The organism is Methylobacterium sp. WL64 (genome assembly GCF_008039945.1).
Taxonomy (GTDB): Bacteria; Pseudomonadota; Alphaproteobacteria; order Rhizobiales; family Beijerinckiaceae; genus Methylobacterium.
This window is the reverse complement of sequence record NZ_VRVA01000026.1, coordinates 1-57,140: the sequence shown is the minus strand read 5'-3', so window position 1 is coordinate 57,140 and position 57,140 is coordinate 1. Positions and strand designations below refer to the sequence as shown.

51 protein-coding genes (1 of these 51 running past the window's edge) are annotated in these 57,140 nt (G+C 69.4%); 24 read left to right on the top strand and 27 right to left on the bottom strand.

Annotated features, from left to right (window positions below):
• The 3 genes in view from FV242_RS14120 to FV242_RS14110 are tightly spaced (at most 13 nt apart) and all read right to left on the bottom strand, a layout consistent with a single transcriptional unit that may run on beyond the window.
• A protein-coding gene (locus tag FV242_RS14120; protein WP_147939355.1) for an LLM class flavin-dependent oxidoreductase crosses the window boundary here: on the bottom strand, positions 1-1,061 show its 5' portion. Its footprint begins 268 nt before the window's first position; 1,061 of the gene's 1,329 nt are visible here — the first part of the coding sequence; the start codon lies at positions 1,059-1,061; its stop codon lies beyond the left edge, outside the window.
• A gap of 13 nt (positions 1,062-1,074) precedes the next feature.
• Positions 1,075-2,118 carry an LLM class flavin-dependent oxidoreductase gene (locus FV242_RS14115; protein WP_147939354.1) on the bottom strand — a complete coding sequence of 348 codons (1,044 nt, stop codon included), beginning with the start codon at positions 2,116-2,118 and terminating at the stop codon, positions 1,075-1,077.
• Between the two features lie 4 nt (positions 2,119-2,122).
• Positions 2,123-3,109, bottom strand: coding sequence for an aliphatic sulfonate ABC transporter substrate-binding protein (locus tag FV242_RS14110; RefSeq protein ID WP_147939353.1), 987 nt, complete (start codon positions 3,107-3,109; stop codon positions 2,123-2,125).
• A 439-nt stretch (positions 3,110-3,548) separates the two neighbouring features.
• On the opposite strand from FV242_RS14110, the gene FV242_RS14105 reads away from it, so the two are divergent.
• The 8 genes from FV242_RS14105 (at position 3,549) to FV242_RS14070 (ending at position 11,955) form a co-directional block, all read left to right on the top strand.
• Entirely contained in the window at positions 3,549-4,694 is a 1,146-nt protein-coding gene (locus FV242_RS14105) for a methionine ABC transporter ATP-binding protein (RefSeq protein ID WP_147939352.1), read from the top strand.
• Positions 4,684-5,349 carry a methionine ABC transporter permease gene (locus tag FV242_RS14100; protein WP_147908270.1) on the top strand — a complete coding sequence of 222 codons (666 nt, stop codon included), beginning with the start codon at positions 4,684-4,686 and terminating at the stop codon, positions 5,347-5,349. The genes FV242_RS14105 and FV242_RS14100 overlap by 11 nt, the downstream gene beginning before the upstream one ends.
• Positions 5,350-5,391: 42 nt before the next feature.
• Positions 5,392-6,171 (top strand): MetQ/NlpA family ABC transporter substrate-binding protein, encoded by a 780-nt coding sequence (locus tag FV242_RS14095; protein ID WP_147939351.1) that lies wholly within the window; start codon positions 5,392-5,394, stop codon positions 6,169-6,171.
• Between the two features lie 336 nt (positions 6,172-6,507).
• A complete protein-coding gene (locus FV242_RS14090; protein WP_147939350.1) occupies positions 6,508-7,743 on the top strand; it encodes an acyl-CoA dehydrogenase family protein in 1,236 nt (411 codons plus the stop codon).
• A 258-nt stretch (positions 7,744-8,001) separates the two neighbouring features.
• A complete protein-coding gene (locus FV242_RS14085; RefSeq protein WP_147939349.1) occupies positions 8,002-9,102 on the top strand; it encodes an ABC transporter substrate-binding protein in 1,101 nt (366 codons plus the stop codon).
• An 8-nt stretch (positions 9,103-9,110) separates the two neighbouring features.
• Positions 9,111-10,118, top strand: coding sequence for an ABC transporter permease (locus FV242_RS14080; RefSeq protein WP_147939348.1), 1,008 nt, complete (start codon positions 9,111-9,113; stop codon positions 10,116-10,118).
• A complete protein-coding gene (locus FV242_RS14075; RefSeq protein ID WP_147939347.1) occupies positions 10,112-10,903 on the top strand; it encodes an ABC transporter ATP-binding protein in 792 nt (263 codons plus the stop codon). Before FV242_RS14080 ends, FV242_RS14075 begins: the two co-directional genes overlap by 7 nt.
• A 95-nt stretch (positions 10,904-10,998) precedes the next feature.
• Complete coding sequence (locus tag FV242_RS14070; RefSeq protein WP_147939346.1) at positions 10,999-11,955, top strand: aliphatic sulfonate ABC transporter substrate-binding protein; 957 nt, start codon at positions 10,999-11,001, stop codon at positions 11,953-11,955.
• 4 nt (positions 11,956-11,959) lie between these two features.
• Here the strand turns inward: FV242_RS14070 and FV242_RS14065 are convergent, their stop codons facing one another.
• A complete protein-coding gene (locus FV242_RS14065) occupies positions 11,960-13,369 on the bottom strand; it encodes a bifunctional 2-polyprenyl-6-hydroxyphenol methylase/3-demethylubiquinol 3-O-methyltransferase UbiG (protein ID WP_147939345.1) in 1,410 nt (469 codons plus the stop codon).
• Positions 13,370-13,451: 82 nt separating this feature from the next.
• Between FV242_RS14065 and FV242_RS14060 the strand changes: the two genes are divergently transcribed.
• The 4 genes from FV242_RS14060 to FV242_RS14045 all read left to right on the top strand — a co-directional run bounded on the left by FV242_RS14060 (position 13,452) and on the right by FV242_RS14045 (position 16,712).
• Positions 13,452-14,294, top strand: coding sequence for a glycosyltransferase family 2 protein (locus FV242_RS14060; RefSeq protein WP_147908278.1), 843 nt, complete (start codon positions 13,452-13,454; stop codon positions 14,292-14,294).
• A 192-nt stretch (positions 14,295-14,486) separates the two neighbouring features.
• Positions 14,487-15,320 carry a triphosphoribosyl-dephospho-CoA synthase MdcB gene (gene mdcB / locus FV242_RS14055; RefSeq protein ID WP_147939344.1) on the top strand — a complete coding sequence of 278 codons (834 nt, stop codon included), beginning with the start codon at positions 14,487-14,489 and terminating at the stop codon, positions 15,318-15,320.
• A gap of 101 nt (positions 15,321-15,421) precedes the next feature.
• A complete protein-coding gene (locus FV242_RS14050; protein ID WP_147939359.1) occupies positions 15,422-16,156 on the top strand; it encodes a DUF3750 domain-containing protein in 735 nt (244 codons plus the stop codon).
• Between the two features lie 307 nt (positions 16,157-16,463).
• A complete protein-coding gene (locus tag FV242_RS14045; RefSeq protein WP_147939343.1) occupies positions 16,464-16,712 on the top strand; it encodes a hypothetical protein in 249 nt (82 codons plus the stop codon).
• Between the two features lie 60 nt (positions 16,713-16,772).
• On the opposite strand, the gene FV242_RS14040 is transcribed toward FV242_RS14045, so the two are convergent.
• The gene (locus tag FV242_RS14040) at positions 16,773-17,849 is read right to left on the bottom strand and encodes a DUF2778 domain-containing protein (protein ID WP_147939342.1); all 1,077 of its coding nucleotides are present in this window, start codon (positions 17,847-17,849) and stop codon (positions 16,773-16,775) included.
• Positions 17,850-18,085: 236 nt separating this feature from the next.
• Complete coding sequence (locus FV242_RS14035) at positions 18,086-18,868, bottom strand: lytic transglycosylase domain-containing protein (protein ID WP_187193687.1); 783 nt, start codon at positions 18,866-18,868, stop codon at positions 18,086-18,088.
• Positions 18,869-19,671: 803 nt separating this feature from the next.
• On the opposite strand from FV242_RS14035, the gene FV242_RS14030 reads away from it, so the two are divergent.
• Complete coding sequence (locus FV242_RS14030) at positions 19,672-20,358, top strand: methyltransferase domain-containing protein (RefSeq protein ID WP_147855540.1); 687 nt, start codon at positions 19,672-19,674, stop codon at positions 20,356-20,358.
• A 48-nt stretch (positions 20,359-20,406) separates the two neighbouring features.
• Entirely contained in the window at positions 20,407-21,018 is a 612-nt protein-coding gene (locus FV242_RS14025) for a hypothetical protein (RefSeq protein WP_147908283.1), read from the top strand.
• 171 nt (positions 21,019-21,189) lie between these two features.
• Here the strand turns inward: FV242_RS14025 and FV242_RS14020 are convergent, their stop codons facing one another.
• Complete coding sequence (locus tag FV242_RS14020) at positions 21,190-22,881, bottom strand: aminotransferase class III-fold pyridoxal phosphate-dependent enzyme (protein ID WP_147939341.1); 1,692 nt, start codon at positions 22,879-22,881, stop codon at positions 21,190-21,192.
• 32 nt (positions 22,882-22,913) lie between these two features.
• On the opposite strand from FV242_RS14020, the gene asd reads away from it, so the two are divergent.
• On the top strand, positions 22,914-23,810 hold the full coding sequence (gene asd / locus FV242_RS14015) for an archaetidylserine decarboxylase (RefSeq protein ID WP_147908285.1): 897 nt from the start codon (positions 22,914-22,916) through the stop codon (positions 23,808-23,810).
• 39 nt (positions 23,811-23,849) lie between these two features.
• On the opposite strand, the gene FV242_RS14010 is transcribed toward asd, so the two are convergent.
• The 8 genes from FV242_RS14010 to FV242_RS35165 form a co-directional block, all read right to left on the bottom strand.
• Positions 23,850-25,517, bottom strand: a complete 1,668-nt coding sequence (locus FV242_RS14010) for a methyl-accepting chemotaxis protein (RefSeq protein WP_147939340.1) — start codon at positions 25,515-25,517, stop codon at positions 23,850-23,852.
• Between the two features lie 387 nt (positions 25,518-25,904).
• Positions 25,905-28,349, bottom strand: a complete 2,445-nt coding sequence (gene gyrB / locus FV242_RS14005; protein ID WP_147908287.1) for a DNA topoisomerase (ATP-hydrolyzing) subunit B — start codon at positions 28,347-28,349, stop codon at positions 25,905-25,907.
• A gap of 178 nt (positions 28,350-28,527) precedes the next feature.
• Positions 28,528-29,490, bottom strand: a complete 963-nt coding sequence (locus FV242_RS14000; protein ID WP_147939339.1) for an aldo/keto reductase — start codon at positions 29,488-29,490, stop codon at positions 28,528-28,530.
• A gap of 4 nt (positions 29,491-29,494) precedes the next feature.
• Entirely contained in the window at positions 29,495-30,139 is a 645-nt protein-coding gene (locus FV242_RS13995; protein WP_147939338.1) for an MBL fold metallo-hydrolase, read from the bottom strand.
• Positions 30,140-30,224: 85 nt separating this feature from the next.
• On the bottom strand, positions 30,225-30,614 hold the full coding sequence (locus FV242_RS13990) for a hypothetical protein (protein WP_147908289.1): 390 nt from the start codon (positions 30,612-30,614) through the stop codon (positions 30,225-30,227).
• Between the two features lie 58 nt (positions 30,615-30,672).
• Positions 30,673-32,340 carry an alpha-amylase family protein gene (locus FV242_RS13985; RefSeq protein WP_147908290.1) on the bottom strand — a complete coding sequence of 556 codons (1,668 nt, stop codon included), beginning with the start codon at positions 32,338-32,340 and terminating at the stop codon, positions 30,673-30,675.
• Positions 32,341-32,405: 65 nt separating this feature from the next.
• Complete coding sequence (locus FV242_RS13980) at positions 32,406-32,777, bottom strand: BrnA antitoxin family protein (protein ID WP_246692701.1); 372 nt, start codon at positions 32,775-32,777, stop codon at positions 32,406-32,408.
• 94 nt (positions 32,778-32,871) lie between these two features.
• Complete coding sequence (locus FV242_RS35165) at positions 32,872-33,042, bottom strand: BrnT family toxin (RefSeq protein WP_210248933.1); 171 nt, start codon at positions 33,040-33,042, stop codon at positions 32,872-32,874.
• Between the two features lie 138 nt (positions 33,043-33,180).
• Between FV242_RS35165 and FV242_RS13970 the strand changes: the two genes are divergently transcribed.
• A complete protein-coding gene (locus FV242_RS13970) occupies positions 33,181-36,222 on the top strand; it encodes a penicillin-binding protein 1A (protein ID WP_147939337.1) in 3,042 nt (1,013 codons plus the stop codon).
• 17 nt (positions 36,223-36,239) lie between these two features.
• The gene (locus tag FV242_RS13965; RefSeq protein ID WP_187278420.1) at positions 36,240-37,298 is read left to right on the top strand and encodes a hypothetical protein; all 1,059 of its coding nucleotides are present in this window, start codon (positions 36,240-36,242) and stop codon (positions 37,296-37,298) included.
• 67 nt (positions 37,299-37,365) lie between these two features.
• Here FV242_RS13965 and FV242_RS13960 read toward each other — a convergent pair whose 3' ends face one another.
• On the bottom strand, positions 37,366-37,581 hold the full coding sequence (locus FV242_RS13960; protein WP_147908294.1) for a hypothetical protein: 216 nt from the start codon (positions 37,579-37,581) through the stop codon (positions 37,366-37,368).
• A 269-nt stretch (positions 37,582-37,850) separates the two neighbouring features.
• On the opposite strand from FV242_RS13960, the gene FV242_RS13955 reads away from it, so the two are divergent.
• The gene (locus FV242_RS13955) at positions 37,851-38,099 is read left to right on the top strand and encodes a hypothetical protein (protein WP_058194484.1); all 249 of its coding nucleotides are present in this window, start codon (positions 37,851-37,853) and stop codon (positions 38,097-38,099) included.
• Between the two features lie 185 nt (positions 38,100-38,284).
• Positions 38,285-38,917 (top strand): hypothetical protein, encoded by a 633-nt coding sequence (locus FV242_RS13950; protein ID WP_147908295.1) that lies wholly within the window; start codon positions 38,285-38,287, stop codon positions 38,915-38,917.
• A 163-nt stretch (positions 38,918-39,080) separates the two neighbouring features.
• Here FV242_RS13950 and FV242_RS13945 read toward each other — a convergent pair whose 3' ends face one another.
• On the bottom strand, positions 39,081-39,659 hold the full coding sequence (locus FV242_RS13945; protein WP_187193723.1) for a polysaccharide biosynthesis/export family protein: 579 nt from the start codon (positions 39,657-39,659) through the stop codon (positions 39,081-39,083).
• A 189-nt stretch (positions 39,660-39,848) separates the two neighbouring features.
• Here FV242_RS13945 and FV242_RS13940 point away from each other — a divergent pair, with 189 nt between their 5' ends.
• Positions 39,849-42,071 carry a GumC family protein gene (locus FV242_RS13940; protein ID WP_147908296.1) on the top strand — a complete coding sequence of 741 codons (2,223 nt, stop codon included), beginning with the start codon at positions 39,849-39,851 and terminating at the stop codon, positions 42,069-42,071.
• A gap of 71 nt (positions 42,072-42,142) precedes the next feature.
• Here the strand turns inward: FV242_RS13940 and FV242_RS13935 are convergent, their stop codons facing one another.
• The 5 genes from FV242_RS13935 to FV242_RS13915 form a co-directional block, all read right to left on the bottom strand.
• Positions 42,143-43,327: a GNAT family N-acetyltransferase gene (locus FV242_RS13935; protein ID WP_147939335.1), complete on the bottom strand. Its 1,185-nt coding sequence runs from the start codon at positions 43,325-43,327 to the stop codon at positions 42,143-42,145.
• Between the two features lie 430 nt (positions 43,328-43,757).
• Entirely contained in the window at positions 43,758-45,269 is a 1,512-nt protein-coding gene (locus FV242_RS13930) for an undecaprenyl-phosphate glucose phosphotransferase (RefSeq protein ID WP_147939334.1), read from the bottom strand.
• A 145-nt stretch (positions 45,270-45,414) separates the two neighbouring features.
• Entirely contained in the window at positions 45,415-46,611 is a 1,197-nt protein-coding gene (locus tag FV242_RS13925) for a glycosyltransferase family 4 protein (protein WP_147939333.1), read from the bottom strand.
• Between the two features lie 129 nt (positions 46,612-46,740).
• A complete protein-coding gene (locus FV242_RS13920) occupies positions 46,741-47,424 on the bottom strand; it encodes a hemolysin III family protein (RefSeq protein ID WP_147857090.1) in 684 nt (227 codons plus the stop codon).
• Between the two features lie 147 nt (positions 47,425-47,571).
• Positions 47,572-48,669, bottom strand: coding sequence for a COX15/CtaA family protein (locus FV242_RS13915; protein WP_147939332.1), 1,098 nt, complete (start codon positions 48,667-48,669; stop codon positions 47,572-47,574).
• 180 nt (positions 48,670-48,849) lie between these two features.
• On the opposite strand from FV242_RS13915, the gene FV242_RS13910 reads away from it, so the two are divergent.
• From FV242_RS13910 to FV242_RS36275, 4 genes are all read left to right on the top strand, one after another.
• Entirely contained in the window at positions 48,850-49,056 is a 207-nt protein-coding gene (locus FV242_RS13910; protein ID WP_147857771.1) for a DUF2842 domain-containing protein, read from the top strand.
• A gap of 80 nt (positions 49,057-49,136) precedes the next feature.
• Entirely contained in the window at positions 49,137-49,472 is a 336-nt protein-coding gene (locus FV242_RS13905; protein ID WP_187193724.1) for a hypothetical protein, read from the top strand.
• 49 nt (positions 49,473-49,521) lie between these two features.
• Positions 49,522-49,782, top strand: a complete 261-nt coding sequence (locus tag FV242_RS13900) for a type II toxin-antitoxin system Phd/YefM family antitoxin (RefSeq protein ID WP_147939357.1) — start codon at positions 49,522-49,524, stop codon at positions 49,780-49,782.
• Between the two features lie 116 nt (positions 49,783-49,898).
• Positions 49,899-50,153, top strand: a complete 255-nt coding sequence (locus tag FV242_RS36275; protein WP_306440306.1) for a hypothetical protein — start codon at positions 49,899-49,901, stop codon at positions 50,151-50,153.
• An 89-nt stretch (positions 50,154-50,242) separates the two neighbouring features.
• On the opposite strand, the gene FV242_RS13890 is transcribed toward FV242_RS36275, so the two are convergent.
• From FV242_RS13890 to FV242_RS13870, 5 genes are all read right to left on the bottom strand, one after another.
• Complete coding sequence (locus tag FV242_RS13890) at positions 50,243-51,304, bottom strand: polysaccharide deacetylase family protein (RefSeq protein ID WP_147910672.1); 1,062 nt, start codon at positions 51,302-51,304, stop codon at positions 50,243-50,245.
• 609 nt (positions 51,305-51,913) lie between these two features.
• Positions 51,914-52,267: a hypothetical protein gene (locus FV242_RS13885; protein WP_147939331.1), complete on the bottom strand. Its 354-nt coding sequence runs from the start codon at positions 52,265-52,267 to the stop codon at positions 51,914-51,916.
• A gap of 269 nt (positions 52,268-52,536) precedes the next feature.
• Positions 52,537-55,110, bottom strand: a complete 2,574-nt coding sequence (locus FV242_RS13880; protein WP_147910670.1) for a TonB-dependent receptor — start codon at positions 55,108-55,110, stop codon at positions 52,537-52,539.
• 256 nt (positions 55,111-55,366) lie between these two features.
• Complete coding sequence (locus FV242_RS13875) at positions 55,367-56,002, bottom strand: hypothetical protein (RefSeq protein WP_147939330.1); 636 nt, start codon at positions 56,000-56,002, stop codon at positions 55,367-55,369.
• 113 nt (positions 56,003-56,115) lie between these two features.
• Positions 56,116-57,000 carry an ABC transporter permease gene (locus FV242_RS13870; protein ID WP_147910668.1) on the bottom strand — a complete coding sequence of 295 codons (885 nt, stop codon included), beginning with the start codon at positions 56,998-57,000 and terminating at the stop codon, positions 56,116-56,118.
• Between the last annotated feature and the right edge of the window lie 140 nt (positions 57,001-57,140).

Sequence of the window (57,140 nt, the reverse complement as noted above, 5' to 3'; positions counted from 1 at the left end):
GCGCGGAGCAACGCACGCACCGTCAGATTGTCCCGTCGGGCCAGCGCAACGGTGCCGGCGAACATCGTGTGGTTGGCATCGGGCGGCAGCGGCAGCGGATCGGGCAGCGGCTTGTCGAGGTGGAGTCGCTCTGGGTCGATCCGGAGCGTCCCGGCAAGGCGCGCCACGCTGTATTCCAGCGGAACCAGCTCCCACAGCGCGTCCTGGCGCCGACGCGCCTCGGCCTCTGTGGCGCCGATCACCGTGGCGAGGCCGGGCAGCACCACGATGGCGGCCGGATCGCGGCCGTACCGCGCGGCCCGGGCACGCAAGTCGGCCGCATAGGCCGCGCCGTCCGGGATGGTCTGGGCGAGGGAGAACACCGCGTCCGCGGTGGCGGCGGCCAGTGCGCGGCCGTCCTCTGAGCCGCCGGCCTGGACGGTCACGGGGCGTCCCTGAGGCGAGCGCGGCACGGTGAGCGGGCCGGCAACTCTGTAATGGACGCCGCGATGGTCGATCGCGTGGACCTTGTCGCCGTCGGCGAAGCGCCCGCTCGCCTTGTCGCCCACCAGGGCGTCGTCCTCCCAGCTGTCCCAGAGGGCGTGGACGACCTCCGTGAACTCGCGGGCGCGGGCGTAGCGCGCCCCGTGCTCGGAAACCCCGGCGAAGCCGAAATTACGGCCGGCGGCGGCATCCGCCGTGGTCACCACGTTCCACCCGACCCGGCCGCGGCTGACGAGGTCGAGCGTCGCGAAGCGACGGGCCAGGTTGTAGGGCTCGTTGTAGCTGGTCGAAGCAGTGGCGATCAGCCCGACATGGGTGGTCGCAGCGGCCACGCTCGCCAGAACGATGGTCGGTTCGAGCGCCATGAACGGCCGGTAGTCGATCCGGTCGTTGATCGCCGGCGTGTCGGCCAGGAATATCGCATCGAACTTGCCCCGCTCCGCGATGCGGGCGACCCGCACGTAGTGGTCGATGTCGATGAAGGCGTCCGGCCGGCTGTCCGGCAACCGCCAGGCCGAGGGATAGACGCCGGAATGCAGCAGGTTGACGTTGAAGTGAAGCTGGCGCTGCGCGGTCATCGAAGGTCCCGGATCAGCGGACGCGCGGCAGGACGTGCTCGGCGAACCGGCGCATCTCGGCCTCGAACGGCTGGAACTGCAGCATGAACAGGGCGATGCCGGCCTCGTGGAACGCGCGGATGCGGGCCGCCACCGTCTCGTAGCTGCCCACCAGCCCGGCCGCGGTGCCGCCGTTGGTACCGACATGGCGGCTCGCCGCCGCGTCGGTCTTGGCGAACATCACGCTCGCCGTATCGGTCCGGGCGCGGGTGTCGGCGCGCAACGCCGCGTCGCGCTGCGCCAGGGCGAGGAGGCGGTCCTGCTCGGCTTGTGCCGCCGCGGCGGTCTCGCGGGCGATGACGAAGGCCGAGAGGCCGTAGCGCAAAGGCCCGTTGGCCGCGTGCCGGCGGTGCATGTCGGCGATCAATTCACGGACGTCATCCAGCGGCTGGCCGTTGATGAACCAGACGTCGGCATGGTCGGCCGCCAGCGCCCGGGCGGGCTCGGATTCGCCGCCGACATAGATCCGGGGCCGCGGCCGATGGGTGCCGGCCGGGCGAAGCTGGTAGTCCTGGACCTGGAAATGCGCGTCCGACGCGGTGACGCGCTCACCCCGCATCAGGCGGTCCACGAGGCCGATCCACGCGCGGCCGTAGGCATAGCGGTCGTCATGGGCCGGGAACGGTAGGCCGGCCCGCTCGAACTCGGCCCGGTTTAAGGCATTCACGAGGTTCAGCGCGAAGCGGCCGCCGCTGATGTGCTCGATCTGGAGCGCCATCTTGGCCAGCACCACGGGGTGGTACAGGCCCGGCTTGATCGCTGCGATGATCTCGATGCGCCGGGTCAGGGCCGCCAAGGCCGCCGTGGCGGTCCAGGCTTCGAGCTGGTCGCGCGCTTCGTCGTAGGGGTTCATCGTGTGCTGCGCGACCAGCACGGAATCGAAGCCCAGCGCCTCGGCTTCGAGCACCAGGGCGCGGTTGCGCTCCCAGCTCGCGTCGTCCGGCTCGTCGGGGTCGTGGTGGGCGGCCCGGGAGCCGTGGACGGCGGCCCAGATGCCGAAACGGGGTGCGTCGGCCATCGAGTCAGCCCCTCTCCGCCGGCGGCGTCCAGATCGGGATGGCGGTGGCGTCGATCCGGCGCGGGATCAACTTGGCGTCGAGGAAGGTGTCGGCGATCGCCTGCTGATCGTCGAGCTGGGCCCGCTCCACCGGCTCCACCCGGTAGGTGCGCCGGGCGTTGGCCGCGGCCACGACGGCGGGGGGCAGGTCGCCCCAGACGGGGGCCAGCAGCGCCACCGCCGCGTCCGGGTTGGCTTTCGCCCACTGGCCGGCCTCGACAAGGGCCCGGTACACCGTGGCAACCACCTCCGGATGGGCGGCGACGAAGCTGTCGTTCACGAGGTAATAGCGGTGGTAGCTGGTCAGGCCTGTTCCGTCGGCGATGGTGCGCACCGGCCGCTTGGCCTCGGCGAAGGCCAGGAACGGGTCCCAGATCGACCAGGCATCGAGGCTGCCCTGCTCGAACGCGGCGGCCCCCTCGGGCGCCTGGAGATAGGCCGGCCGGATGTCGTCGAAGCCGAGGCCGGCCCGCTTCAGCGCCGCGGCCAGGACGTAATGGCTGCCGGACCCGCGCGAGACGCCCACCGTCCGGCCCTTGAGGTCGGCGACGGTGCGGATCGATGAGTCCGCCGGCACGATGATCGCTTCGGCGGCCGGCGCGCCGCGCTCGCGGGCGTAGAAGGTCAGCGGCGCCCGCGCAGACTGCGTGAAGATCGGCACCGCGTCGGCGACGTCGGCGTGGATGTCGACCGCGCCGGCATTCATCGGTTCGAGGACGTTTGTGAACAGGTGCCAGGTCGGCGTGAAGCCCAGCGGCGCCAAGCGCTCGGCCAGGGTGCCCTTCACCTTGAGGATCGTGAACAGCACCGAGGAGCGCTGCATGCTGATCTTCACCTCGCGCGCCGCTGCAAGCACCGCGGGCGACGCGAGGGGCAACGCCGCCGCGCCCAGACCGGCCAAGAGGAGGCTTCGGCGGGACGGGGACCGTCCAGCGGGCATATCGTCGGTCATGGTGGTCTCCGGTCGGCCAGCGCCCGTCCGCGTGCGTGCCGGAACCGAAAGGGCCGGTTCGACGGTGGCTGAAGTGCGCGATCACTATTGAAACCCGCGGGCGGGATGCGATCAATGAAACAAGGTTTCGAATGCGCAGCTCTTCGAAGAGCAGACGTTCTCCATGATCCGCAAGACGGGGGACGGAGATTTCTGAAGACAGAGTTTTCGGCGGACCTGTTCGCTGCTCTCTCGGCCGCGAGTGCAGTCGCCCGCCGATGCGAGATGGAATAATTCTCTGCCGTCTAGCAGGATTGTGAAAAAATAGTCTCTGCCGGCGGCGAACTATGTACCCGGCTTTCCTTGACCCCGCTCGGCGTCGAACGTCATACAGCTTGCTCTCAGATCACCCGATCATATTGCGGACCCGCGGGTCCCGCTCGAGGAGCACCCACAGGCTGTGTCCACCCTGCCGTCGCCCCGCGAACCCGCCGACGTGCCGCTGATCCGGTTCGAGAACGTCTCGAAGACCTATCCGGCGCGGAAGGGCGCGGCGCTGGTCACGGCGCTGTCCGGGATCGACCTGTCCGTTCCGGCCGGGACCATCCTCGGGGTGATCGGGCGCTCCGGTGCGGGCAAGTCGACGCTGATCCGCCTGATCAACGGCCTCGAACGGCCGAGCGCAGGGCGGGTGATGGTCGGCGACGCGGAGGTGTCGAGCCTGCCCGAGCGGGAGTTGCGGACCGTGCGGGCGCGGGTCGGCATGATCTTCCAGCACTTCAACCTGCTGTCCTCGCGGAATGTGGCCGACAACGTCGCCCTCCCCCTGGAACTCGCGGGCTGGAAACGCGCGGCGATCCGCGACCGCGTGGCGGAACTGCTCGCCCGCGTCGGGCTGGAGGCCCAGGCCGGGCGATACCCGGCGGAGCTGTCGGGCGGGCAGAAGCAGCGCGTGGGCATCGCGCGGGCGCTCGCGACCGAGCCGGACGTGCTGCTCTCGGACGAGGCCACCTCTGCCCTCGACCCGGAGACGACCCGCGCGATCCTGGCGCTGCTGAAGCGGATCAATCGCGACCTCGGCCTGACCATCGTGCTCATCACCCACGAGATGTCGGTGATCCGGGCGGTGGCGGACGACGTCGCGGTGATCGACCACGGCGCGATCGTGGAGCGCGGCACGGTCTACGAGGTGTTCACCCGGCCGCAGGCCGAGGTGACCCGCAGCCTCCTCGCCGGCGAGGTCGGCCTCGACCTGCCGGCCGCGCTGGCCGAACGGATAACCGCCGATCCGCGCCCCGGCGGCGTGCCGGTGCTGCGCCTCGCGCTGCGGGGGGCGCAGGCCGACACCGCGATCATCGCCCGGCTCGCCCGCGAGACCGGGATCGAGGCGGTGATCCTGGCCGGCGCGGTGGACGAGATCGCCGGCCGGCGCTTCGGCTCCCTGGCGCTCGGCCTGTCGCCGGGGCCGGACGTCACCGCGCGGGCCCAGGCCTATCTCGCCGCGCTCGGCATCCCGGCCGAATTCCTCGGCTATCTCCTGCCGGCCCAGGACGTCGCCCAAGACGTCGCCCAAGACGTCGCGCAGGGAGCCGCCCGTGTCGCCTGAACTCATCGCCCTCCTGGTCCAGGCCACCGCCGACACGCTGACCATGGTGGCGCTCGCGGCCGCCATCGGCACGCTGTTCGGCCTGCCGCTGGGGGTGTTCCTGGCGACGAGCCAGCGCGGCGAGCTGCTGGCGGCGCCCGCGCTGAACGCTGCCCTCGGGGTGATCGTCAACGCGACGCGCTCGACGCCCTTCATCATCCTGGTCGTGGCGATCATTCCGTTCACCCGCCTGGTGGCGGGCACCTCGATCGGTACCTATGCCGCCAGCGTGCCGCTGACGGTGGCGGCCACGCCCTACATCGCGCGGCTGGTCGAGGCGGCGATCCGCGAGGTCGATCACGGCCTGGTCGAGGCCGCCCGGGCGTTCGGGGCGAGCCCGGCGCAGATCATCCGCAAGGTGCTGATCCCGGAGGCGCTGCCCGGCATCGTCCTGGGGCTGACCCTCGCGGTGGTGTCTCTGGTCGGCTACTCGGCCATGGCCGGCGCGGTCGGCGGCGGCGGGCTCGGCGACCTCGGCATCCGCTACGGCTACCAGCGCTTCCGGCCCGACATGATGCTGGCGGTCGTGGTCGTCCTGATCGTGCTCGTCCAGGTGTTCCAGAGTGCGGGCGAGCGCTTGGCGCGCCGGCTCAACCGGCGCCACCGCCAGAGCTGATCCGCATAAGACGTCGGCCCCGAAATCGCGAGATCGTCCGCCATGTTGCGTCGCCTGGTGCTTGCCGCCCTCCTCATGATGCCCGGTATCGGGCACGCGGAGGCCCTGAAGCGTGTCCGCATCGGTGCGACGCCGGGGCCGCACGGGCAGATCCTCGAGGCGGCGAAACCCGTCGCGGCGCGCAACGGCCTCGACCTGCAGATCATCGAGTTCTCGGATTACGTGGTGCCGAACGAGGCCCTCTCGGCCGGCGAGATCGAGGCGAACTCATTCCAGAACCAGCCCTTCCTCGACAATCAGAAGGCCGACCGCGGCTACAAGATCGTCGCCGCAGCCACGACGGTGAACTTCCCGCTCGGGATCTACTCGAAGCGCCACAAGACCTTCGACGCGGTGCCGACCGGCGGCACGGTGGCGATCCAGAACGACCCGACCAATGGCGGCCGCTCGCTGCTGCTCCTGCAGGACAAGGGCGTGATCAAGCTGAGAGCCGGCACCGGGTTCAAGCCGACGGTGGCCGACATCGTCGAGAACCCGCGCAAGCTCCGGTTCATCGAGGTCGACGCGGCGCAGACGCCCCGGTCCCTGGACGATGTCGACGCCGCCGCGGTGAACACCAACTTCGCCACGCCCGCCGGCCTGAAGCCCTCGGACGCGATCCTGAAGGAGGAGCCGAAGGGCCCCTACGTCAACCTCCTGGCGGTCCGCGAGGCCGACCGCGACCAGCCCTGGGTGAAGGCGCTCGTGGACAGCTACCGCAGCCCCGAGGTCAAGGCGTTCATCGAGAAGACGTTCGGCATCACCGTGCTGCCGAGCTGGTAGCGGACGCACCGCCCCGCGCACTCCCGGCCGTGGTTCGCGACGCGATTCGTCCGGCGGCACCGCTGAGCGTTTTCCGCGCGCGGGGCCTCGATAAGTCCGGACTGGGCCGAGCGTGCCGCTTTCCGGCTCGAACGATGTTCCGCCGAAGAGCGCGCCGCGAGAACCACGCGTTCATGCAGTCGTTCGTCAGGAGATCGAGGTTCCAAATCGATCGACGACGGTCGTTTTTCCCGCGATCCGGCTTGAGATCGTGGCTCGACTTGGCGAATCCATAGGTCCCGCCCCGAAGGCCTGCAGGTTTTCGGCAGCGTCGATCAACGTGGAAAGCTTCAGGCGATGGCGCAGTGGGATGCGGGTTGGGGCGCTGGCCCGAGCGAGCGCTACGAGGATCTGGCCGCGCGCTTCCGGCCCACCTTCGCCGAGATCCGCGCCACCGCGGTCGAGCGCGACCGCACGCCCCGCCTGCCGCATGCCGAGATCGGGTGGCTGAAAGAGGTCGGCTTCACCACGTTGCGCCTGCCGTCCGAGGCCGGCGGCCACGGGGCCAGCCTGCCCGAGCTGTTCAACCTGCTGATCGAGCTGTCGCAGGCCGATTCCAATGTCACCAACGCCCTGCGCGCCCATTTCGGCTTCACCGAGGACGTGCTCGGCTCGACCGCGCCGGACTGGCGGACCCGCTGGATCGCCAGGATCGCCGCCGGCGAGACCGTGGGCAGCGGTGTCTCCGAGACCGGATCCGCCAAGGTCGGCCAGTTCGATACGGTTGTCCGTCGGCGGGGTGTCGAGCGGGTCGTGTCGGGCAGAAAATTCTACACCACTGGCTCCCTGTTCGCGGACTACATCCACCTCTCGGCCGATGACGAGGACGGGGCGGCCCTGGTGGCGGCTGTCCCGACCGGGGCGCCCGGCGTCGCGATCGTCGACGACTGGGACGGGTTCGGCCAGGCGCTCACCGCGAGCGGCACGATCCGGTTCGACGACGTCGTCCTGCCGCCCGACCTGATCAAGCCCGATCCGGCCCGCTTCCCCTACGCGATGGCGTTCTTCCAGCTCGTCCACCTCGCGACGCTCGCCGGCATCGGGCGTGCCGCCGCCGAGGATGTCGGGCGCCTGGTGGCCGAGCGGACCCGTGTCTACAGCCACGGCAATGCCGGGCGGAATGCCGAGGATCCGCAGATCCTGGCCGTGGTCGGCCGGGTGCGCGGCAACGCCTACGCGGCCGGCGCCGTGGCGCTGAAGGCGGCCGAGGCCCTGCAGCGCGCCTATGAGCTGCACCGCGACGCGGGTGGCCGGGGGACCGAGGCGCAGGCGGTGCGCGCCACGGCGCTCGCCGATGTCGAGGTCAACCAGGCGGTCACGGTGGTCACCAACCTCGTGCTGGAGGCGACCACGATCCTGTTCGACGCGCTGGGCGCTTCGGCGGTGAAGCAGGGGCTCGGCCTCGACCGCTACTGGCGCAACGCCCGCACCATCGCGTCGCACAACCCACGGATCTACCGGGACCGGATCGTCGGCGCCTTCGCGGTGAACGGCACCGAGCCGCCACGCCAATATCGCGTCGGCACCGCCTGAAGTGATCCGCCGCCGGGGGCGGCGCTGGAGATCATCCGCGTCTTTCGGGCAAGCAAGCGAAAAACGTTTCCGAGTCCACGAAAAGATCAGAAGACGCTTTCATTGACTCGGCGTCGACCTGACTGAATATTGGATCCGTTGATCCCTCGACGGATCATTCACCCGAATTGAGGATGCACGATGTGCTCGGCCGCGCGGTCGGGCCACCTCCTGCGTCGGCCCAGCCTACCGCGCGTTCGCGCGGCCCGGAGACGTGCGATGATCGACGACCCGTCAGATTCGGTATCCGAAGCGTGCGGCCGTATACCCTCGCGCCGTCTGATGCTGCGGGCGGGCGTCGCCGCGATGGCCGCCCCGTTCGGCTTGGGGATGGGCGCGAGCCAGGCCTGGGCGCCCGGACCCGGCGCGCCGTTCGATCCCGGTCCGCTCTGCCGGCCAGCGGCGGTCGAGGCTCCATCGGGCCCGCTGCGGCCGGTCAAGCTGGCCTGGAACGCCACGGCGATCTGCACCGCCGCCGCCCCGCTCGCCAAGGAGCAGGGCATCTTCGCCAAGCACGGCCTCGACGTCGAGTTCGTCAATTTCGGCGGTGCGACCGAGGCCCTCCTGGAGGCCATCGCAACGGGCAAAGCTGATGCCGGGATCGGCATGGCTCTACGCTGGCTCAAGCCCCTGGAGCAGGGTTTCGACGTGAAGATCACCGCCGGCCTGCATGGCGGCTGCCTGAGGCTGCTGGCCGACAGGTCCAGCGGCATCACCGACATCGAATCGCTCAAGGGCAAGACCATCGCGATCAGCGACCAGGCGAGCCCAGCCAAAAACTTCTTCAGCCTTCAGCTGGCCAAGGTCGAGATCGACCCCGACAGCGGCGTCACGTGGCGGCAATACCCGGCCGACCTGTTGAATCTCGCCGTGCAGAAGGGTGAGGCGCAGGCCCTGGCCGACGGCGACCCGCGCACCTGGATCTGGTTGAAGGACCCGCGCTTCACCGAGATCGCGACGAACCTGTCGGGGGAATACGCGGACCGCACCTGCTGCGTCGTGGCGGTCCGCGGCAGCCTGTTGCGGAACGACCGGGCGGTCGCCGCGTCCCTTACCCGGGCGATCCTGGAGGGCGGCCACGCCGTCCACGAGAACCCGGAAGCGGCCGCGAAGGCCTTTGCCGGGTATGGCGGCAAGGGATCCATCGAGGATCTGGCCACGATGCTGCGCAGCCAGCAGCACGGCGACAGTCCGGTCGGCGGCCGTCTCAAGGAGCAACTCGCCCGTTACGGCGATGAGCTGAAGCTGGTGAACGTCCTGAAGCGCTCGACCGATACGGCGAAGTTCGCCGAGCGGATCTACGCCGACGTGCTGAGCTGAGCCGCCTCATGTCCGGAAGCATCACCGCCGGGACGGCCCCGCGCAGCACCGCCGCCGAACCCGCTCGCCTTTCTGGTCCGCCCTGGCGCATCGTCCTGGCCGGCCTCGCCTGGCTGGCGCTCGCGGGCCTGACATCGCAGTTGCCCGAGGCGGGCGACTTCCCGAGGACGGCCGTATTCGCGCAGGGATCGGCAGCCATCGGGCTCGCGCTGCTGCCGCTGGGTCTCCTCGCCGGCTCGCTCGGCACGATCGGGGCGCGTCTGCGGCACGGGAGCCCGTGGCTGGCTGCGGTGGCCGTCGCCCTTCTGGCCTGGGAACTGGTCACGGCGAAGCTCGATCTCCTGCCGATGCCGTTCTTCCCGCCGCCCCAGGCGATCCTGGAGGTATTCCTCGACGATTGGCGAAAGCTCGGCGGCAGCACGCTGAACTCGCTGATCCTGCTGGCGGGCGGCTACGCCATCGGGTCGAGCGTCGGCTTCGTCCTCGGCGTCGCCATCGGAACCTCCAAGGCGGTCGGCTACTGGGCGCATCCGGTGCTGCGCTTCGTCGGCCCGCTCCCGGCGACCGCGTGGCTGCCGCTCGCCTTCTTCGTCTTCCCGTCTTCGTGGTCGGCCAGCACCTTCCTGGTCGCTCTGGCCACCGGCTTCCCGGTGACGGTGCTGACCTGGTCCGGGGTGGCAGGCGTCAACAAGGCCTATTTCGACGTGGCGCGGACGCTCGGTGCCTCGCGCAGCTTCCTGATCCTGCGGGTGGCGATCCCGGCAGCGCTGCCGCACGTCTTCGTCGGGCTGTTCATGGGGCTCGGCGGCTCCTTCGCGGTGCTGGTGGTGGCCGAGATGCTCGGCGTGAAATCGGGCCTCGGCTGGTACCTGCAATGGGCGCAAGGTTGGGCGGCCTACGCCAACATGTACGCGGCGCTGATCGTGATGGCCCTGATGTGCTCGTCGCTGATCACCCTGCTGTTCCGTCTGCGCGACCGCCTGCTCGCGTGGCAGAAGGGGCTGGTGCAATGGTAGCTGCCGCGTTGGAACGTCCAGCGAACCTGATTCTCGGCGCGAGCCTGCACGCGGAGGCGGTGAGCCACGCCTTCGATATCCGCGGCGCGCCCCTGTCGGTGCTCGATCGCGTCAGCCTCACCGTCGCGCCGGGCGGGTTCGTGGCTCTGCTGGGCCCCTCGGGATGCGGCAAGTCCACGCTGCTGAGGCTCGTCGCCGGGCTGGAGCCGCCCGACCAGGGCGCCATCACGGTCGACGGCCAGCTGGTCGAGGGGCCGGATCCGTCCCGCCTGCTCGTCTTCCAAGATCCGACGCTCTACCCCTGGCGGACCGTGCGCGGGAACGTGGCGCTCGGGCTCGAGGCCCAGGGCGTCGGCCGGACGGCCCGCGCGGCGCGGATCGAGCAGGCCTTGGGGCTCGTCGGGCTGTCCGGCTTCGCGGACGCCTATCCGCACCAACTCTCCGGCGGCATGGCCCAGCGGGCGGCCCTGGCCCGGGCGCTGGTCAACGAGCCGCGGCTGCTGCTCCTCGACGAACCGTTGGGCAAGCTCGACGCGCTGACCCGGCTGGCCATGCAGGCCGAGATCCTGCGCCTCTGGCAGGAGAAACGCTTCACGGCAGTGCTGGTCACGCACGACGTCGAAGAGGCGCTGATCCTGGCCGAGCGCGTGATCGTGCTCGGCGACCGCCCGGCCGCGATCCGGGCGGAAATCCCGGTCGAGGTCCCCTACCCCCGCCACAGGGACGATCCCGACCTCATTCGCCTGCGCCGGACGATCCTGGAGATCCTCGGCCAGGCGACCTGATCGGGATCGGCCGGCTGCGTCACACCCGCCGCTTGCCCCGGAGGCCCGCGCCCGGTGGTAGAGTGCCGTCATCGCTCCCCACCTCGGATCACCCGATGCCCGCCTCCCGCCGAAGCCTGATCGCCGGCCTTGCCGCAGTCGCCCTTCTCACGCCTCAGCGCGCCGCCCGGGCGGCCACGGTACTGCGGATCGGCTACCAGCGGTCCTCGACGCTGATCGCGCTGCTGCGCCAGAACGGCAACCTGGAGAAGGCGCTGGCACCCCTCGGGACCGCGCTGTCCTGGCACGAATTCACGAGCGGGCTTCCGATCATGGAGGCGCTGAACGCCGGGCAGATCGACGTCTCGGCCGACGTGGCCGACACCGTGCCGATCTTCGCGCAGGCAGCCGGGGCCCGGATCACCTACATCGCCCAGGAAGCGCCCTCCCCGGACGCGCAGGCGATCCTGGTGCCCGAAGCCTCGCCCGCCAAGACAGTGGCCGACCTGCGCGGCCAGCGGGTCGCCGTCACCAAGGGTGCAGGCAGCCATTACCTGCTGCTCGCCGCCCTCGCGGAGGCGGGCATGACCTTCAAGGACATCACCCCGGCCTACCTGACGCCGGCGGACGGCCGGGCCGCGTTCACCAGCGGCGGCGTCGAGGCCTGGGTCGCCTGGGATCCGTTCCTGTCCGCCGCCCGGCAGCAATCCGGCGCGCGGGTCCTGCGCGACGGCACCGGGCTGTCACAATACAAGCGCTACTACCTCGCGGCCGACCCCTACGTGGCCGCCAACGGTCCGGTGCTTGCCGCGCTGTTCGTCCAGCTGGCCGAGACCGGCGCCTGGGTGAAGGCGCAGCCGGACGACGCGGCCGCGCGCCTGGCGCCCCTGTGGAAGATCGAACCGGAGGTGATCCTGCGGGCGAACGCGCGGCGCAGCTACCGGGTGGAGCCGGTGACCCGGACCGGCCTCTCCGAGCAGCAGAAGATCGCCGACGCCTTCCGGGCCGAACGCCTCTTGCCCCGCCCGGTGGACGCGTCCGCCCTCGCAATCTGGGCGCCCCCGGCGCGCTGACACCTCAGGCGCGGGGGACGCCGAGAACCTTCCGGCTTTCCTCCGCCAGCACCGCGTGACGCACTGCGACCGGGCCCTCGGTGGGCGTCTCCTGGGCGGCCTTGGCGATGATCGCCTTGAACCGTTTCTTGTCCCAGGAGCGGGGGCCCAGGGATTTCGACACGGCCTCGAGCACGACCCGCACGGCCAGCGACCGCTGGCGTTCCCGCGCCAGCTCGGCGGCCAGGAGCGGATCCGCGAACTGCGCCGCGCCGATCGGCACGACCAGGACCGCGTTGTCGGCCAGCATCGGATCGTCCTCGCCGGGCCCCGCCGGATCGTCGGAGGCTTTCCGCGGGTGCAGGATCTTCGTCGCCTCGTTCAGCAGGATCTGGTGCTGGATCGGAGCCAGGGCGTTCGCGGGAACGTCCTGGCCGGCGAGTGCGATCAGCTCCCTGAACCGGGGGCGCTTCAGGCCGAACCGACCGGTGCTGGCCTGCACGGCCGCGAGCACTCGCTTCAGCGCTGCCGTGCGGTATTCGGCGCGCAGGAGCCGGTCGCGCAAAGTCGCCGCCGTCTCGCTGAGCGGCCCGTCCGGTAATTGTCGTGCCTGATCGGCCAGTTCCAGGATCACGCGCTGCATCAGGGCTGTGCGTTGCCGCTGGGCCTCGTCGTCGGAGGGGCGCGACGCGCCCTTGCGCAGCCAGACGAAGAACTCCGTCGCATGCCGCTCCTGGATGTCCTCGACCGCAAGATCGAGATAGCCGAGCAGCGACAATTCCAGGATCATCAGGCTGAAGCTCGACGGCACGAACACCCAGGCATGCGCGTCGGTGTAATCGGGACGCTGGGCGGCCGCATGCCATTGCGGTGCGTCGGTAAGCGGGCAGACCGGTTCGGCCGGCTGGCAGTCGCCGGCGGCCCAAGCGCCGGCACCGCCCGGCTTCAACGCCATGTTCAAGGCGTAGTCGATATGCGTGCGCAGCGTGTGCCGGTCCCGGCGCTCGAGGAACGCCGTGATCGCGTCTGCCGTGCCGGAGAGCGGGCGGTAGAAGTCGAAGCACTTGCGTTTGTCCGGCACGGCCAGGATCACGACGCCATCCGGCTTCAGCAACGTCTCCGCGGCCTTCAGGAACGTCACGATGTCGGTGGTGTGCTCGATGACGTGGCTGGCGATGAAGGCGTCGAAACGTCCATGCTGATCGCTCGGGACCGCATCGGCAAGAGAACCGCCGGTCCAGACGATGTCGACCTCCTCGATCCGATCTATCGTCTGATCATGGTATTTCCGGAGGAGGTCCTCGCGTGACGCGTGGTCGACGACGATCGTGTTCCAACCGTCGCGCTTCGGAGCAAGTGGATTGAAACTGGGTCCGATCTCGATGATCCGCGCGTCCTTGCTCAGAGATCGCAACAGTTGCGGCGCTCGCTCCATGTTCAGCTTAGCTCCTCATTAGCGTGCCGCCGCGTACGATGGCGGCGGAGGATCGACATTTCGTTGCGGAGGAAAAGGTCCGGTGCAGAAAAGGCCGCTCGCCGTGGTCACCATGGCCTACAATGAAAGCACGATGTTACCGCTGTGGTTGAGGCATTACGACCGGCAGGTCGGGGCCGAGAACTGTTACGTTCTCGATCACGGATCCGATGACGGCTCGACGATGGGGATCCCAGCGAACCGGATCCGGTTGCCCAGGACGCCGCTGGACGAATGGGCGCGCGTGAATACAATTCGCGATTTTTGTGCTTCGTTGTTCATCGGTTTCAAATGCGTGCTCTTCACCGATACCGACGAATTGGTCGTTGCCGACCCGGATGCCGCATCATCACTGTCGGACTATATCGCGTCGCGGGATGTGCCGCCGGTCCTCGATCTGTTCGGCGCCGACGTCCGCCATGTCGAGGGTGAGGCACCGATCGACCTCCAGCGGCCGATATCGCTGCAACGCGGATATATCCGCTCGATCTCGTCCCTCTGCAAGGCGACGCTGATCTCAAAGCGTACCGATTGGCATATCGGTTTTCACTGTGTCGTCCACGATCATCGACCGAAATTCGGCGATCTGTTCTTGTTTCATCTTGCGCATTGCGACAACGATATCTTGTTCGAGCGCCAGAAGAAGCGCAACGCCGCCGCACCGATCAGTATTCCGGATTCGCACCACGCCATTCCGCCGTCAGAGTTTCGGGATCATATCAAGACCGAGCTTGCCGGACTCACGAGACGACGCATCCAGCTGCGCGCCGGGGAAAATCTCTTCGAAACGACGAAGAGACTATTCGCCGACGCTATCGAGCGCAAGAGTTGGGCGCAGGCGCCTGATCTTTGGCAATTGCCGGAGCGATTTGTCGGAACGTTTTGACGGCTTTGAGGGCGCGGCCCGCTCGGACGCCCGTCGCAGCGGTTCGATTGACCGCTGCGCGGGTGGTGCGTAGCAGCTTACCGTTGCCGACAAGCCGTTATCTGCACGGGCCGCAGATCGCGCGGGGCCGGGCAGCACGATCGATCATAGCCGCATGGGAGAGGCCGCATCTTCGACCTGTGCGTTCAGGACATGCAGCACGCTTCGGACCCTTGGCCCGAGCGCGTGGCGGATCTCGCGCACGCGGCGCTCATCGACGAGCTTGAGACGTGGCCCAAGCCCGGTCTCGTCAGCCCGGTCGATTCCGGCAGCCACCATGACATGGATGCCGGCACCCTGCGGCGGAGCGCGGCGGCGATCCGGCCGTTCTTCGTGGCGCTCGTGTCGGCCGGCCGCGAAGGCGCTGGAATGGACGAGCTGCGGGCGATCGGGTTGCGGGCCGAGGCGGCGATGCTGGAGGCGACCGGCGGCGTCAACGCCCATCGCGGCGCGATCTTCGCCCTGGGGCTGATCTGTGCCGGCGCCGGTGTCACCGGGGACATCCCGGCTTCGGCCGAGGCCCGGGCCGAGGCCGTGGGCCGGCTGTGGGGCGGGGCCATCGCGGGGGCGCAGACTTCCGCCGACAGCCATGGCGGTCGGGCCGCCCGCCGCTACGGCGTCGGGGGCGCCAGCGCGGAAGCCGCCGCCGGTTTCCCGACCATCCGGGCCGTGAGCCTTCCGGCCCTGCGCCTCGGCCGTGCCCAGGCGCCGGACGATCCCCAGGCTGCACGGGTCCAGTGTTTCTTCGCGCTCCTCGCGATCCTGGACGACACCAACCTGCTTCACCGCGGCGGCGCCGAAGGATTGGCCCGGGCGCAGGCCGCCGCGACGGATTTCCTCAAAGCGGGGGGAATCGCCGACCCGGGTTGGCGTGACCGCGCCGTGAGGATCCATCGCAGCTTCGTGTCGGCGCGGCTCAGTCCCGGCGGGTGCGCCGACCTCCTGGCCACGACGCTTTTCCTCGAGGCGTTGTCCCAGCCGTCGTGACCGTACGCGGGCCCGGCCAGCGCGCTCCGTTCGGCCGCATGGGAACGGGCCCGATCCGTGCCTACATGAGAAGCATCGTCCATCACGCCCCGGCCAAACCCGTGTCCCTGCTCAGGTTCGCGTTCCTCGCGCTCGTCCTCGTCTTCCTGGTGCCGGTCGCGGTCTCGGCGACCCTGTATTGGCTGCGCGCGAGCGGCGACTGGCGCTCCGCGGACCGGTCCAGCGCCGGCCTGCTTCCGCCGGCCGAATCGAATCCCTCGGCCGTCGTCCGGATCTTCTCCGCCCGCACCGTGAGCTGGCGCGGGATCGTGGCGACCCACAGCTGGATCGTAATCAAGGGGACCGGCGAACGCAGATACCGGCGCTTCGATTACACGGCCTGGGGCGAGCCGATCTGGATCGACCGCTTCGTCCCGGACGGGCGCTGGTTCGGCAACCCGCCCGAGATCGTGTTCGCGGCGGACGGGTCCGACGCGGAAGCGATGCTGCCGCGCATCCGCAAGGCCGTGGCCGAGTACCGCTACGCGCGCCCCGGAGATTACGTGGTGTGGCCGGGTCCGAACTCGAACACCTTCGTGGCGGCCGTGATGGCGGCGGTGCCCGAGATGCGGGCCAGCCTCCCCGCCACGGCGATCGGCAAGGACTTTCCCTATGACGGCCGCTGGATCGGGTGGACGCCGTCCGGGACCGGTATCCGGATCAACCTCGGCGGCTATCTCGGGTTGACGCTCGCCTGGGTCGAAGGGCTGGAGTTGAACCTGCTCGGCGGCGTCGCCGGGATCGATCTGCGCCGTCCGGGCATCAAGCTGCCCGCGATCGGTCGCCTCGGCATCTGACGGCCGTTTGAACCGGCCCGTCGATCGGATCCTGTCCGGCAGGGAAGCGCGGACGGATTTCAGACGGTCGCTACATCACAACGTCGTTTCAACGCATAGCATAGGCTCGGCCGAGCTTAGTGCAATCGAACCAAATCGGTATAAAGACACCCATCGAATCGGCGCGGTGAGCCGTTTTAAGGCACTGACGTCGATTTTGCATCTTGCTTGATCATGTCGACACGGGCGACATGACTCACAGGGAGAATATTGAAGTTGAAATTTTGTATGCCAGTTCGTTGCGCGGACGGTATCCGGAGACGTGTTCATGACGAGGGATTCCGACACCACCCGGTTTGAGCCCAGCGAGCGGCTGGCCCGCATCTCGGACGCGTTGGACCTCCCGTTATCGGTCTTCTACGGTGGCGGGCAGGATGCCGCCGTCGCCCAGGGCGCCGACGAGGGGACCGGATACCTGCTCGCGCTCATCGCCGCGTACCTGCGGGACGCGAAGCCCGAGGCCCGCCGCAGCTTCCTGCAATCGGTGGAGGCGCTCATCAAGGCCGAATCGCTGTGACGGAACCGGGGGCCGCCGCCTGATGCGCAGTGGCGGGAACCAGCGCCGGCCCGAGACGCCTCAGTTGCCGTTCCGGGCGATCTGGGTGCGGGCCGGGCTCGCGGCCAGGCTCGGCAGCGGATCCTGCGTGCCAGCCACCACCACGAGGCGTTGGATTTCGCCCCGCAGGTAAGCCTGCAGGAATCGTTCGTAGTCGCGGAACGAGACGCACCCGTTCGAATCACCGCGCGGTCCGAGCATGAACGTATGGGCCAACAGCCCGACGCGGCCGTAGACGGCCTCGTTGCCGCCGACCGGGGTGAGCCGGATCGCCCGCACGCCATGGAACAGCTGCTCCCGCTCCCGGAGGTCGTAGGTGCCGGGCGGTGTCGGGCCGCGCATCCGCACGTTGACCATCCGCGGCTCGTCGAGGCCTTCCCCGAGGCCGGAATGCGCTTCGAGCTTCTCGCCGTTCGGCAAAATAACGATGCGCGCCGCGATGTTGTAGATTGCGGTCCCGGCCGTGGGGCGCGTGTCGGTGGGGGCGAGCGGCGGCGAGATGCGCCGCTGCGGCACGAGATCGGCCGGCCGGCTCTCGAGGGCCGCGTAGGCCAGGGCCGGTGCGCGCTCGACGCCGAACAGTTTCTCCAGGAACGAGCGGTCGTCCTCGCGGGGCTGTGCCGGAAGCGGCGGCAGCTCGCGTCGGGCCACGCGCCGCTCGGCCCTGCGGCCGAGATCGGGTCCGCGCGCGGACCGGAATTCGGGCGGCCTCGGAACCGGGAGCGGAACGGTCATCGCCGTGCGCGGGGGCTCCGTGATTTGGGTCTCCGGCACGGGGGCCGGAATCGACGGGGCTGGGGAGGGTTCGATCCCCGACCACGCCCAGCGCGACAGGGGACCACCGGTCGCGTCGCGCCAGGCCTCGTCGACCGGCGCTTCCGCCGCGTGCGGCAGGGTATCCGGGGCCGACTCGAATCCCATGCTCTGGCGGTCGGGAACGGCCGGCCTGTCGTCGGCCCGTTGAAGGGGCGGCTGAAGAAGCCCGCTCCCCAGGGCTGCCAGCGCGACCGCCGCGGTCAGGACCGCCAGCGGGCCCGCACAGGAGCGGCGTGCCATCCGGGTGGTGGGGCCGCCGAGCGGCACGGAGTCGATAGCCATGCGGGCGCCAATGCTCTCGTCGCGGAGCGGGCGCCTGCCGGATCATCGCCACCGCGGTCCCTGAGAACCGTCGATGGGTATCGATGGGCCGGCCGGCCCCGCCGGGACGAAACAGCGGGACCGGGCCGGCTTTTCTGCGGCAGCTGCGTGGTCGATTCAGGATCGATCGGGACTATTTTCGGGCCAATAGCGGTACAACCCGATTGGCCCGAACAGTATTCGCCAAAAGCCAAGCTTCAATCGTTGTCGATCTGCTTGCCGAGCTGCGCGATCGCCCGCTCGTAGACGGTTGCCGCGTTCCAGCCCTGGAGCGCCACGAAGTTCGGCTCGCCGGGCTGGTAGCCGGCACCCGGGCGCCAGCCATGCGCCTTCAGGAAGTTCGCGGTCGACGACAGGGCGGCGTTGACGTTGTTCAGGTCGCCGGTGCCGTAGGTCAGCACGTTCTTGGGCAGGAACTGCGTGTGGCCGACCTCGCCGTGGGCGGCGCCGCGGGTGCTCGACGACAGCAGGCCCCTGTCGACCAGGGTCAGGGCCGCGTAGAGCTGATCCGTGAAGTATTCGGAGCGGCGGCAATCATAGGCCAGCGTCGCGACCGCCGAGAGCGTGTTGACGTTGCCGCGGACCGCGCCGAAGCCGGTCTCCATGCCCCAGATCGCCAGGAGCGGACCCGGGGGGACGCCGTAGCGCTGCTCGATCGAATCGAACAGGGCGGCATGGGTCCGCTTGAGCTGACGCCCCTTCGAGACGATGGTCGGGCCGCCGCGCTTGGCCAGGAACTGCTCCAGCGACAGCTTGAAGCTGCGCTGGCCCCTGTCGGCCGAGATCGTCGCCGTGGAGTAGCTGGTGGTCTCCAGCGCCGCCAGGCTCGCCGCGCTGGCCTTGCCGCGCGCCTCCTGGGCGAATTCCCGCTTCCAGGTCTCGAACCCGGCCGCCGAGTTGCCGCACTGCGCGGCCTCCGCCTGTCCGGCCACGCCGGAGAGCCCGGCGAGCGCCGCCACAGCAAGGGTCATACGCCGCATTTGTTCGATCACGCCCAACACTCCTTCGGCGCGAGATCGCGCCACGTTTCTCAACCGATACCGGGAAACATCTCGTCGATAACAGGGCGAGATGATGTCGGCCACGCCGTCCGCCGGCCGTGTGGTATTCGGACCATAGCCGATGCACGCGCGCGCGCTGAGGCGTCCGGATGGACATTTGCCATCATCGTGAACGGCGCCGCGCCGCGTTCGACGCCGGACCCTTCCGGCGGGCGCCGCGTCGGCGATGCCGGTTCCAACGCCACGCATCCATCTGCCGGAGCGCTTTCCGCCGACGGGATACCGGTTCGGCATCAGTAAGCGGGTCGAATCCAGGACTGCGAGCCGGTCCGCTTGCAACGCGGTCGGGAACGGCTCTAAGGCCGCGGCGCAAGACGATTCCCGATGACGAAAGGTTTTGTTCGCGGCGAATGCTTTGCCAGCGAAGTGCATATCGGTAAAAGAACCTTTTGTGATGTCACAACATCGTCAAACGACAATCATAGCTTTGCTGGCGGAAAGATCGCTGCGGGGATACGGTGTGGGGCCGATGACGTTCCGCTTGATGATGCGCCACCGGCGCCGCCGTCCCGTCTGATCGCCGGGCGCTCGCGATGTCCGTGATGTCATCGGCGGATCGTCCGCCCCCCGCCCGAGACAGCGCCGCCAGCGGCCGGCTCGAACCCCGCACGGTTCCGATCCGGGCCTGAGCCCGCCCTTTCCCGAACCCCGGATCCATCGGCCCGCGGCGCGGCCGGCGGCCGGGCGCCTCAACCTGACAGACAGCGAGAGACAGGACCCTCATGGCCCTCGGAACGCACGGCACCGGTTCACCGCGGGCGGCGACGCTCGGTCCAGACCTCGATCGCGACGGCGTCGCCAAGGCCTATGGCCGCTGGGCACCGGTCTACGATCTGGTGTTCGGCCCGGTCTTCGCCCAGGGCCGGACCCTGGCGGCGGCGGCCGCCGAACGGATCGGCGGACGTGTCCTCGAAGTCGGTGTCGGCACCGGCCTGTCGCTGCCGGCCTATCGGCGGGCCGCCAGCATCGTCGGGATCGATATCTCGGCGCCGATGCTGGAGAAGGCGCGCAGCCGCGTCGCCCGCTTGGCGCTGCGCAACGTCGAGCGCCTCGCCGTGATGGACGCCGAGCATCTCGATTTCGCGGACGCGTCCTTCGACGTGGTCGTCGCCCAGTACGTCGTGACCGCGGTGCCGAACCCCGAGGCGGCCCTCGACGAGTTCGCCCGGGTGCTGCGTCCCGGCGGCGAGATCGTCATCACCACCCGGATCGGGGCCGAGGGCGGCCTGCGGCGCCTGATCGAGCACACGCTGATGCCGATCACGAGCCGCCTGGGATGGCGGACCGAGTTCTCCTGGGAGCGCTACGCCGCCTGGGCCGCGACGGCACCCGTGGAGGTCGTGGAGCGACGGGCCCTGCCGCCGCTCGGCCATTTCTCCCTCATCCGCCTGCGCAAGCGCGACGCCTGACCGCGCGCCTTCTGACCCGTCCCCCACCCTCGATCGGAGAAGCACGGCATGGCGAGTTTTCTTGAGACCCTGCGCGTCCAGCGCTGGGACGACCACCGCTATTACCACCACAACCGGATCAACCAGAGCCTGCACGTGGTCAGCGCCGTGAGCTTCTTGGTGGCCTACGCGGTGGCCTTCAAGGATCCGGCGACGGCGGCGCTGATCGGCTGGCTCCTGGCGATGACGAGCCGGCAGGCGGGCCACCTGTTCTTCGAGCCGAAGGGCTACGACCACGTCAACCACGCGACGCACGAGCACAAGGAAGAGATCAAGGTCGGCTACAATCTGCAGCGCAAGATCGTGCTGCTGGCGATCTGGGCGCTGTCGCCGCTGCCGCTCTACTTCGATCCGAGCCTGTTCGGCCTGATCTCGCCGCACCAGACGACCACCGACCTGATCCGCAACGTCGGCTGGATCTGGCTGTGGCTCGCGATGGCCGGCCTGCTGTTCCGCACGGTGCAGCTGTTCTTCGTGCGCGACGTGCAGACCGGCCTGGTCTGGGCGACCAAGATCCTCACGGACCCGTTCCACGACATCAAGCTCTACTACAGGGCGCCGCTGGCCCTGCTGCAGGGTGAGATGGTCGAGGAGCACGAGCCGCACGAGCACGGCGCCTGATCGTTACCCGGCCTCGCCGAGCCGGGGGGCTCCCCCCGCCTCGGTGATGCCGGGCAAAGTCCAGGTTTCAAAAGGTCCTGGACCTTTTGCGGGTGCAGGGCAGAGCCCTGCAAACTCGGGGCTGCACGCCCCGAACCCTGCCAAAGGGCCGGAGGCCCTTTGGAAACCCGATCAGACCTGGTCCGGCGCCCGGAGGCCAAGACGAGCGCCGAGTTTGCCCAGTCGGATCGCCGCGACCTCCCGCAGGATCGCCTTGCGGATCGCCTTGTCGGTCGTGGCGCCACCGTCCCACCAGCCATCCGCCCGCATGGCGTTCGCCGCCGCCACGAACCGGGCGGCGACCGCCTCGAACGCCGCGTCGTCGTAGGCGAGGCTGAAGATCATCCGGCCGGTCCCGACCCAGGACAGGGCCAGCCCCTCGGCACGCAGGTAGAATTGCAGCATCCAGTTGTAACGCGACGGCCGCGTGTAGAGGACCGTCCAGACCGTGGACAGGGTGGAGACCCGCACCGGCAGCTCGGCCTCGGCCAGCAGCGTGTTGAGGCGCGCGGCCCGGGCATCCCAGGTCGCGTCAAGGTCGCGGTACAGGGCGGCAACCTCCGGCGTCTCCAGGCGATCCAGGAACGCGCTCATGGCGCCCATCACGTAGGGATGCGCGTTGAAGGTGCCGCGGGCGAAGCAGATGTCCACCGGGCGGTCGTCCCGGAAGCGCCGCATCAGGTTGGCCCGGCCGCACAGCACCCCCACCGGCAGGCCGCCGCCCAGGGTCTTGCCGTAGGTCACCATGTCGGCACGCACGCCGAAATAGTCCTGGGCGCCGCCCTTTGCGAGGCGGAAGCCGAGGAACACCTCGTCGAAGATCAGCACGATGCCGTTGGCCGTGCAGACTGCGCGCAGCGCCGCGAGCCATTTCGTATAGGCGGCGCGATCGAAGGCGGCCTTGCGGGCACTGTCGACCAGCGCGGAATCGGACGGAGCGCCGGCATTCGGATGCATGGCCTGGAGCGGGTTGACCAGCACGCAGGCGACGTCCCGACGGCTGCCCAGCACCCGCAGCGTCCGGTCCGACATGTCGGCCAGCGTGAGCGTGTCGCGGGTCGGCACCGGGTTGCCGATGCCCGGCTGCACCTCACCCCACCAGCCGTGATAGGCGCCGCAGAAGCGCACGATCCGGCGCCGGCCGGTGTGGTAGCGGGCGAGCCGCACCGCCTGCATCACCGCCTCGGTCCCGGACATGTGGAACGAGACCTCGTCGAGGCCCGAGAGCGCCTTGAGCCGTGCGACGTTGCCGGTGACCACCGGGTGCAGCGGCCCGAGGACCGGCCCGAGGGCCGCGACCTTCGCGGTGCCCTCCTCCAGGCAGGCCCGGTAGAAATCCACGCCGAACAGGTTGACCCCGTAGGAGCCGGCCAGGTCGTAGAAGACGTTGCCGTCGAGGTCCGTGACCGTGACGCCGTCGGAGGCCGCCGCGAAGGCCCCGGCGCCGAGAGGCGCGCGCACGTGGCCGGCATACTGGAACGGCACCCGGTACAGCCCGGTGAATTGCAGGTCGGAGAGGCCGCCGCGGACCGCGTCGGTCTCGGCCCGGGTGCGGGCGAACCGTGCGCGGTAGAGTTCGGAGAGCCGCGCGAAGCCGTTCTCCCGCCGCAGCGCCACGGTCTCGTCCGGATCGTCGGAGCGGAAGAACGCGCGCTGCGAGTAGGCGTAGTGCGGGATCAGCCCGGCCACGCGCCGGGCCATCCGGGCGTGGCCGGTCAGGGACGGATGCTTGGCCCGCGACAACTGCAGGCGCTGCGCGGCCTTCGGCAGGGCGAACAAAGCCGCTGCGGCGGTGGCGGACAGGGTGGCGAGGAGTGCGGACATCGCCCCACGCCGTATCGGAGGTGGTTCACGGCATGATGACGGTTTCGGGATCGCGGCTGCGGCGCGCCCTGGCGCAGGTGGGCGCCCAGGAGGATCTGAACTTCCTGCTCACCAACCGCCTGCCGCGTCGGCTCGCCACCCGGTTCATGGGCTGGTTCAGCCGGATCGAGCAGCCCCTGGTGCGCGACGTCTCGATCGCCACCTGGCGGCTGTTCTGCGACGTCGATCTCAGCGACGCCCGGGAGGCACGGTTCCCGAGCCTGCACGCAGCCTTCGTGCGGGCCCTGCGCCCCGGTGCCCGGCCGATCGCCGGGGATCCGAACGTCCTGGTCAGCCCCAGCGACGCGATCCTGGGCGCGCATGGCCGGATCGAGGCCGGGCGGCTTCTCCAGATCAAGGGCCTCTCGTACAGCCTCGCCGACCTGCTCGGGGGCGACGCGGCGCTGGCGCGCGCCCACGAGGGCGGCGCCTACGCGACCCTGCGGCTGACCGCCGGGATGTATCACCGCTTCCACGCCCCCCACGACCTGCGGGTCGAAACGGTCCGTCACATCTGGGGGGACACCTGGAACGTGAACCCGATCGCGCTGAAGCGCGTCGAGGCCCTGTTCTGCCGCAACGAGCGGGCGGTGCTGCGCCTGCGGATCGCCGGCCACCCCGTCACCCTTGTGCCGGTGGCGGCGATTCTGGTGGCGGGGCTGCGTCTCGGCTTCCTGCCGGAGGGTGTGGCCCTGCGCCGGACCGGTGGCCGCCCCCTGCCCTGCACCGCCCGCCTGGAAAAGGGCGCGGAGATGGGCTGGTTCGAGCACGGCTCGACCATCGTGGTCCTGGCTCCGCCGGGCTTCACCCTGTCGCCCAGCCTCCAGGAGGGGGCCCGCCTGCGCATGGGCGAGCCGCTGATGCGGCTGCCGGAACCGGGCGCGCCGTAGCCCTGGTCGGTCGGATCGCGGTCCGACCGCCGCGCCCGTTCAGGCCGCCTGCACCTTGGCCAAAAAGTCCGCGACCTCGACGGTCAGCCGTTCCGATTGGTGCGAGAGCTCCGTCGCGGCGATCAGGACGTGCGACGCCGAGGCTCCGGTCTCGCCGACGGCGGCGGTGACCGCCCCGATGTTGCTCGTCACCGCCTGTGTCCCCTCGGCCGCCTGCGTGACGCTGCGGACGATCTCCTGGGTGACGGCGCCCTGCTCCTCCATGGACGCCGTGACGCCGACCGCGATGGCGCGGAGTTCCACGATGGTCGTCGAGATCGTCCGGATCGCCTCGACGGCCCGGTGGGTCTCCCCCTGGATGGCCGCGATCTGCCGGGAGATGGTCTCGGTGGCCTTGGCGGTCTGGGCGGCGAGGTCCTTGACCTCGCCCGCCACCACCGCGAAGCCCCGGCCCGCCTCGCCGGCGCGCGCCGCCTCGATCGTGGCGTTGAGGGCGAGGAGATTGGTTTGCGCCGCGATGCCGCTGATCAGCTCAACCACCGCGCCGATCTTCTCGGCGCCGTCGGCGAGCCCCTGCATGATCGCGTTGGTCTGGGCGGCGTCGGCGGCGGCGCGCTCGGCCATCTCGGAGGATCGGACGATCTGCACGTTGATCTCGCCGATCGAGGCCGCAAGCTCCTCGCTCGCCGCGGCGACGGTCTGCACGTTCGCCGAGGTCTGCTCGGCGCCGGAGGCGACGCTGAGCGACTGCGCCGCCGTCTGGTCGGCGGTCCGGCTCATCGCCTGGGCGGTCGCCTCCATCTCCTCCGCGGCGGCCGACAGGGTCTGGGTCATCTTCGAGACCTCGCCGCGGAACGTGCGGGTGGCCTCGTCCAGCGCCAGCGTGCGACGGTCCTTGGCCTCGTTCTCCGTGGCCGCCTCGGCGTCGGCACGGCGCTTGGCGATCAGCGCCTCCTTGAACACCTGCACGGCGCCGGCCATGGCGCCGATCTCGTCCCGGCGGTCCGCGCCGAGAACCGGCACCTCCACGTCTCCGGACGCCAGGCGGGTCATCGCCGCGGTCATCCCGGCGAGCGGCCCGGCGACCTGCTTGAGCACGGTCACGATGCCGTACACGATCGCGACGGTGGCCAGCACGAAGGCGGCGAGGAGCAGGACACCGGTCCAGCCCGACGTCGTCCGCGCGGTCTCGAACGCCTCCCGCGCCTCCCGGATCTGCAAGCCCGTCAGCTTTCGAAGGGAGGCTTGAGTCCGAACCATTGCGTTCAGGAGGTCCACATGCCGTTCCGCATAGGCGCTCGCCTGGTTGGTGCCGGCGAGGCGCCCGAGATCTCCGATGATCGTGTCGTTCCGGTCGATCTGTGCCTGAAGCTCCCCGGCGAGGATCTTCTCCTCGGGGGTCAGATACGTGGCGAGGTAATCGGCCCATTGCCGCTTCGCCTGCGCCTGCGCGCGCTGGATGATCTCGGCCCCCGAACGCGGATCGGAGCGCCCGCCACTCAGGGCGCGCGAGGCCTCCACCAAGTTGTCGTAGGCGTCGCGCAACCCACTGAATTGACCGAGCGGAACGACGCGATCTTCGAAGACCGTCTGCAGACTTCGCGTGTTCCAGTGCAGCGCCATATTACCGAGCGCGGTCGTGCCCAACAGCAGCGTGCCCAGGATCGCCAGAAGGGCAACGAGTCGGGTTTTTATAGTCAAGCGCATCAACGACGTCCGGTCCGCGGCGATTCGATTTTCGAAGCCGACACGATATCATTCGATGCTTGACGCAATGACAAGTTTTATTTGCCACGCTGAAATATTTTAATCTTTAGTTCTGGTGTCGCTTTACTATTTTCAATAGGCACCGTTGGACTGATCTCTGTCATGGCGCTATTTGACTGTTACATCTCATGAAACGAGGAACACGAGCGCCCGAGCGTTGAAATTTGTCACGCGAACGACATGCCGATCCCGAAAGCGCCGCCGTACGATCGTTTGCCAGGGGCTAGTGGCGTGTTCCGGATAAGCCGGGTTCCGACGATCAGAATGCAACGACGGCGGCCAACGTGGGTGGCCGCCGTCGTTGCGGGTCGCCTCCGGAAAACCCGATCACACGTCCAGGTTGGCGACGCTCAGGGCGTTGTCCTGGATGAACTCCCGCCGCGGCTCGACCACGTCGCCCATCAGCTTGACGAACAGGTCGTCGGCGTCGGTCGTGTCCTTGACCTTCACCTGCAGCAGGGAGCGGACCTCGCGGTCCAGCGTGGTCTCCCACAGCTGTTGCGCGGTCATCTCGCCGAGCCCCTTGTAGCGCTGGAGCTGAAGGCCCTTGCGGCCGAAGGCCATGACGGCCTCGAACAGCGCGACGGGCCCGTGCAGCACGGTCTCGTCGGTCTTGCGCATTAGCGTCGCCGGCTCGCCGTAGATTTCCCGGAACGCGTCGGCGCGCTCGGACAGGCGCCTGGCCTCCTGAGACGAGATCAGGCTGGCATCCAGGGTGGCGACCTGCTTGACCCCGCGCAGGGTCCGGGTGAGGCGATAGCCGCCCTCGTGGGCTTCACCCTGCCAGCCCTGCTCGATCTCGTCGGCGATCAGATCGAGACGGCGCGCGGTCGTGTCGGCCAGAACCTCGGCCTCGCCCAATCGGGATGCCGCCTCCCCGTCGAACGCCCCGGCCAGCACCGCCTGCTCGACCACCGAGCGGTCGTAGCGGGTGTGGAGTCCCTGGAGCACGTTGCGGAAGCCGCGGGCCTCCTCGACCAGGCTCTTGAGCTGCGGCCCGGTGAACTCCGCCCCCGTCGAGAGCCGCAGGATTGCCCCGTCGGTCCCTTGGTCGATCAGGTAGTCCTCGAGGGCGCGCTCGTCCTTCAGGTAGATCGCCCTGCGGCCGCGCTCGGCTTTGTAGAGCGGCGGCTGGGCGATGTAGAGGTGCCCGCGGTCGATCAGCTCCGGCATTTGGCGGAAGAAGAACGTCAGCAGCAGGGTCCGGATGTGCGAGCCGTCGACATCCGCGTCGGTCATGATGATGATGCGGTGATAGCGCAGTTTTTCCGGGTTGAAGCCTTCCCGGTCCGTGGACGAGCGGCCGATTCCGGCGCCCAGCGCCGTGATCAGCGTGCCGATCTCGGCCGAGGACAGCATGCGGTCGGCCCGCACCCGCTCGACGTTGAGGATCTTGCCGCGCAGGGGCAGCACCGCCTGGAACGCCCGGTCGCGGCCCTGTTTGGCCGAGCCGCCGGCCGAATCGCCCTCGACCAGCAGGATCTCGCACTTCGACGGGTCGCGCTCCTGGCAGTCAGCGAGCTTGCCGGGGAGCGAGGCGATGTCCAGCGCGCCCTTGCGGGTCACGGTCTCGCGGGCCTTCCGGGCCGCCTCGCGGGCGGAGGCCGCCAGCACGACCTTGCCCATCACCGAGCGGGCCTGCTGCGGGTTCTCCTCGAGCCAGGTCGACAGGCCCTCGTTCAGCACGTTCTCGACCGCGGGGCGGACCTCGGAGGAGACCAGCTTGTCCTTGGTCTGCGACGAGAATTTCGGATCCGGCACCTGCACGGAGATGACCGCGGTCAGGCCCTCGCGGCAATCCTCGCCGGTGAGCGAGACCTTCTCGCGCTTCGAGACGCCCGACGAATCGGCGTAGCCGGTGATCTGGCGGGTCAGCGCCGCCCGGAAGCCCGCCATGTGCGTGCCGCCGTCGCGCTGCGGGATGTTGTTGGTGAACGGAAGCACCGTCTCGTTGAACGAGTCGTTCCACCACAACGCGACCTCGACGCGGATGCCCTCGCGCTCGGCGCGGACAACCACGGGGCTAGCCATGCCCTCGATCGGCTTGCGGGACCGGTCCAGGTACCGGACGAAGGCCTCGATGCCGCCCTCGTAGTACAGCTCCTCGCGCTTGTGCTCGGCATGGCGCGCATCGGTCAGGACGATGCGCACGCCCGAGTTGAGGAAGGCGAGCTCGCGCAGTCGCTTCTCCAGCGTGCCGTAGTCGAACTCGATCATCGTGAAGGTGTTGGTGGAGGGCAGGAACGTGACTTCCGTCCCGCGCCGCCCCTCGCCGGGGCCCACGATCTCAAGCGGCGCCACGGCATCGCCGTGACGGAACTCCATCGCGTGCTCCATGCCGTTGCGCCAGATCCGGAGCTTCAGGAACGACGACAGCGCGTTCACCACCGAGACGCCGACGCCGTGCAGGCCGCCGGAGACCTTGTAGGAATTCTGGTCGAACTTACCGCCCGCGTGCAGCTGGGTCATGATGACCTCGGCCGCCGAGACGCCCTCCTCCTTGTGGATGTCGGTGGGGATGCCGCGGCCGTTGTCGGAGACCGTGACCGAGCCGTCGGCGTTGAGCTGCACGGTGACGAGGTCGGCATGGCCGCCCAGGGCCTCGTCGATGGCGTTGTCCACCACCTCGTAGACCATGTGGTGCAGGCCCGAACCGTCGTCGGTGTCGCCGATATACATGCCGGGCCGCTTGCGGACGGCGTCGAGGCCCTTCAGCACGCGGATCGATTCCGCGCCGTACTCGGCGGGCTCGTTCGGAGGGGTGTCGGCCATGAAATTCCTCGGGCAGGCGGACCAGTTCGCGACGGAGGGACTCGCGCCGTCGGGCGCCCACGCCTGCGCTCTCGCTTGGTCCACCTGATATAGGGGTTCCGCGTTGAGATTGCACGATTTTACGGGCTCGAACGCGCCCGTACACCCGCTTTTCTGAGGCTCCGCGCTTAACGCCCCGTTAGCCCTCGATGCCGCCCGCGCTGGCCGCGTCCAAACGAGCGATCGCGTCCGCGGAAAGCTGCAGTTCGGCAGCGCCCAGCAGATCGTCGAGCTGCGCCACCGACGTCGCGCTGGCGATCGGCGCGGTGATGCCGGGCCGGGCGATGATCCAGGCCAGCGCCACCTGGGCCTGCGTCGCGCGCTGGTCCCGGGCCACCGAATCGAGCACGTCGAGGAGTGCCAGCCCGCGCGGGGTAAGGTACTTCGCGACGCGGTTCTCCCGGGCGCGTCCCGCCGCATCCTGGGCGGACCGGTACTTGCCGGTGAGGAAGCCGGCCGCCAGCGAGAAGTAGCCGATCACCCCGATGTCCTCCGCCCGGCACAGCGGTTCGAGCTCCGCCTCGTAGCCGCGCTCGGCGAGGCTGTAATCCGGCTGCAGGCATTCGTAGCGCGGCAGGTTGGAGGCGGACGAGACAGCCAGCGCCTCGGCAAGGCGGCTGGCGCCGTAATTCGAAGCCCCGATTGTCCGCACCTTGCCTGAAGCGATCAGGCGCTCGTAGGCCCGCAGGGTCTCCTCCAGGGGCACCTCCGCGTCGTCCAGATGCGACTGGTAGAGATCGATCCGGTCGGTCTGGAGCCGCCGCAGGGACGCCTCGCAGGCCTGCTCGATATGGCGGGCCGACAGGCCCTTGCCGGCGTCACCCATGTCCATGCCGACCTTGGTGGCCAGCACGATCCCGTCCCGGGTGCCCGGGCGCGCCGCGAACCAGCGGCCGATCACGGTCTCGGATTCACCGCCCCGGTGGCCGGGCGCCCAGCGCGAATAGACGTTCGCCGTATCGATGAAGTCGAAGCCGCGCTCCACGAACCGGTCGAGGATGGCGAACGAGGTCGCCTCGTCCGCGGTCCAGCCGAAGACGTTGCCGCCGAGGCAGAAGGGCGCGACCCGGAGGTCGGAGCGGCCGATGCGACGCTTGTCCATGGTGTCAGCCCTGCAGGAACGGATTCGAGGCGCGCTCCTCGCCGAGCGTGCCGGTCGGGCCATGGCCGGGGATGAAGGAGATGTCGTCGCCCAACGGCAGGACCTTCTCCTTGATCGCGCGGATCAGCTGTTCGTGGTTGCCGCCGGGCAGGTCGGTGCGGCCGACCGAGCCCTTGAACACCACGTCGCCGACCAGCGCGAAGCGCGCATCCCGGCTCACGAACACGACGCTGCCGGGCGAATGGCCCGGGCAGTGCAGGATGTCGAAGCCGAGCTCACCGACCGTCACGGCGTCGCCGTCGTCGAGCCAGCGATCGGGGGTCACGGCCCTGCCCTCGCCGATCCCGTAATTGGCGGCGGTCTCCGGCAGGGAATCGAGCAGGAACTTGTCGGCGCGGTGCGGGCCCTCGATCGGCACGCCGAGCCGCTCGCGCAGCTCGTCGGCGCCGGCGGCGTGGTCGACATGGCCGTGGGTCAGCAGGATCTTTTCGACCCGCACGCCCTGCTCCCGGATGGCGGCCTCGATCCGGTCGAGGTCGCCGCCCGGATCGACGACGGCGCCGACCTTGGTGGCGTCGTCCCAGATCAGCGTGCAGTTCTGCTGGAAGGGCGTGACCGGGATGATCCCGGCGCGGGGCGTTCCTGGCATGGGGTTCCGCGGGTTGGCTGCGCCGCCGTCGGCGCTCTGGACCGGGTTCTAGCGCAGAACCGGCCGTGCGGCACCCCGCGGCCGCTCAGGCCGATCCGTCCTTCGGCCGGCGCAGGCTGTCGTGGAGCGCGAGCATCTCGGCCATGCCCATCGACCGGCTGCTCCACCGGGTCTCGGCGGTGTTGACCTTCGTGAAGCGGTCGTGGGACCGGCCGCCATAGGCGCCGAAGATCGCCGTGCCCGGCTCCGTGGTTCCGGCTTCGGGCGGGGCGGAGGACGCGTCCGGCCGGTCGACCCGGTACGACGGCGCCGTCGCCTTGCCGGTGACCCCGATCCGGACCCAGGCGTCGCCGTAATGCTTCTGGCACATCCGCATCGTGACCAGCACCTGGCGCAGGTAGCCCTCGGCATCCTCGAGGCCGGGCAGCACGTCCGCGATCGTCGCGTCCGAGGGGTAATGTTTGGTCCGAACCATGTGCATCCTCGCTCCGGCACATCCCTAGCGCGCCGGGCGGACGGGGGCGAGGCGCCGCTCAGCCCGGGGTCCGCTTCAGCAGGGCGTCGAGGCCGCCGACCCGGAACCAGTGGTAGCCGTAGCCCTCCAGGAACAGGCAGTGGCTGCCCTCGGGGCCGGCGTCGCTGCGCGAGCCGGTGAGCACGTCGACCAGGATGTCGGGCTCCGGCTCGGGCACGCCGGAGCGGAGGGCGATCTCGATCGGCTCGGGCGCGAGGTTGTGCACGCACAGGATGGCGTTGCCGCGCCATGCGTAGCGCAGGGCGAGGACCGAGGCCTTGCCCGTGGGCACCGCCGTCACGTCGCCCCAGCCGATCTCGGGCGCCTCCTTGCGGTGGCGGATGATGCTCTGCATCCAGTTGAGCAGCGAGCCCCGGTCGTGCCGCTGGTCGGCGACGTTCACGTGCGCGAAGCCGTAGGGACCGTGATCGATCGGCGGCAGCACCGTCCGCTCGGCCCGGGAGAAGCCGCCCTTGTGCTCGGCGGTCCACTGCATCGGCGTCCGCGCGCAGTCCCGCTCCTTCAGGCCCAGGTCGTCGCCCATGCCGATCTCGTCGCCGTAGCGGATCACCGGCGTCCCCGGCAGGGTGAACATCAGCGAGTAGGCCAGCCGGATCCGGCGGGGGTCGCCCGCCAGCATCGGGGCGAAGCGGCGCCGGATGCCGCGGTCGTAGAGCTGCATCCCCTTCTCGGGGCCGAATTCGGCGAACACCGCCTGCCGCTGCGTCTCGGTGAGCCGGCCGAGGTCCAGCTCGTCGTGGTTGCGCAGGAAGATGCCCCACTGGCACGAGAGCGGGCGGGGCTTCGTCCGCTCGATCGCCTTCACCAGCGGGCGGGCGTCGTGGGCGGCCAGGGCGTAGAAGGTCGATTGGTTGACCTGGAAGTTGAACATCATGTGCATGCGGTCGGCGTCGTCGCCGAAATAGTCGAGGTCCTGCTTCGGCAGGATGTTGGCCTCGGCCAGGATGATCGCGTCGCCCTTGCGCCATTGCAGGAACTCGCGGAAGTCGCGCAGCATGTCGAACTGCTCGCGCGGCTTGCCGCCGACATCGGCCCCCTTCTCGGCGATGACGAACGGCACCGCATCCATCCGGAAGCCCGACACGCCGAGCTCGATCCAGAACCCCATGATCTTCAAGATCTCGGCCAGCACCTCGGGGTTGGCCGTGTTGAGATCGGGCTGGAAGTCGAAGAACCGGTGGAAGTACCAGGCGCCGGCCTTCTCGTCGTAGGTCCAGGTGGTCTCCTGGACTCCGGGGAAGACCATGCCCTCGTCGGTGCCGGCCGGGCGCTCCTTCGACCAGACGTACCAGTCGCGGTAGGGCGAGTCCGGGTCGGAACGGGCCGACTGGAACCAGCGGTGCTTGTCCGAGGTGTGGTTGACCACGAGGTCGATCAGCACCCGCAGGCCCCGCTGCTTGGCCGCGTGTGCGAAGGCGACGAAATCGCCGAGCGAGCCGTAATCGGGATCGACCCCGTAATAGTCCGAGATGTCGTAGCCGCCGTCACGCTTGGGCGAGGGCTGGAACGGCATCAGCCAGATCGCGGTGGCGCCCAGGCCCTGGATGTAGTCCAGCCGCCGCTCGAGCCCGGCGAAGTCTCCGATGCCGTCGCCGTTGGCATCCATGAAGGTGCCGACCGACAGGCAGTAGATGACCGCGTTCTTGTACCAGAGGTCGTTGATCATGCCGGTCCTCGCGAGGCGCCTTCAGAAGCGCCGTTCGGCCATGAGGACCGGCCGCGCCGGCGACCCTACGACGACCGGCGGGAATTGGTTCCGCCTGATTTAAGGGGTCGATCCGGCTCCTTTCGCGCATGATCCATGTAGGCGCGCAGCACGCTGTTGATCTTGGTCTGGTAGCCGCGCCCCTGTTCCCTGAAGAACGCCAGGACATCGGCATCGACCCGCATGGTCACGATCTTCTTCCGGGACTCCGGATGGATGACCGCTTGGCTCCAGTCGATCTCCAGATCGGCCTCGTCGGGATCGGTCGAAACGGCCGCGTCGACGTCGGCATCGGTCAGCGCCTTCACGGCGTCCCAGTCACTCTCGCTGTCGCCGTGCTCAACCATCGCTGTCAGGTCCGCCGACGAATGCCTGTCTGTATGCTTGTCGTTCTTCACGCCGCGCCCTCCTGAACGAGATCAACCGCCGCCGATCCAGGCGCCAGGTCCAGACGAGGATGACGTGCACCTCACCCAGGACCCCGACCGTGACCTAGCGCGCCTCGTCCCGGAAGGCTGCAGGACCTTCGAGCCGGGGGCGGCCGTCGAACAGGGCGACCGCGTCCCGGAAATCGAGGCGGTGCATGGCGAGGTTCGCCCGGCGCTTCGCCTCGTCCCACTCGAACATGGCCGGTCGCCCCTCGATGTCAATACGTTCTGTCAATACGTGCTGTGGCGAAGCTTGCGGGTGGGGGGCACCCCGGCAGGTTTTTCCTTAAAACAGCCGCGTTGTGCTCGCCCAGTTCGGCGGCGCACCCGGGAGGTTCGCACCCGCTCCGCCGCCCCCTCGAATCCGGACCGCATGAACGCCATCCTGATCAAGCTGTTCGCGACGGCCCTGACGCTGAGTCAGGTCACGACGCGGCCGGACGCGGTGCGGACCCAGTTCGATCCGTTCACCGATCAGGCCGAGGTCGTGCGCCTGCTGCGCGACGGCTGCGCCCACATGCGCAAGGCGTTCGACATCGAGGACATCAATCTCGATGAATTGATCACCACCGCCATGGAGGATCCGACGAGCGTCGCCGGGCCGGGGGCGCCGAAGATCCTGCACGGGCTCAACCTCGACGAGCTGAACACCAGCTACAAGCAGTTCTGCAAGGGCGAGAACCCGGCGATCTCGCCGTTCAATGCCCGCGAGGTCATCGAGTTCTACGACAACGCCACAAAGGACCTGCCCACCGCCGAGGCGCTCCGGGACAAGGTCCTGCCCGGCATGACCCGCATCCTCGACGGGTCGGGCAAGCCCTTCGCCGAGACCTTCGAGGCGAACGGCCGCCGGCTCGTGGTGCCGATCACCGCAGTGCCAAACCTCGTGCAGAAGGCGTTCATCGCGGCGGAAGACAAGCGCTTCGAGAGCCATCACGGCATCGACGAGCGCGGCGTGATCCGCGCCTTCATCGGCAACCTCGCCTCGCCCGGGCGCCCGGCCGGCGGCTCGACCATCACCCAGCAGGTGGTGAAGAACCTCTCGGTCGGCGACGACGTCACCTACGAGCGCAAGATCCGCGAGATGATCGTGGCGGCCCGCCTGGAGCGGATCCTTTCGAAGCCGCAGATCCTCGGGCTCTATCTCAACGGCATCTATCTCGGCCGCGGCGCCTACGGCATCGAGATGGCGGCGCAGAGCTATTTCGGGAAGTCGGTCGGGCAGCTGACCCTGCCGGAGGCCGCCCTGCTGGCCGGCATGCCGAAGGGACCCAACTTCTACAGTCCGGACAAGTACCCGGAGCGGGCGCGCGAACGGCGCGCCTACGTGCTCGCCCGCCTCAAGGAGGACGGCACGATCACCGATGCCGAGATGTCCGGCGCGGTCAACGCCGATCTCGGGCTGAAGCCGGTTGACGCGACGCGGCGCGATTCGGGCTTCTACGTGGTCGATTACCTGAACCGCGAGGCCCGCACCTTCGCGGGGGTGGATTCGCTGACCGCCGGCTCGTTCACGGTCCGCTCGACCATCAATGCCGGGCTCCAGCGCGCCGTCGAGGGGGCGCTGCAGGACGGGCTCGCCAACTACGAGCGCGCCACCGGGCGCCAGACCTACACGGGTCCCGAACTCAACCTCGCCGACAGCATCCGCCGGATCCAGGCGGCGACGCCCGCGCCGGAAGGCTCGGTGCAGAGCGCGCCCGGCGTGACGGGGGCCCGGGCCGAGGCCGCGAAGGACCCCGCGAAGCCCGAGGCCAAGGCGGGCGCGAAGGCGGCCAAGCTCAAGGCCCCGGCGGCGCCGCTGGTGAAGCCCGTGTGGCTGCGGGCCCTGGAGAGCGCGCGGCCGACCCTGTACGACGTGCACTGGCCCGTCGCCGTCGTCCTCGAGCCCGGGCGCGGCCCCGTGAAGGTCGGCCTCGCCGACGGCCGCACCGCCACCCTGGATCCCGGCGTCGCCCGGGGCAAGCTGCAGCTCTACGACGTGGTCCGGGTCAAGCTCACGGAGGGGCGCGGCGCACCCCGGGCGCAGCTGCGGGTCCGGCCCAACGTGCAGGGTGCCGCCCTGGTCATGGAGAACCAGACCGGCCGCATCCTGGCCATGGCGGGTGGGTTCTCCTATCCGCTGAGCCAGCTCAACCGGGTCACCCAGGCGGTGCGCCAGCCCGGCTCGACCCTCAAGCCGCTGACCTACCTGGCCGCGCTGAATGCCGGGCTCCAGCCCAACACCCTGGTGATGGATTCCGCCGTGACCCTGCCGCCGATCGGCGGATCCGGGGATTCCTGGTCGCCGAAGAACTACGAGGGCGGCGGCTCCGGGCCGACGACCCTGCGCAGGGGCCTGGAATTCTCCAAGAACCTCGTCACCGCCCGGCTATTGCAGGGGGGCATCGCCCCGAAGGCGCCGGCCAGCCTGAAGCGGGTCTGCGACATCGCCTTGGAGGCGCAGATCTACGCCGAGTGCGAGCCCTACTACCCGTTCGTCCTCGGCGCGCAGCCGGTCCGGATGCTCGACCTCGCCGGGTTCTACGCGGCGGTGGCCAACGAGGGCGCCCGACCGGCGCCGTTCGCGCTCGAATCGGTCGAGCGGGACGGCAAGCCGCTCTACACCCACGCCGCCCGCGAGCCCACGCGGATCGGCTCCGCCGACCGGATCGCGTTCTACCAGCTCAAGACCATGCTGCAGGGCGTCACCCAGCACGGCACCGCGGCGGCCCTGTCCAAGGTGTCGGCCTACGTCGCCGGCAAGACCGGCACCTCCGAGAACGAGAACGACGCCTGGTTCGCGGGCTTCACCAACGAGATCACCGTGGTGGTCTGGGTCGGCTACGACAACGCCGACGGCAGCCGCAAGACGCTCGGCCGCGGTCAGACCGGAGGGCATCTCTCGGTCCCGATCGCCTCCACCATCCTGCAGGCGGCCTGGGCCAACGGCATCCCGAAGACGCCCCTGCGCGGCCCCTCCCCCGAGGCGCGGCCGTTCATCGCCGACTTGGCGATCGACCCGCATAGCGGCCAGCGGGTCGCGGGCGGCGGCGTCATCGAGCATTTCCGAACCAGTGGCGACGGCCAGATGGCCGACACCCAGTTCCGCCTGGTGCCGCGAGAGACCCTCTACGCCATGCGGCCGGACGCACAGGACGGTGACCTGTCCGGCAGCGAGGACGGGGCCAGCGTGGCCGGCGACTATTACGGCAACATGACCGGCGAGCGTGCCGCCCCCGACCCCCTCGATCCTTTCGGCGAACGCCCCGCTGCGCGCAGCCGCCGTGCGCAGGGCGATCTGGATTCCTATGGCCAGGACGCCTACAGGCCCTGGCCCGGCCAGACGGCGCGCTCGCCCTTCGGAGACCAGGGCGTGCGCCAGCCGCGCCGCCGCGACCCGGACTACCTGTTCGGCGAAGACCCGGGCTACTGACCCACCCGCTCCGACCGATGAGATGCCCGTTGCGAACGCAGTTTCCTGCCGCCCTCGCCCTCGTCCTGACGACCGCTGCCCCGGTCTGCGCGCAGACTCCCGCGGCCAACACCGTGCCGGGGCTGGAACGGATCAAGGAGGTGCCCTCGGTCACCGCCCTCGATCCGGCCGCGCTCAAGCCGGGGCAGATCCTGTTCACGGATCACCGCGACAACCCCACGGCGCCCGAGAACGGGCTGATCCCGTACCTGGACTGGCTCAAGGTCCGCCCGGCGGAGGCCGCGGTGCTGGCGCCCTTCCCCGGCTACAAGGAGCCGGACTACACCGTGACGGTGAACGGCGTGACCAAGCCGCGGCACGAGACGCTAAAGGTCTACGTGGCGGAAGGGCGATTCGTGGTCGCCCGGCCGCCCGAGGCGATCGACCTCCAGGCCTTCGCCAATCTCGGCTTCGTCCAGAAGATGGACCCGGCGATCAAGCACAAGGCGATCACCACCGGCGAGGTCACGCCGAACAAGGACCCGGCCGCCGCCTTCGCCAAGCGCCCGGACCGGCCCTGGTGCGAGGGGGCCGGCGCCTGCATCGAGTCCCGGTACGATCTCGAAGGCAAGCTGCCGCTGGGCGTGAAGCTCGCCAACAAGCTCGAAGAGGGCTCGGCCAAGAAGATTGCCGAGTACGTCTCGTTCCAGAGCGAGCTGCGGGTGCTCGGCGCCGACCAGGGGGCGGCCCTGAAGGCGCTGACCAAGATCGACACGCCGGTGACGGGTGGGCTGGAGCAGACGATCTTCTGGGTCAACCAGATCCTGCGCTTCGGCAAGTTCCTGGCGGTGTTCCAGCCGTTGCCGAACGATCCCACCAAGACGGTGGTGACCACCTACATGGCGCTCGCCATCAAGGCCGACGTGCTGGACCGCAAGGCCGAGTACGCCCGCGTGCCCGTGCTGAAGAACCTGCTGCCAGCCCAGGTGCTGATGGGCAATTCGAGCTTCAACACGGGCAGCTCGATCAGTGCCGGCCTGCCGGTCTACGCCCGCAACCGCATCACGACCTTCGCGGACGCGATCGCGAAGCGCTGACCCGTCGGCTCCCCGCGCCCGACCGGATTTCCCCGCACCGGCGTTCCGGGACGGGGCGCCCGGGGGCTCAGAACCCGCGGTTGCCGATCGAAGGCAGGGTCGGCTGCGTGTAGGCGCGGTTCACGTCGCGCCGGGTCTGGGTGCCGTTGGTGTCGTTCGAGGCGCGATAGTTGTCGAGCCGGAAGCTGTCGGCGAGGCCGCTGCGCCCGTCCGGGCTGTCGGTGTTGCAGGCGCACAGGCCGCCGACCGCCAGGAACGCGACGGCAAGAAGGGTAAAGCGCATGATTGGTCCTGAGCGGTGCCGACCCGCGCGAGGGATCACTATCCGCCGCCGAATCGCAGTGTGAAAAGTCGGTGCTGGCATGGTCAGCGCGCCGGCAAGTCCGTCAAGACCGGCGGAGAGGCGTAAACCGATTCTGCCGCCTCCGATGCGCGGCGGCCACGGAAAATCTACCTTTCCAGCCGTTAGCGGCGGATAGAGGCCGGCAATTGCCGGAAGTCCGGTCCTTACCCCTGGCGAATCCGGGTCCTTTCGGGCCAGAACCGTCGGCGATGAGCAATGTCCTGCCCTTCCGGCCGCGCCCGACCGTCACCCGCCTCGCCCGCTGCGAGGTCGTGACCGTGGCCGGCGATCTCCTCGCCCTGCTCGAGCAGCTCGAGGATGTGAGTGCCCGCGCCGCCGCGATGGGCCGTCCGACGCTCGAGGTCGAGCGTACGGTTCAGAACCTCCTCGACGCGGTCAGCGCCGTGGAGCGAGCCCTCGATTGCATCGGCGAGGGCGAACAGGTCGCCCCGGCCTGAGCCGCGTCGGCCCGCCATGCGTGCCGATCTTGCTCAATAGATCGTGCTCCGGTTCGGTAGAATACCGCAGCAGCTGCAACGTTCGTCGAACTTCGCCACAAGACCTCTAATATTCCGGAACCCTCCCGCGCAGCTTGCGGTTGAACGTCCGGCGCTCGATACCGACGCCAGTTCCGGAGGACGTTATGAGGTTTCGTACGGGCAGCACGTTGGCCGTCATCACCGCCGCCGGGCTCCTTGTGGGAACGAACGTCCAGGCGCAGGCGGCTGAAATCGGCTTCCTCGAGATGCTGTTCGGTGCGCGGCCGGCGCCCCAGGCGGTCCAGCAGGCCCCCGCGCCCCTCGAGGATCGCGCCGTCTACCGGCGTTCGACCCCGCGGCTCGGCCATGCGCGGCACCGTCTCCAGACCCGGTACGCCGCACTCCCGGTGCGGATCCGCGCCAAGGAGAGCGAGCTGAGCGAACGCCAGACCCCCATCGACATGAAGGCCGGTGCGGCCGCCGCGCTGATGAAGGACGAGACCCTGATGCCGGGCGACATCGTCGTCCTCAACACCGGCGCCAAGGTGTTCACGGGCAGTCCCGACAAGCGCCACGCACTGCGCGATTTCGAGCCGGTCCACACCTCGCGCTTCGTCAGCAAGGGGACACGCAAGCAACTTGCCGGATTGTTCACGCCGGTGGGCGCGTCGCCTGCCAGCGAGGCGCGCCGCGTCGTCGCGCGCAGCACCCAGGTTCCGGCGTCCCCGGTGGCGACACCGATCCCGCCGCAGCAGACCGCGATGCGGATCATCAACGTGTGGCAGCCAGCGCAGTAACCCGCGACCACCGATGCCCGCGGGGATCCCGTCTAGACGGAGGTCCCACCCGCGATCTCAACCTGCGATGTGGGCGCTGCTCAGCAGCACCGCGAGATAGGTGAGAGTCTTGGATGGCGATCAGCGATAGCAGGCCGCCGCGCTCGTCGGGCCGGACGGGGCGTCAGAAAAAGCGCTCCTTGACCACGATCGTGTCGCCCGGCCGGACCGAGTAAGTCATCGGCACGATGCCCGACACCAGCCCGCCGCCGGTATCGCGCGTCAGCACCGCGTAGTCGCGGGCCGCCCGCGGGCCGAAGCCTGCGGCGATTGCCACGGCCGTCTCGACGGTCATGCCGTTGACGAACGGGTATTGGCCGGAGGTCGTGACCTCGCCCAGGATGTAGAACGGTCGGTAGGTGTCGACCTCCACAGTCACGTGCGGCTCGCGCACGAAGCCGGAGGACAGCTTGGCCTCGATCGCCTTCGCCGCCTGGCCGGTGGTCTGGCCGCCGACCTGCACGGTGCCGATCAGCGGCATGGCGATCTTGCCCGCGCCGTCGACGGCGTAGATGTTCGACAGGTTGTCCTGTCCGAACACGATCACCCGCAATTTGTCGCCCGCCGAGAGCGGGTAGCGCGCGCCGATCGAGCCGGTGCCGGTGGCATCGAGCTGGTCGGTCCGGAAGGTCGGACGCAGGCAGCCGCCGAGCGCCAACGTCGAGCCAAGTGCGAGGAAAAGAGCGCGCCGGTTCATCACCATCGCCGTCATGGGTGCCAATTCGCCTCGGTCTAGGCTGTTAAGGTTAATGAACCTTGATCATCGCGAGGGCCTGTTCCGAACAGAGCGGCGCGCGGCGGGCCTTAACTCTCAAGCAACCTTAACATCCTCTAATGGCGCCCGGGTGGCACTGATCGCCGCCCCGTCGGCCGTCGTGCTCAGAGCGTATTCATGTCTCGTATCAGCCTGCGCTCGCCCATCGCCGCGCCCGTGCAGCGGACCTCTCCGCGGGACGGCGTCGGCCTCGCGCAGGTGCCACAGATCCTGCGCCGGTCGATCGGCTGGATCGTCGGGCCGACCCTGGTGGTCGCGCTGGGCGCCAGCATCTTCGTCAACGTCGTGAGCCCGCGCTACACCGGCGAAGCGAAGCTGATCCTGGAGAGCCGCGATCCGGCCTTCGCCCGCACCGCCCAGGAGCGTGCCGACCAGCTGGCGCCGATCGACGAGCAGGCGGTGGCCAGCCAGGTTCAGGTCGTCATGTCCCGCGACCTCGCCCGGGAGGCGATCCGCCGGCTGAAGCTGGTGGGCAACCCCGAATTCGACCCGGGCTCGAGCAGCATCGGCCCCGTCCAGCGCGTGCTGATGATGCTGGGCATCGGCGCCAACCCCCTCGACCGCCCGGCCGAGGACCGCGTGCTCGATGCCTATTTCGAGCACCTGCTGGTCTTCCCGGCGGGCAAGTCCCGCATCCTGACGATCGAGTTCCGCGCCAAGGACGCCAAGCTGGCGGCCGAGGGTGCCAACACCATCGCGCAGCTCTACATTTCCTCGCTCGAGGCCGACAAGGTCGACACCGCGCGCTACGCATCGACCTGGCTCGGCGGCAACATCGACGGCCTGCGCAAGCGCGTCGCGGAGGCCGAGGCGAAGGTCGAGGCGTTCCGCGCCAAGAACGGCCTGGTCGGCAGCGGCGGCGCGACCGGCCAGCCGCTGACCACCCAGCAGCTCGGCGAGCTGTCGAGCCAGCTGTCCCAGGCCCGGATCCTGAAGGCGGACCTCGCCGGGCGGGTGAAGGCGATCAAGGACCTGATCAAGGACGGCCGCGCCTTCGAGATCACCGAGGTCGCCAACAACGAGGTGGTCCGGCGCATCGTCGACAACCGGATCGCCGTCCGGGCGCAGCTGGCGCTGGAGTCCCGCACGCTGCTGCCGGCCCATCCGCGGATCAAGGAGCTGCACGCCCAGCTTGAGGATCTCGACGCCCAGATCAAGACGTCGGCCGAGCGCATCGCCCGCACGCTGGAGAACGACGCGAAGATCGCGGGCTCCCGGGTGGAGAGCCTGCAGGCCGCGGTGGACGGCCAGCAGGACGTGGTCGTGAAGGGCAACACCAGCGAGATCCAGCTCCGCGCATTGGAGCGCGAGGCCAAGGCGCAGCGCGAGCAGCTCGAATCCTACCTGTCTCGCTACCGCGAGGCCGCCGCCCGCGACGGCGAGAGCGCCACCCCCGCGGATGCCCGCATCGTCTCGCGCGCCGTGACCCCGGAAGTCCCCTCGTTCCCCAAGAAGCTGCCGATCGTCAGCTTCGCGACGCTGGTGACGCTGATGCTGGCGGTGGGTGGCGTGCTCGCGAGCGCGCTCCTGGCCGAGGGAGGCCGGAACGCCAAGGAATCGGACACGGCGTTCGATACCTCGGACCGGCGCCCCCGCCGCGAGCCCGAGCTCGAGCGCCCGACCTTCGCGTTCCCCGAGGCGATGCCCCCGGCCCACTGGTCTGAGGACGAGGCCGTCCCCGCAACGGCCGCCCCGGCACCCGTCGCCCGGATGCAGGCCGAGGCTTACGACCTCGCCCCCCTCATCGCCCGGATCGGGGGCGCGGGCCGCCTGCCCGGCGACCGGTCCGGGTACCGGATCCTCGTCATGGAGACGGAAGCGTCCCCGGGCGAGAACGCGCTGCACGACGCCCTGGTGCGGGCGCTGGGCCGCAAGGCCAGCCTCGTCACCATCGACCTGAACAATCCGCATGCCGGCACGGCCGAGCGCGGGTTCAGCGATCTCATCGCGGGTGACGCGGCCTTCCTCGACGTGATCCAGTCCGCGGGCGAGAGCGGCCTGCACCGGATCGCCGCCGGGCGCACCGAAGCCGACGTGCTGTTCGACGAGCCGGACACCCTCAGCCTGACCTTCGAGGCCATGGCGGAGGCCTACGGATGGGTCGTCTGCCGCCTTCGGGCGGCGCCGGGCGCCGTCGACCTGCTCGAGCTGACGGCCGGCTACATGGACAGTGTCATCATCGCGTCGAATGCCGCCGCCGAGGATCCGGCGCTCGCCGACCTCTACGCCATCGCGGAGGATGCGGGCGCCGGCCAGATCCTGGTGGCGCAGGACCGCGCGGCCGAGCACTTCGCGCAGTCAGGCTCGACGGATCCCGAGCTCCGCCTCCGCGCCGCGTGAGCGCACGCCACGATGCGTCCGTCATCGCTGCCGGATCACCCGAACGGCGATGAAAGCCGTTCGGGCCGTTTTTATCGCCGCAGCAAGGTCCGCAGCTTCGCGGCGACGGCGTAGAGACGGGGATCGCGCTTGATCCGGCGCTTCGTCCGGGTCAGGCCCAGCCGCATCAGCCCGTAGGCCCGGCCGCGCAGGCTCACCGGCACGATGGTCTCGACCAGCCCGATGGTCTCGTCGCAGATGCTCGCCTTGTAGCGCGCCTCGCCGACGCCGAGATCGAAGCCCTGGCGGCCCCGGGCGGTCTGCTCGCCGACGAGGTGCTGCAGCAGCAGGTCCCCCGGGCTGAACCGGGCGATCTCCGGGTCGGGATCGAACGCCGTCATCATGCCGCTGAAGCGGTGATCGCTGACGGCCCCCCCGAAGGTCGCGAGCACGCGGCCGCTCTCGGCAAGGCACAGGACGTGGATCTCGACCGCCGGTTCGGCGCCGGACGTGACCGCCGACAGGAACCGGCGAACCGCATCGTCGGCGTAGGGGTCTGCGACGCCCATCCCGGCGAACCGCACCGCCTTGTGGGCGTAGAACGCGGTCAGATAACGGGCCGCGTCCTCGGCGGTCTCGGCCCGGCGATAGGCCAGGACGCCCTTGGCCTCGATCAGCCGCTTCTCCTTCGAGCGCAGCTTCTTGCGGGCGTCGGCGCTGAACACGCGGCGCACCGTGGCCTCGGGGTCGGGTCCCAGCATCAGCCCGTAGGCGTCGCTGGCTTCCGGTTCGCCGGCCTGCGCGAACGGGTTGGCCGCGCCCTCCCACATCAGGGGCTGATGCTGCAGGGCGTAGGCGTCGATGCCGGCCGACCGCCCCACGCGGATCAGGGCCGCGGTGACCTCCCCGGCGGAGATTGCGGCGGCGTCCCGGGTGGCGAACAGCGGCATGTGGTAGTTGGCGTGCGTGTCGCCGACGATCCGGGCCACCACCAATCCGGCTTTGCGGCCGAGCACGAGGGGCAGCAGGATGCGGGCCCGGCCCTCGGCATCCCGCAGGACGACAATGCGGGCTTCGGCCTCCGTACCGGTCGCGCGCAGGTAGGCGCAGACCCAGTCATACCGCTGATAGGGCGTCTGCAGGCTGGCCGGATCGGCCTCGAGCCGCCGCCAGAGGGCTTCGGCCGCGGCCAGGTCGGTGAAGATTTCCGCCGTCAGCGTTCCGGACGCACGCGCACCGATCATGTCCGTTCCCGCCACCTGGACGCCGGTCGCCATATCTGATTCTCCCACCCGCTCGGGCATGGCCCGAACCTGTGCGCCGACCTTGTGCGGCACGCGCTGAATGCCCGGTGACCTTGGGGGTTGAGAAGACCTGGACACGACGGCAAATCGCGGCCTTGGCTAATACAATCTTTCCGCGGGGCTCCACCGGCCGGTTCGAGCATGCGATCCTATCGAACGCCGCCTTCGCGTGCAGAGACTTCGTTAGATCCAATAGCCCGCGGCGTCATTCCGGGGCGCCGCAGGCGAGCCCGGAACCCAGAAACACGGCCCGTGCGAGCGTTTGAGACGTCGGCTTCTCTGGATCCCGGGCTCCGCTGCGCGGCCCCGAGATGACGGGATCCCCGGTCGGGCAGCGCCGCCGTTGACGCGCTGACACCTCAGGCTGAGCGGCCGCCGGGGATCGGCCTCACGAACCCCGAGCTCAATACGCATTCTCCGTCTTGAACAGCGCGAACGGCGTCGTGATCAGGATTTGCAGGTCGAGCAGGACCGACCAGTTCTCGATGTAGAACAGATCGTGCTCGACGCGCCGCTGCAGCTTCTCGGAGGTATCGGTCTCGCCGCGCCAGCCGTTGACCTGGGCCCAGCCGGTGATGCCGGGCTTGACCTTGTGGCGGGCGAAGTAGCCGTCGACCACCTGGTCGTACAGGGTGTTGGCGGCCTTGGCCTGGAGCGCGTGCGGGCGGGGACCGACCAGAGACAGGTCACCCTTCAGCACGTTGAACAACTGCGGCAGCTCGTCGAGCGAGGTCTTGCGGATGAACCGCCCGACCGGCGTCACCCGCGCATCCCCGCGCGTGACCATCCTGGCGGCGCCGGCATCGCACTGATCGACATACATCGAGCGGAACTTGAACACCTCGATCAGCTCGTTGTTGAAGCCGTGGCGCTTCTGGCGGAACAGCACCGGCCCGCGGGATGTCAGCCGGACGGCGAGCGCCACCGCGATCATGATCGGCGACAGCGCGAGCAGCATGACCAGGCCGACGCAGCGGTCGAACAGCGCCTTCACCACCACGTCCCAGTCGGCGATCGGCCGGTCGAACACGTCGAGGACCGGCACCGAGCCGAGATACGAGTAGCTGCGGGGCCGCAGCCGGAGCTTGGCGGCGTGGGCCGACAGGCGGATGTCGATTGGCAGCACCCAGAGCTTCGCCAGCATCTGGAGGATCCGCGCCTCGGCGGTGATCGGGATCGTGAACACGATCAGGTCGAGCCGGGCTTGCCGGGCATAGGCGACCAAGTCGTCGACGTTGCCGAGCTTGGGGTATCCGGCCACACTGTCGGCGGACCGGTCGGCATTGCGGTCGTCGAACACGCCGACGATGCGGATGCCGCTCTCGCTCTGGGCCTCCAGCGCGGCGATCAGGTCCTCGGCGGGCTTGCCGCCGCCCACGATGGCGGTGCGGCGGTCGAAGCGGCCGGCGCGGGTCTGCCTGTCGATCACCCGGGACAGGGTGAAGCGTCCGGCCAGCAACGCCGCGAGGCCGGTGCCGTAGAAGGTGGCGAGCCACAGGCGCGAGTATTGGTCGGCGACCTTGGCCAGAACCAGGATGGCCGCGACCATCAGGAAGGTCATCGACCAAGCCGCGATCAGCCGGATCGCGGCCTTGGCGAAGGTCCGGAACGCGGCGATCCGGTAGCCGCCGGAGGCCTGGGTCAGCGCCATCATGAGGCCGGCCACCAGCGCGATCGCGCCGGCATAGCTTAGCCCGAACGGCACCCGGCCGCGCAGCATCAGCAGGTGAAGGAGCGCGCCGAGGCTGAAGATCAGGCCGAATTCCAGGGCCCGCACCAGGCCGGCCACGACGACCGGCGAGATCGCGGCCGGGCCCAGGGCCGGCGACGGCGCGTCGTCGCCGGGCGCTCGGACGGCCCGGCCGTCGCGCGGTGCGGTGGCCTCAAGGAGATCGCGGATGTCGAACGCGCTCATCGAACGGCTCCTCCGGGGCGATGTCCCCCGGCCTATAGGCGCCTGATCTGTTTCGGGACTTTGGAAACAGATCAGGCTTTAGACGGAAACTCTTGCATCCGAGCCTGATAGCAAACCCTAAACGCGGGGCCGTCCGCGAGGGACCCTACGCCGTGCGGGCCTGCGCGACCTTCGCGCCTTCGACGCCGAGGCGGTCCGCGCGGGCCTGGAACGCCGCGGCGTAGCCCGACACCACATCGGCCCCCATCCGCTCCAGCGAGAAGCGCTGGTGGATCGATTCGCTGAGCGCCCGGACCCGCGCCGTCAGCACGTCCGGGGCTTCGTCGAGCACCTGACGGATCGCGCCCGCGAGCGCCCCGGCGTCGCGGGACGGGACGAGGTCGCCCGCCATCGGCCCAAAAATCTCCGGGATGCCGCCGACCCGGGTGGCGACCAGGGGTTGCGAGGCGGCCGCGGCCTCGAGGACGACGTAGGGCAGCGATTCCGCAAGCGACGGCACGACCAGGATCCGGCCCCGGGCCAGCACCGACCGGATCGCCTGCGGCCGCTCGAACGCGGCCGCATCCGAGAGGCCGAGCCGCTCGACCATGGTGCGCAGGCTCTCGGCATCCGGGCCCGACCCGACCATCAGCAGACGCAGCGCCCGGCCCTCGGCGCGCAGCCGGACCAAGGCTTCGAGCAGGTAGGGCAGGCCCTTCGCCTCGCGCAATTCGCCGACATAGAGCAGGTCGGCGGCGTTCTCGGCCAGGGGGACGGGGGCGAACTCGGCGTCGGCGATGCCGTTGTGCACGATCCGGGTCACCTGCTCCGGTCCGCCCACGAAGGTCCGGTGCCGGCCGGCGACGTACTCGCTCTCGAACAGGAACGCGTCGGTCCGGCGGGCGAGCACCGCCTCGGCGGCCATGTAGGTCCGGTGGAGCGCGCTCCCGGGCCGGTAATTGTAGCTGCCGCCGTGCGGCGTGTAGGCCCGGATCGCGGTCGCCGAGGCCAGGCGGGCGTAGGCGCCGCCCTTGGCGCCGTGGCCGTGCAGCACGGTGGCGCCGACCTCCGCCGCCCGGCGCGTGACCGCCCGCAGGCAGGTCCAGTCCGACAGGTGCGGGTTGCGGCGCATCGGGATCCGCACGAGGCCGAGCTCAAGGCACGGGGCCAGGTCCGCGAGCGCCCGGGCGGCGCGCTCGCCGCCGGTGGACGTGTCGCAGACGATCCCGACCGCATGGCCCGACGCGGCCTGGAGGCGGGCGAGGTCCATCACGTGCCGGAACAGGCCCCCGACCGGCGCGCGGAACACGTGCAGGACGCGGTGGCGTTGGGGGATTCGGGTGTCGTTCGGCTTCACAGCCACGGTATCGCTCCCGGGAATAACAGTCCCGAGAGTGTGGTGCGGCGACCGTCGCAGTAAACTTAAACGGTCTCCGTCCCGATGGGCCTTTTCGACGGAAAGGTAAGCGGAGTTTTACTGCTGTGGATCAATTCACGTCAGCGGCAGGCCGTTGAGGCTGGCCCAGATCGTGCCGTAATGGCAGGCCGTGGCCGCGAGCACGAAGCCGTGCCAGATCGCGTTCTGGAACGGCAGGGTCCGCCAGACGTGGAACAGGACGCCGACCGAGTAGAGCAGCCCGCCGATCGCCAGCAGCCACAGGGCGGTGGGCTGGAGGGCGGCGATCACCGACTCGTAGGCGAGCAGGCCGCTCCAGCCGAGTAGCAGGTAGAGGGCGATGGAGAGCCGGTCGAACCGGCCGGGCAGGAACAGCTTCACCGCGATCCCGACCAGGGCGACCAGCCAGATCACCGCCAGCAGCAGGTAGGCGCGGATGCCCGAGCCGACCAGCGCGACCAGGGGCGTGTAGGTCCCGGCGATCATCAGGTAGATCAGCGCGTGGTCGGCTCGGCGCAGGAGCCATTTCCGCGGGCTGACCGGGTAGAGGTTGTAGACCGCGGAGACGCCCAGCATCAGCACCAGGGCGGTGGCGTACAGCACCACCGCGGCCCGCTCGCCGAAGCCGAGATGCGCCGTGAGCGCCGTGGCCACCAGCGCCGCCGCGCCGGCGAGGCCGAAGACGACCCCGAGGCCGTGGATCACCCCGTCCGCCACGATCTCGCGCGGCGTGTAGTGCCACGTCAGGGTCAGCGGGCGACCATCCTCTGCGAGAGACATCATGAAGCCTCCTGCTACGCCTGCAGCCTAAAGCTTAAGATGGCTCAACCGTTCCCTATGCAAAGTGCTGACGGGGCGTTTATCCCAAGGTTCTATTGCCGCGTGGTGAAAGACTTGTTGTGCGTGGCGGCGGCGCCGCAGCCCTGATCAGGCGCCGCGACCCACCAAGCCCTCGAAGCCGAGCACCGGTTCCCGGGCCGGGCGGCGGACGAGGCCGGTGCCGCGGCTTAGGCGGGCGTGAACCACCGCCATGGTGAGCACGGCCATCGCCAGGACCTGATGGGCCAGCGCGGCCCAGAGCGGCACTGCCAGCAGCAGGGTGGCGATACCGAGCCCGGCCTGGGCCAGGGCCAGGGCGGCGACGCCCTCGGCACGCCCGGCCGCGCCGGCCGGACCGGTCATCCGCGCGTCTACCGCGTGCAGGAGCGCGACCACCACGAGCAGGTAGGCGCTGACCCGGTGGTCGAACTGGACCAGGGCGTGGTTGTCGACGAAGTTCTCGATCCAGGGCCGGATCGCGAACAGGCTGTCCACCGGCGGGACGAGGGCGCCGTCCATGTCCGGCCAGGTGTTGTAGACGAGGCCGGCATGCGACCCGGCGACCAGTCCGCCGAGGAAGATCTGCACCAGGACCAGGGCCGGCAGCAGGGCGGCGACCCGGCGGATGCGACCGGGGGCGGGATCGGCCGCGTCGCTGCGCTGGCCGGCGGCCAGCCAGACCAGACCGGCCAGGATCAGGCTGGCGGTCGTCAGGTGCAGGGCGAGCTTCAGCGGCGCCACCGCGGTCATGCCGGGCTGAAGGCCCGACGCGACCATGATCCAGCCGATCGCGCCCTGGAGGCCGCCGAGGATCCCGAGGCCGAGCAGCCCGAGTCCGAGGCGCCGCCCGATCATGCCGCGCCACCAGAACACGACGAGAGGCAGGAAGAACACCAGGCCGATCAGGCGCCCGAGCACGCGATGGCCCCATTCCCAGCCGTACAGCACCTTGAAAGACGCCAGGCCCATCCCCTGGTTGAGGATGTTGTATTGCGGCGTGTCCTTGTACTTGGCGAACTCGGCGGACCAGTCCGCCTCCGACAGGGGCGGCACGATCCCGGTCACGGGGCGCCACTCGGTGATCGACAGGCCGGATCCGGTCAGGCGGGTCGCGCCGCCGACCGCCACCATGGCGACCACGAGGGCCGCCATCAGGTAGAGCCACGTCCGCACGGCTCCCGATCGCTGGTCGCCCGAGACTCTCATCACCACGCGCATCCCTTCCGCGGTCGGCCCGGATGTCCCGGCCCTCGCGACGCGTTAGGGGAAGCGCGGGATGCGGGCAACGTCGGCGGCGCCGCAGCCCGCGGCGCTGCGCGCGTTGCCAACCGGGCCGACGGGCGATAGCCGTCTTCACAGGGAGAGACAGGGCTTCGGGGAACCATGATGCGCCGCCGCACCCGCACGTTGATCGGCACGGTCGCGATGCTGGCCTTCGTCTGCCTGTACGGGCCGCTGGCGATGGCCTTGGCCGACAGCCGCATCGCCGAGACCCCGGCGGCGATCCAGGCCGTGCTCTACTCGATCCTCGGAATCGCGTGGATCTTCCCGCTGATGCCGCTGATCCGCTGGATGGAGCGACCGGACCGTTAACCGGACCCCTCGATTTCGCCGCACTCGGCCGGCAGAAGCCTCGGATCCGAAACCGAGACCCGTCCGTGTATCGCTTGCCCATGCGCCTCAAGCATCTGGCCGCACTCGCCGTGCTGCTCGCGCCGTGCTCCGCCCTGGCGCAGGGCACGCCGCGTTCGATCGGGGAGTGCGAGCGGCTGAAGAACGATCTGGCCTACAACCAGTGCCTGGCGATGTTCGGCCCGGCCGCCAAGAACGTGGCCGGCGGCTACGCCTCGGCCGACGCGGCCGCCGCCCCGGCCCTGGCCGAGGCGCTGCCCCAGGCGGACGAGGCCGTCGAGGCGGCGGCCGGCCGCCGCGGCCGGTACCGCTCGCGGCGGGGCGGCCGGCAATACGCCTCGTTCTCGACCGGCTACCGGCATCGCCGCCGGCGCTGAGGACTTTCAAGCAGCGTTGCCGGCGCCGATCCCCACCCCTACGATGCCGATGTCGTCGTGGAAGGTCGGATGGCGGGAAATCCAGTTGCGGGACGCCAAGGCGACGCTCTCGGCCGTCATCGACAAGGCCCGGCAGGGCCAACCCTCCGTCATCACACGCCATGGCCGGCCCGAGGCCGTGCTGCTCAGCTTCGAAGAGTGGCAACGGCTTTCGCAGGTCCCATCCTTCGGCCGGCTCCTGATGGCCGCGTCTCTCGAAACGGAGGATCTTCCGCCGCGATCCGGTGCGCTGAGACGCATCGATCTCTGACGCCTGCGTCCCTCGTCGATACCAATGTCCTTTCGGCGGCCGCACCGACCAGGGCGATCCCGGCCGACGACCTGATCGCCTGAATGCACCGAAACCGCGCCGGCCCGCATCGTACGGTGATCACCATCGCCGAGATCGGGGACGGTATCGCCAAATGCCGCCGGGATGGCGCTTCTCGCAAGGCGGCGCGTCTGTCGGATTGGCTGGAGACGCTGCTGCACCTCTACAGCGCTCAGATTCTGCCGATCGATCTCGAGATCGCCCGGTGTATCGGCCGCCTGTCCGACGTGGCCAGGCGAGAGGGCCATGCCCCCGGCCTGACGGACCTCGCCATCGGCCGACGGCGCTGTGTCGCGGCTGGACGATACTGACCCGTAACGTCCGTCACGTCCGGCCGCTTGGCTTGGCGGCGCACGATCCGCACGACACGTTACCGGCCGATATCGCGTGAGCGATCCGGTCAGGCGACGTTGAGGCGCCGCCCGCGGTTCCAGGCCAGGAACGGGACGCCGGACAGCAATCCCGCCAGCGCCGCCCGCGACTGGTGGCAGCCGTTGATCGAGACCCGCGGCAGGGCGCGCAGATGCCCGGCATGGTCGGCGAACAGGTGGCCGGGTCTCGTCGTCACCGCGGTGGCGAAACCCTGATCCGCGGCGAGGGCGAATTCCCTCGGGCCGGCCGAGGTAGGGTCGCCGACCGGGTAGGACAGATGCCGGATCGCGCGGCCGAGCTCGGCCTCGATCCGGGCGCGGCTCTCGGCGATCTCCCGGGCGACGGTCGCCGTATCGTGCTTGGCGAGCATCGGGTGGCTGACCGTGTGCGCCCCGAACGTCACCGCCGGGTCGCGGCCCAGCGCTCGCAATTCATCCCAGGACAGACACAGCTCGGGTGCGATCCCCCCCGGCGCGAGGTCGGCCTGCCGGCAAAGGTCGGCGATCCGGTCGAGGAGCGCGGTCTCGCTGCCGCGGCGCAGGTCGCGGTAGAGCGCCTCGAAGGCCAGCGCCTTCTCTTGCGGGCTGCGGGCCGGCAGATCGAGGCTGCGCCCATGGATGTCGATCCGCACCCGGTCGAGCCGCGCGATCGCCCGCTCCAGCTCGATCCACCACAGGCGCCCGCGCTGGTCGGCGAAGCCGCTCGCCACGAACAGGGTCCAGGGGGCGCCGTGCCGTTCCAGCACCGGGCGGGCGTGCTCGACGTTGTCGCGGTAACCGTCGTCGAAGGTCAGGACCGCGAAGGGCGGGCCGTAATCCCGGGCGGCTAGCCGGTCCGGGACCGCATCGAGCCCGATGATGTCGAAGCCGCGCGCGTCGAGTTCGCGCAAGGTGAGATCCAGGAAATCCGGCGTGATGCTGAGCAGCCGGTTCGGCGCGAAGGCCGGCACCGGATCCGGGCTGACGTGGTGGAAGGTCAGGATCACCCCGAGGCCGCGGGCGGCCGGAGCCAGCCAGCGATCGGCGCCGAACGCCTGGATCGCGCGGAAGCCGGACGCGAACACCCGATGCTTGGCACGCGACGAGATCATGACGTGGCCCCTCTCGGGCTACCGAGCCCGGGCCGACCAGCCATCGCGCGACGCGGTAAAGAAACCGGAACGCCGCGCCATACCGAACGCCGTGTGCGATCTAAATTTTTCCGCGACCGAGGATTTGATCAGCGCGCGACGGACCCCAGCGCCTGAGCGGCGTCGTGAGAGGCTCCGTGCAGGGATGCAGCGTATGCCCCCTCGGCCGAGCGGGCTCTGAGTTCCCGGTTTGAATGACGATCTCTGCTCAGAGCTGACAGTTCGGTCTTCCTGTCGATAGGAGCTGATCGATCGAGCCGTACGCCCACATCCCGGAGCCGCGCAGCGGAGCCCGGGATCCAGAGCCATCGCTGCGTCAAGTTTTTGCACCGACAGCGGTTCTGGGTTCCGGGCTCGCCTACGGCGCCCCGTAATGACGCCGCAGGTTATCGGTACGGGGGATCGCGCCTCAGACGATGGGTCCGATCGGATATCGCCCCTCCTTGAAGGTGCCCGTCCGACGGCGGCAAGCCGCCAGGACTGGACGGTCAAAGCCTCGGCAACATGAAGGCATCCGAGGAGTCGGTCGGGGTGAGATGACCCGACCAGCCGTCATGCGTCCCAAAAACCCTACGGGAGGGCGCCGGCCTTTTCCTTGGCCTGCATGATCGTGTTGCGGCAGGCCTCGGCGTTGCCGGCCTTGTCCTCGGCGGCGGCCTTGGCGACGAGCTTCTTCGCCTCCTCGACCCCGGCGGCGGTCGGCTTAACGGCGGCGTCGCCCTTGGTGAGAGCCGGCGGGGTCGCGAGCGCCTTATCGGAATGCGACGAGGTCGTGCCGCCGGGCGGGGTCGTGCCGGTCACAGCGGCGGCGCCCGCGCTGTCGAGGCGCTTCTGCAGCGTGGAGACCTCGTCGGCGCACGGGGTCGCCCAGGCCGGCGTGGCGACCGCAAGGGCCAGGGCTGCGAAGGCGAATCTCATCATCATCGAGGCGTTTCTCCAAATCGTGCGCCGGCTCTGAGGCGGCCAGCCGGATCGAGGGCCGGCCGCCGCGTCTGGCGCTCCCGAATGAGACGCGGGGCGCCGGGGCCCGTTCCTGAGACGTGAGGCCGCACGGCAGGCGCCGGCGGCGAGGCCGGAAAACGCGAAGGGCGCCCCGCCCGGTCTGGAGACCGCGCGGAGCGCCCTGGCCCGACGCCTTCTGGGCGTCGAGATTTCCTGGTGTCAGGACTTCATGGTTTCGGGACTTGCCCGCTTCAGTACTTCCGAATGATCGGCTCGGCCGACATCGGCACCGGGTCGGCGCCGAAGGCGTAGCGGATGCCGCCGTAGATCGAGAGCGGCTGCGACAGGGTCGTGGTCCGCGGGTCGCTGATCCGCAGGTTGCCGGCCACCGCGCCCGGCTCGGCGAAGGTGCCGAACGTCGCGTAGCGGTTGTTGGTCAGGTTGGTGACCAGGCCGAACAGCTCGAGGTTCTTGGTGACCTGGTACTTCGTCTGGAAGTTCAGGACGTAGTAGGGCGGCAGCTTGCGGTTCAGGTTCGACTCGTCGCCGCGGAAGTAGGACGCCGAGAAGGCCTGGAGGTAGACGCCGAACTGCCAGTTCGGGGTGACGAAGTAGTCGAAGCCGGCCTTGAACTGGTGGGTCGGCACCAGCGGCACGACGTTGCCCTTGCGGACGTTGATCGCGCCGTCATCCGCGAGCGGATTGTTGGGCGAGGACAGGGTGCCGTTGAACTGGAAGGTGGCGTCGATCAGGGCGTAGTTGGCGTAGACCCGCAGGTAGTCGGCCGTGTACTCGCTGCCGACCTCGATGCCCTGACGCTGGGTCGAGGGCACGTTCACGAAGTAGGCGCGGGCGGTGTTGCCGGGGGTGGCGAGCGACAGGATGTCGTTCGACAGGTCGGTGCGGAAGGCGCCGATCTTGTAGCTGATGATGCCGCCGTCATAGGTGTTCGGCAGCGCACCGCGGAAGCCGACCTCGTAGGTCCGCCCGGTGACCTGCTTGAGCGGCGGATCGGCCACCAGCGAGTTCGGCAGCAGGCACGGCCGATCCGGGTTGGAGCAGGCCAGCTCCAGCGGCGTCGGCGCGCGGTTCGACTCCGAGTAGCTGCCGTAGAGGTTCAGCGCGTCGGTGAAGCGGTAGGTCAGGCCGGCGACCGGGTTGATCTTGTTGTAGTAATGGGTGCCGGTCACGTCCGGCGAGAAGCCCGTGAGATCCTCGCTCTGGATGCGGGCGAAGTTGAGCCGCGCGCCCGCCGTGAGCGACAGCCGGTCGGTCACGTCCAGGGTGTCGAGGGTGTAGAGGCCCATGTAGAGGTTCGAGCCGTTGACCGAGCTCGGCGCGATGCCGAGGGCGCCCGCGGTGCGGAGCTGCGGCGTGCCGAGGCCTGGGATGTTGCCGTAGTAGGGGTTGTTCGGATCCGTGGTGATCGACAGGTTCGGGTTAATCACGCCGAGGGTGCTGGACGACTTGAACGAGTAGTTGGCCGCATCGATGCTGCCTCCGACCAGGAAGGTGTTGGGCAGGCCGAACACCCGGTCGCGGTTGGCCGCCTGGAGCGAGCCGCCGAAGCCCGTGGCCTCCGTCTTGGTCACGTCGAGGGTGCCGTACGGGATGCCGGACCGGAACGGAACGCGCTGGTTCTGCTGGCCGAGGATCAGGAACTGGTTGCGGAAGGCGAGCTGCGACTGGCCGGCGCCCTGGCTGAAGCCGTCATCCTCGAAGCAGAGGTTTCCGCGGAAGCTGGAGCGGGTGCTGCAGTTCTCGAAGTTGCCGTCGTTGCCGTCGACGTAGGTCTGGCTGAAGCGGCGGAAGTAGGCGTTGCCGGCCAGGTCCCAGGTCGGCGACACGTCGACCCGGCCGGTGAGCTGGATCGTGCCGACCTCGGTGGTGGTGGTCTGCGGGTAGGTGAAGATCGACCGCGGGTCGCGGTGGCTGAAATCCACCGGCGTGGCGGCGGCGGCGCCGAAGAAGCTGCGGGCGGCGAGCCCGATCAGGTGGAACTCGGAATCCTGCGAGCGGTAGCCGATATCGCCGTAGAGCCGGCCGATCGTGCTGGGGCTCTCGTAGCGCCAGCCGCGGTCGTTCAGGCCGTCGCCGGTGAAGTAGACGCTCCACGGGCCCGAGACCTTGCCGTACTCGACGTAGCCGGCGGTGCGGGCGTCCGAGCCGCCGAACGCGGTGATCTCGGTACCCTGCCAGGTGAAGCCGTTCTTCATCTGGATGTTGACCGCGCCACCCAGCGCGTTGAGGCCGAAGACCGGGTTGCCGGTGACGACGTCGATGCGCTGGATCGCCTGCGGGGGGATCAGGTCGAAGTTGACCGTGTCGCCGAAGGCTTCGTTGATGCGCACGCCGTTCTGGTACACCGCGAGGCCCTGCGGCACGCCCTGGACCGGCGAGACGGTGAAGCCGCGATAGGTCACGTCGGGGCGGTTCGAATTGCCCTGCGAATCGGACAGGTTGAGACCGGGCGTGCGGCGGGCGAGCGTCGCCACGACGTTGTCGGTGCCCCGGTCGACCGTGATGTCGCTGGCCGTCACGGTCTCGACCGTGCTGGGGATCTTGTAGAGCGGCTGCTCGCTGCCCCGGAGGCGGACCGGGCCGATCGGCGGCGGCGCCGAGCCGGCCGGCTCGAGCCCACCGGGACCGTTGAGGTTCTGCACGCGGCTCGAATTGCCGCCGCCCGAACCCACCGGCGAGGTCGAGACGACGCTGATCTCGCCCAGCGTCACGGCGTTCTGCGCCTGCGCGGCCGAGGGCAGCATCGCCCCACCCAGGACCGACGCCGACGCGATCAGGCTGCTCCGAAGCCCCCTCAATGACATCCCAAACCCCTTGCCGTGAACCCACGCTCGTTTCAGCCGAGCTTGGCGTCACTCTTGGCGGGTGAAGGAAAAGGACACAATTGATTGAAGACCACGCGCGCCGTATTTCAGCAACCTTTTGGAAATACCGAACTCGAACGTCGGCCCACGTGGTTTGACAGCAACAGTTTCGATAACGATTTCAGCGACTTAGGGATCATCCGGCAACCCGAACGGGATCTTTAGGCAATGCCCTCATCCCGTCCGCGACCGCCCCTCAGAGCCGGGCCTGAATCAGGCGGGCGACCTCGCCGAGGCGCTGTTCCAGGAGCTGCGGAACCTCGCAGACGTAGGTGAGCGACTGGCTGCGCTCCTGGAAGATGCGGCGGTCCCAGGCGAACTTGGTCTCGATCTCGGACTGGTCCTTCGGCAATTCGGTGGCGTCCGTGGCGCTGGGCGCGTCCTTGGTCTGGCTGATCTTGTCGGCCTCGTCGCGGATCCGCTCGGCCATGCGCCGCTGCCCCTGCGCGTAGCGCGCGATGCCGCCCATGATCTTGTCCCGCTCGCCGTTGATGACCTCGAACACCCCCGCGTAGACGTGGGTCAGGGACTTGGCCCTGGCGTCCTTGTCGGCGCCGAGCTTGCCCACGAACCCGTCGAGGAGCGGACCGACCTCGGACAGCTCGGTGCGCCGGGACGCGATCTTCTGCGCGAGCACTGCCGCGTCGTTGTCGCTGCCCCAATCCCCGGCGGCGGCGATGTCCGGCCCGGTCCAGAACTGGCCCGGGCTGAGGGTCGCGACCTTGCGCTGCACGCAGGGCCAATCCGGGTCCTGCCTCGGCTGCGCGAGCGCGGGGCCCGTCATGAGGGCGAGGCCGAGGGCCGGGGCGAGGAGGCGGGCGAGGCTATGCATCGGGCGGGTTCCGTCGGGGCGTGATCCGGAAGGTGGAATACGGTCTTCCAAAATCATCGTGCGGTCATAAGGAGATAGGGTCGCAGGCCGGGTACGCGATCCGGCGTGCGGCCCTAGGTGGCGTCGCCGGCCGGGCCGCCGCGCCGGGCCATGATGCCGCGACCCGGATCGTAGGCGACGACCGCCATGCCGAAGAAGGCGAGGGTCACGCCGATCACGACCGCGCAGGCGACCGGCTCGAACTGGAGATAGAGGGCGAAGCGCACGAGCTGGACGGCGTGGCTGAACGGGTTCAACTCGCAGATCCAGTAAAGCGTTTCCGAGGATTCCCGGATCCGCCACAGGGGGTAGAGCGCCGAGGAGGCGAAGAACATCGGGAAGATCACGAAGTTCATCACGCTGGCGAAGTTCTCGAGCTGGCGGACGAGCGACGACAGGAACAGGCCGATCGCCCCCAGCATCAGTCCCGAGGCCAGGAAAGCCGGGAGCGCCGTCAGGTACCCGAGCGGCGGGATGTCGGTCTCCCAGAAATACGCCACCGCCAGGAACGCGTAGGCCTGCACGATCGACACCGAGACGCCCGCGATCAGCTTGGCGAGCAGCAGCAGCCAGCGCGGATACGGCGATGTCAGCAGCACCTTCATGGATCCGACCTCGCGGTCGTAGACCATGGAGAGCGACGATTGCATGCCGTTGAACAGCTGGATCATTACGGCCAGCCCCGGCACCACGTAGACCTCGTAGAGCACGTAGGTCTGGTAGGGCGGCTCGATCGAGACCCCGAGGGTGTTGCGGAACCCCGCGGCGAAGATGAACAGCCACACCAGCGGCCTGACCAACGCCGAGAAGAACCGCTCCTTCTGATTGAAGAAGCGCAGCAACTCGCGCCGGACGATGCCGCCGAGGCAGATCAGGTAGCCGACCGCATCCAGCCGGCCCATGCGGGCGGTCTTTTGGGAGGGGGTCGCGGGGACGGCGTTGGCTAGGGGCGCCGTCATGTAAACTGACCCATGTCGAACGGCACGCCTTTGATTTCACAGCGAGAGCGAGGGCCTGAAACACGCACCTCCCCTTCCCCCCTCCGCGGGGGAGGGTGGCCCCCGAAGGGGGGCGGGAGAGGGGCAGCGCGACGGTGCAG

Coding starts and splice junctions, on each gene's coding strand:
- FV242_RS14115 (WP_147939354.1), bottom strand. CDS start 2,118: ATGGCCGACGCACCCCGTTTCGGCATCTGGGCCGCCGTCCACGGCTCC.
- FV242_RS14110 (WP_147939353.1), bottom strand. CDS start 3,109: ATGACCGACGATATGCCCGCTGGACGGTCCCCGTCCCGCCGAAGCCTC.
- FV242_RS14095 (WP_147939351.1), top strand. CDS start 5,392: ATGTTGCGTCGCCTGGTGCTTGCCGCCCTCCTCATGATGCCCGGTATC.
- FV242_RS14090 (WP_147939350.1), top strand. CDS start 6,508: ATGGCGCAGTGGGATGCGGGTTGGGGCGCTGGCCCGAGCGAGCGCTAC.
- FV242_RS14085 (WP_147939349.1), top strand. CDS start 8,002: ATGATCGACGACCCGTCAGATTCGGTATCCGAAGCGTGCGGCCGTATA.
- FV242_RS14080 (WP_147939348.1), top strand. CDS start 9,111: ATGTCCGGAAGCATCACCGCCGGGACGGCCCCGCGCAGCACCGCCGCC.
- FV242_RS14075 (WP_147939347.1), top strand. CDS start 10,112: ATGGTAGCTGCCGCGTTGGAACGTCCAGCGAACCTGATTCTCGGCGCG.
- FV242_RS14070 (WP_147939346.1), top strand. CDS start 10,999: ATGCCCGCCTCCCGCCGAAGCCTGATCGCCGGCCTTGCCGCAGTCGCC.
- FV242_RS14065 (WP_147939345.1), bottom strand. CDS start 13,369: ATGGAGCGAGCGCCGCAACTGTTGCGATCTCTGAGCAAGGACGCGCGG.
- mdcB (WP_147939344.1), top strand. CDS start 14,487: ATGCAGCACGCTTCGGACCCTTGGCCCGAGCGCGTGGCGGATCTCGCG.
- FV242_RS14045 (WP_147939343.1), top strand. CDS start 16,464: ATGACGAGGGATTCCGACACCACCCGGTTTGAGCCCAGCGAGCGGCTG.
- FV242_RS14040 (WP_147939342.1), bottom strand. CDS start 17,849: ATGGCTATCGACTCCGTGCCGCTCGGCGGCCCCACCACCCGGATGGCA.
- FV242_RS14035 (WP_187193687.1), bottom strand. CDS start 18,868: ATGCGGCGTATGACCCTTGCTGTGGCGGCGCTCGCCGGGCTCTCCGGC.
- FV242_RS14030 (WP_147855540.1), top strand. CDS start 19,672: ATGGCCCTCGGAACGCACGGCACCGGTTCACCGCGGGCGGCGACGCTC.
- FV242_RS14025 (WP_147908283.1), top strand. CDS start 20,407: ATGGCGAGTTTTCTTGAGACCCTGCGCGTCCAGCGCTGGGACGACCAC.
- FV242_RS14020 (WP_147939341.1), bottom strand. CDS start 22,881: ATGTCCGCACTCCTCGCCACCCTGTCCGCCACCGCCGCAGCGGCTTTG.
- asd (WP_147908285.1), top strand. CDS start 22,914: ATGATGACGGTTTCGGGATCGCGGCTGCGGCGCGCCCTGGCGCAGGTG.
- FV242_RS14010 (WP_147939340.1), bottom strand. CDS start 25,517: ATGCGCTTGACTATAAAAACCCGACTCGTTGCCCTTCTGGCGATCCTG.
- gyrB (WP_147908287.1), bottom strand. CDS start 28,349: ATGGCCGACACCCCTCCGAACGAGCCCGCCGAGTACGGCGCGGAATCG.
- FV242_RS14000 (WP_147939339.1), bottom strand. CDS start 29,490: ATGGACAAGCGTCGCATCGGCCGCTCCGACCTCCGGGTCGCGCCCTTC.
- FV242_RS13995 (WP_147939338.1), bottom strand. CDS start 30,139: ATGCCAGGAACGCCCCGCGCCGGGATCATCCCGGTCACGCCCTTCCAG.
- FV242_RS13990 (WP_147908289.1), bottom strand. CDS start 30,614: ATGGTTCGGACCAAACATTACCCCTCGGACGCGACGATCGCGGACGTG.
- FV242_RS13985 (WP_147908290.1), bottom strand. CDS start 32,340: ATGATCAACGACCTCTGGTACAAGAACGCGGTCATCTACTGCCTGTCG.
- FV242_RS13970 (WP_147939337.1), top strand. CDS start 33,181: ATGAACGCCATCCTGATCAAGCTGTTCGCGACGGCCCTGACGCTGAGT.
- FV242_RS13965 (WP_187278420.1), top strand. CDS start 36,240: ATGAGATGCCCGTTGCGAACGCAGTTTCCTGCCGCCCTCGCCCTCGTC.
- FV242_RS13960 (WP_147908294.1), bottom strand. CDS start 37,581: ATGCGCTTTACCCTTCTTGCCGTCGCGTTCCTGGCGGTCGGCGGCCTG.
- FV242_RS13955 (WP_058194484.1), top strand. CDS start 37,851: ATGAGCAATGTCCTGCCCTTCCGGCCGCGCCCGACCGTCACCCGCCTC.
- FV242_RS13950 (WP_147908295.1), top strand. CDS start 38,285: ATGAGGTTTCGTACGGGCAGCACGTTGGCCGTCATCACCGCCGCCGGG.
- FV242_RS13945 (WP_187193723.1), bottom strand. CDS start 39,659: ATGGTGATGAACCGGCGCGCTCTTTTCCTCGCACTTGGCTCGACGTTG.
- FV242_RS13940 (WP_147908296.1), top strand. CDS start 39,849: ATGTCTCGTATCAGCCTGCGCTCGCCCATCGCCGCGCCCGTGCAGCGG.
- FV242_RS13935 (WP_147939335.1), bottom strand. CDS start 43,327: ATGGCGACCGGCGTCCAGGTGGCGGGAACGGACATGATCGGTGCGCGT.
- FV242_RS13930 (WP_147939334.1), bottom strand. CDS start 45,269: ATGAGCGCGTTCGACATCCGCGATCTCCTTGAGGCCACCGCACCGCGC.
- FV242_RS13920 (WP_147857090.1), bottom strand. CDS start 47,424: ATGTCTCTCGCAGAGGATGGTCGCCCGCTGACCCTGACGTGGCACTAC.
- FV242_RS13915 (WP_147939332.1), bottom strand. CDS start 48,669: ATGAGAGTCTCGGGCGACCAGCGATCGGGAGCCGTGCGGACGTGGCTC.
- FV242_RS13910 (WP_147857771.1), top strand. CDS start 48,850: ATGCGCCGCCGCACCCGCACGTTGATCGGCACGGTCGCGATGCTGGCC.
- FV242_RS13905 (WP_187193724.1), top strand. CDS start 49,137: ATGCGCCTCAAGCATCTGGCCGCACTCGCCGTGCTGCTCGCGCCGTGC.
- FV242_RS13900 (WP_147939357.1), top strand. CDS start 49,522: ATGTCGTCGTGGAAGGTCGGATGGCGGGAAATCCAGTTGCGGGACGCC.
- FV242_RS13890 (WP_147910672.1), bottom strand. CDS start 51,304: ATGATCTCGTCGCGTGCCAAGCATCGGGTGTTCGCGTCCGGCTTCCGC.
- FV242_RS13885 (WP_147939331.1), bottom strand. CDS start 52,267: ATGATGATGAGATTCGCCTTCGCAGCCCTGGCCCTTGCGGTCGCCACG.
- FV242_RS13880 (WP_147910670.1), bottom strand. CDS start 55,110: ATGTCATTGAGGGGGCTTCGGAGCAGCCTGATCGCGTCGGCGTCGGTC.
- FV242_RS13875 (WP_147939330.1), bottom strand. CDS start 56,002: ATGCATAGCCTCGCCCGCCTCCTCGCCCCGGCCCTCGGCCTCGCCCTC.
- FV242_RS13870 (WP_147910668.1), bottom strand. CDS start 57,000: ATGACGGCGCCCCTAGCCAACGCCGTCCCCGCGACCCCCTCCCAAAAG.